Consider the following 57,671-nt stretch of genomic DNA (forward strand, 5'->3'; position numbering starts at 1 on the left):
GGCTATGTAACCTATCGCTCAGGCACAAGTAGCAATAGTCTCTTTGGGCATAAGTTTTTTGTCAATAATACAGAAGTGATGCGGGTAAGGGGGGATGGGAATCTTGGTATAGGCACAAACTCGCCTATCTACAGATTAGATGTAAATGGCAATGCCCGACTGACCTCTAACCTGATTATTTCCGGGAGCATATCAAATGGTAATACAATTGCTTATTTTGATAACAATAATACAAATGCTGGACAGAGCTTCGGTTTATTAGTTGATGCCGGAACTTCTACAAGTGACTACGTTTTAAAACTAAGAAATGCTTCCTCTACAGAGATGCTGATATTCAACGGAGCAGGTAGTTTAGGCATTGGTGGCAGTGGAACACTCATTACCGGTAGCACGTTGACACTCGCCAAATCATTTAGTAGTTCTACTTCTTACGGTATTTATAGCTATGGACAAATCACAAGCTCCAACACAGGAAATGCCTATTACTATCGCTCTTTAGCTAATACCCAAGCGGCCAGTTTTACTGTTGGTACTATAGCCCACTATTCAGTAGCACAAGGAACAATAGGAGCGAATAGTTCAGTAACCAATCAATATGGTTTTCTGGTTGAAAGCACTATGACAGGGGCAAACAACAATTATGGATTTTACGGTACCCTACCAAATGGTAATTGGAATCTTTATATGTCAGGTACGGGAAGCAATTTTCTGAATGGGCGATTAGGTATTGGGTCAAATATTTTAGTTGACAGAAATCTTCAACTGGTTTTACCCATTACAGGAGGTACCACTGCTTATGGCATGATCAGCAATGGACAGGTGCAATCTGGCGTAACTTTCAATGCTTATCAGTACTTCTCACAAGCAAATGCTGCGGCAGATGTGACTCTGACTAACTTTTCTCATTATACTGCTGTATATGGAAGCATCAATGGTAGTATTACCAACCAGAATGGTTTTTATGTTCCATCATTAATAGGTGCGACCAATAATTATGCATTCAGGGGAGGTGTAACAAACGCAACTGGTGCCTGGAATCTCTATATGGATGGTTCTGCTAACAATTACTTAGGAGGTAAAATAGGGGTAGGTACCCTTTCATTAGCAGATAAGAACTTTGCTTTAGATTTACCACTTTCATCGAGTTCTCCTTATAGTTTTATTAATACCGGAACGGTTCAAACAAATGCATCAAATGTATTTATGAACTACTCTCAGGCAAATGTTGCAACAGGAGCGAACGCCTCTTCACTTTATCATTTTGTATCTTCACAAGCAGCTTTATCAGGAACTATAGGAAATCAGTATGGTTTTTTTGCCAGTTCAGCTCTAACAGGTGGGACTAACAACTATGGTTTTTATGGAAACCTCCCTGCAGGAGCAGGACTTTGGAATCTATATATGAATAGTAATGCAAATAATTATATAGGGGGAAGATTAGGGATTGGAAGTACTTCTCTTAGCAATGTCTCCCTTAAAGTGACAAATAATATTTCTGGAAGTGGAACTTCTATTGGTATTTGGAGTGATGGGCAAATTCAATCGGACGTTTCCACTGTGTACTATTTCCGCTCTAGTTCTAATACTCAAAATGCATTTTTTACAATCTCAGATATTTATCATTATGGGGTTGTACAAGGGGTTTTCGGAGCAAATTCAATTGTAAATAATCAGATAGGTTTTTACGTAGGAAATTTAACGGGAGGCAATACTAACATTGCTATTCGCACACAAGTTACAGCTGGTTTTAATAAATGGAACATTTATATAGATGGTACTGCTAACAACTATTTGGCAGGGAATCTTTGGATAGGAACTAACACAGGAGGCTTTAAACTTGATGTCAATGGAAATGCGCGCTTTACCCAAGAGGTACAATTTAATAATTATGCAATATGTGATGCTGCTCCAACTGATGCAAGCCACTTAACCAATAAAGCTTATGTAGATAGTTTGTCTTCCATTAAGCGGGGTGAGTCAGTAAAAACTATTGCTTTAACAAACATTAGTCTTTCAGGTACACAAACCATTAATGGGGTATCTTTAATAGCTGGTGATTTAATATTAGTAGCCGGGCAAACAAGCTCAAGCCAGAACGGAGTATATACTGTGACGGCAGGCACATGGAGCAGAAGTTCCAATAATGATTCTGAGAACGAAATCAAAGGGGCTTATCACCTTATTACTGCAGGCTCTTACGCTAATCAGCGGTATATCAATACCAATAGTTCGTCTATTACCCTTGGGACTACAGCAATTACTTATGCATTAGATTTTGGCGCAGAAACTGATCCTGTTTGGAATGCTTATAAGACCTTATATGACATATCTCCAACCCGCATCAGTCAATGGAATAGTGCTTATTCAATTGCCTCCAGCTTAACAACTACTAACGCCCTTGCAGAAGGCGGAAGCAATTTATATTTCACAACCTCACGTGTATTAGCTACTGCTTTGACGGGCTATTTGGTTGGTGCTAATACTTCATTATCCGCTACAGATACTGTTTTGCAGGCCTTTCAGAAAGTGCAAGGACAATTAAATAACCGATTGCTAATAGGAGGAAATATAATGGGTTTTGCAATCACTATGGGCACTATTGATAATTTTGACCTCTCACTAAAAAGATATAATTCTACACATTTGACACTTCAAAATGGCGTTTCAAAGTTCTTTTTTGATGTTGATATAGTTGGAAAAATCAAATTGAATGAAAACACTGGTTCAGATCACCAGTTTATCAAATATAATGGTAGCTCCAACGAATGGGCATACCTGAATACTGGTGAACTTCAGGATAAAAATAATATTGTAATGCTTGAGGATATTGCTGGTGAAAGAGGATTTCAGCTCTTCAGCGATTCTGCTAAAACTTATGCTGACGCTTTTGTTTTTACTAATTCAATTGCCGGAATAGCTCTTGGGATACATGGCTATTCAACAGATTCATCGGATATTATTCAGGAATTTGGTTTGCAACTCGACGTAGATGGGTATCTCTATCACAAACGTTTGGATGGAGTTCGTTCACGTATTGCTACTGTTGATATGATTAATGGTAGTGGAGGCGGAAATTGGAATGGTGGTTTCGTAAGTAATAGTGTTGAAATGCCTATTGATAAATATATCTTATGGGATACAGCAGGAAATAATCTGAATCCCTCATCCATTGGATTCAGGAAGATGCCGCTCACCTCACCAGTTGAAAAAGCACTTCAGATTTATAGCAATGCAAATATGTATATTAATGCTGCAGGTGAACTGAATATCACTTCTAATAGACTATTATTTACAAAAGACCTGTATCCTGTAGAAATAGATTTTAGTGGAGCTTACTCCCTACCTGACGGGCACTACGCAAGGTTTTTAGTATCATCAACCACCGGAGGCATAAAAAAACTAACAATAATTTCAGATTAATTAACAACCGTGGCGGCGAACCGCCAAATCCAACAACATGAAACTTGATTTTAATCAGCCAATCGTCGGCTTAGACGGAAATGTAATCGAAGGCTCAAATATGGGTAAAATTTTGGCCGATCAATTGGCTATTGCTACCAAAGGTAATGCACTGAAATTCTGGGAAATGGCAACCAAACTTTATTGTGGCGAGGCCATTGATTTAGACCAGTCTGACCAAAGTATAGTAAAAGATTTCATTGAAAAACATGAATCGCTTCCTAATCTCACCAAAGCACAATTGTTATTGGTATTTATCGAAACAGAAAAGAAAACTAAAGCTTAAAATGGCAACTTCAAAGCCCGAATTTCAGAATTATGTATATCAAAACGGAACATTGTTCTGTGCCCTATATAAACGCAGAGTTGTCGATTTAAATGGAACTGCTACGACACAATGGTATTGGTTACCTACTAATAAAAGTGGCGATATCATAGATTTTCGGGCTAATGCATTGAACGGAACTTTCTCATCAGAAGCCAATGCGCTTAATCCGATTACAGGCATACCTCCGGGCTATGGAACTTTAATAGCAGACAGATGGCAGAGTGATAAGTATATTTCCTATATGAACCTTTATCCTTTTATGGATTTAGGGCAATTTAGGGCAGGAGTTTCGAGAATGATACTTGCAGGAGTAAATAATATTCTTATTCCTGTGCTTTGGTCTGATGTATTTGATTCCTATAACTCAACAGGGAAAAGACAGGATCAGAATCTTAACTCTTCGTACGAAGCAAAACAAAACTTAGCTGTAGACTGGGTGGCAACAACTTACCCGAATGTAAAAATCAGTCTTTTGCCAATGCTTTACATGGATTGGGTAAGATCGAATGATTTCTGGGGAGAGTTGAATAATGAGAAAGATAATTGGGGGAACTTTATTCGATTGGGTTACAATAATACCCACCCTTCGTTAGCAGATAAAAACCCTGGCTCGGGTCGGAGTATGATGAAGGATTTCTTTCAGAAACTTGTCAACTATTATGCTAATAGATTAGGTAGTAAGCTAAACTATGTAATTCCGGTAATTACTGAACAAGCAGAGTATGGATTCAATTACGACAATGGTCTATCTGCTCATAAGGCAATTACAGGCTATTCAACTGCTACCATAAATGCATTTCAATATTGGCTGTTTGCTTCTGCTAATCCTAATAAATATGCCAGCTTAAGTGCTCTGAGCAATGCATGGGGAATAGCCTATGATAATACAAGCCAGATAACTCCACCCAATACTTCTTTGCCAGAAGGAACATATGACGTGGCAGGCATGAATACAATTTTTGCTTCGCGCAGAGGGATAGACTGGTATTTGTTCAGAGAAAGTATGCTGTATGATTTTGCCTATGATTGTAAAGAGTGCGTTGTATCTGCCAATAATACCTATGGTACAAATATAAAATTTGTTTTGTCGTTTGGTGGAGTATCACCCAATGATGAATTAGTTCCACTCAGAGGAAGTTACGATGTACTAAAATGGGGAGAAATAAGTGATGGACTAAAAACCGCATTTGGCTCAGATAATCGGTTTGAGAATACTTCGCTGACTTTAGATTATGTCCAGAATTATCCCAACAAGATAATGACCGAATTGCACCATATTGATTACTGGGGAGACAGCGCTAATCCACTGCCAATAGATACAGTCGAATCAAATATGCTTCAATCTGGCAGAGATGCCATTATTAATGGCGCCAAAGATTTATTATTTATCGGCGGTCCATATCAGGGTACTTGGTTTGATATGCTTGAAAGGCTGTTGAAAACCCTCAAACCAGATTTCCTGAAAGATAATGAAGGAGCGCGAGCCAGGATACTCAATGGCGCAGCCAATATCAGCCTGAGTGAACTATTATATAGTGGAAACATCAATGGCGGAATTAGTAAATGGATTGGTGGTAATGGTAGAAGAGATAACCGAATTACTCTTAATTTTTCGAACACTACCACATTTGCAGGTGATGCCGATTATCCGGTTACCTTCCAGGTTAAGGATAATCAGATGTATTATTTGAGACAATCAGATATTAAAAATTCGGTTTACGGATTCAGGTCATTGCAAGACGAAGAACAGGGTAGACCTTATACCTCCTTGCAACAAACCTATAATGCTACGCGTGTGCCGATTTTATTGACTGCCTTTGGTATTACTTATCCTGCTGGTACTAAAACAAGAAGTATAATTGAGATTGTAGATCAGGCAGGTATTAAATGGTTAAAAATGGTACAATCACGTGGTGTTAACACCAATGAAAATGGTGTAGATTACTCGAATAATCATCCTGAATACAGATTTCTGAATAATCCGAACCTATCAGAAGATTGTCGTTTCTGGCTGCCTGTAAAAGATGGTTCGGGTAATTTTGTGACAAGTTATTACGATATTACCATAACCGTTTTCGAAGCAGCTTGCAGGTTTGACGTCTATCATGCTGATAAAGATGCTCCGGGTGGAATTGCCTATAACCCGGATAAATCTACAACGGCAACTGGTACATCAGAAACCATCAGAGTTTATACAAGTCAGCTTACACAAGCCAATATCAATCAACGGGTAATAAAAATTAATAATAACAGATGGCCATAAATCATTCATCTTTCATTGTTTTGGTTATCTGTTTTTAAACCATCAAAAATTAATTCGCTAAAACCATTAAATATGGTGGTGAACACAAAATAATTTAGGTACCTTAAAATAAAAAATCGTTGTGGAATACCAGAACAAGACCTACATTGTACCGAAGTATCAATTAAATCAGTAAGATACTTGGCTATATTAGTTTATGCAAATGCTGTGGTTATTATAATAGGAATATGATTGATGTGACACCTACTGTAAATTGAGGGGATATCTCTAAACAAATGCACATGGCGGCGTAGATTATAATACCATCTTAAGCTTACCAGATACCAACGCCATTCAGCCTGCCTCATTCTACTAAGGTATGGACAGTCTGCTGATCCGAACAAGTTTCTGTATTAAATATGTATTATTCACTTAAAAAATAAGCCAATGCCGGAACTTATCCCAAAAGATGCCACCAATGCCTTCTTGGTATTTCAAAGAGGTGATTCAATAGACACTTATTATAAAATTAATAGTGTAAAAGTTTTTATTGATGAGGCTACCATAGGCAGAATCATCGAAGCCAATAGTGGAATAGAATTAGTCGGCTTTGCCCGTACCCAGCAAATATTGCCTAACATTTTCGATTTTGTTCCATTGCCACAGCCAACTCCCGAAGGTAATCCGGAGCCTGAACCAGCACCAACGCCAACACCTGCACCCGGAAATATGGTAAGGCTGAATATTGATGGGTATGAAGGGGTTTCAGACATTTTTCTGGCCGATACGAGCCTGAAGCTAAAGGACGATAACCGATTGAATATCCAACTGGCAACGCATAGTATCAGTCTTGGTGAAGGAATTGGCGAACGGCGCAGTAAGGTTGACTATGAAATTACTGATGCCGGAGGAAAAGTATGGGTAAAGGTTATTCAGAAAGAAGCGACCATAGAAGGCCGATTGGGTGGAAAGTACGGAAATAACCATCCAGACAAGCAATACTTAGGGTATCTGAACGAAGATTGTAATATTTATCTACCTATGAACAGAAACTACACCGTTAAAGTCATAAGCACAGGTAATATGGAAGTTGATTTCTGGATCCACCATCCGTGGAGTAATAACGGACAAGAAAGAAGGCTTTACAGAAGTGATTTAGGTATAAGTGAAACAGGCTCTTATACTATTCATATCGATGATTTACGGGAAATGCCTTCTTATGAAAGGGCAGTAAAGATTAATATTAACGGGAAGCAATAAACTGTTTCGTCCTTGACTGTTTTAAAAAGCTAATTAAAAGATCAGAGCAATGAACCGTTTAAGGTTTTGAACCTTGGCCTGTTGCTCTCTATAATAAACCACTTATCCACACAACAATACCATGAATCACACCATTCTTATCTGGGCATTTGCCTCAGTCTCAATCTTGCTTTTTATGTGCTGCCTGCTACTCAGCATAAAACTCTATAAGGTTATGGCCGATAATGCCACCCTACAATACCAGAATGCTTGTTTTACTGCCGAAACAGCACAGGAAAAAACCTTTGTCGAAATCTTTAACGATTTAACAAAAATCCTCAAGGAAATCAGGCAAGTCAACCGCCAGTTAGAGAATCAGGGTTTAAATATTCCACTTAAACAAGGATAACTATGCTCTTTCTGACTGCGGGACACCACAAAAAAGATGCAGGTGCTACTTATAATAGCCGCAAAGAAGCCCATGAAACCATACGGCTCCGAAATGCAATTACTACTATGTTACTCTCAAAAGGTATAGCTGTATGGAACGATTCTGACGACTGGGATTTAAGCCACACCATTGCCGAAATCAGGAAATACTCAGCACCAGAGAACATTATCTGTGATTTGCATTTCAATGCCGGAAGCCCCTCAGCTACTGGTTGCGAAGTATATATACCTGAAAATGCCGATGCCATCGAACAAACCCTTGCCCGAAAGCTAAGTGCTGCTATTGCTACAACCCTTGGCATTAAAAACAGAGGTGTAAAGCCCGAAAGTAACAGTCAGCACAAGCGTCTGGGGATTATGCGCCCTCAAGGTAAAAACCTGTTAGTCGAAATCTGTTTCATCAGCAGTAACTATGATATGCTGCAATATGATACCTTTTTTGATTTGCTGGTAGAAAGAATGGCTGAGGTACTGGGAAATCCTTTATGACATTTCCCTGCAGTAGCAAAGTCTATCGTATTACAAATACACAACACAAAATCCACACCATGAAAAACACACTTTTAGCTCTCAAAGACCAGATAACGAATCATCCTTACATGATTTCGTTTCTGGCATTGCTTTCTACACTCCTGAAATTCATTCTGCAATCGTGGCAGGTAGATGGCATTCTTTTTATTTTTCTGTTTGTGATGATTGGTATTGATACCTGGACGGGTATCAGAGTAGCCAGAAAACAGAAAAATTATGATTATAAGGTTCTTAAAGAGAAGTTTGTCAAGAAAGTACTGGGTTACATTATTTTCCTGATTGCTCTCTGGACTTTCACGATGATGCTTTTTCTGATGAACATCAAAGATGGTGAAACTGTTATTAACAGCTATTATCTGAACGTACCAATGATGACTACCATCCTGTTCTTTGCCGGAATAGAGTTTTTGTCAGTCAAGGATAACATCACTCATATCTTTGGTATCCGCACCCCTTCTTCTGTGGTAGGTAAGGTAGAAAGTTTTGTAGGCAATGGCGGAAAAGATTTTGGAAACTTAACTGATCAAAAAAAAGATGAATAAGCTGAAACTCATTATTGCCGGAGCAGGTATTGCAGGTATAGTGGCTGCGACAATCTGGGTGCAGCACGCTTTCAGAAGACTGGCGGAAAGTAATCAGTTTGAGCAGCAGAATAAGGTATTACAGGCAACCAATAAAATACTGACCGACTCTCTGCAACTGCACAAAACATGGCTCGCCAAAAGCCTGATAGACACCCGCAATGCTACCGAGCTTTATGCCCTCACCAAGGGTATGACAGCCTCTTTCCAATCGGTAATTAAGGTAATGCGGGATAGTGTCATCAGCATTAATCAGGATAGAGCTACGTTAGAAGCGAAAATACTTGAATTAGAAAAGGATTTAGACCGTGCGCGGAAAAAGAGAAAATTTTTATAGCTTTTTTACTTTTGGGTTTTCAGGAAAAACCACCTTCATTGGGGGTGGTATTTTTTCTTCAATTCTGAATTTTTTCCTACAAAAAGGAATCTAACGATATTATTGAAGTTTATTGAATGCTAACATTTCCTAATCTTTATATGGAATCACCTTAATAAGTTGTAGTCTATTTAGTTCTTCAACATCCCTTTTATTTTCAGGCGGAACAATACCGTTACGAATCCAATCTTCAACAATCTGTTGATCGGCAATGCCAAAATGCTCGCAGTAACGCTTTACAGTAAACCATTTTTCAGGTATATACTCAATGCCTTTTGATTTCAGGTAATCAACTACCTGATCCCTAAGTGCAACCCCTTCCATTATTATTTCTTCAAATGTCTTACCATCAAATATCGCTTCTTTGTTTTGCATGATATGATTCATTTTAGTAATATACCCAGACTCTCTTTAATTCATGGAAATTGATAGATAACCGCCAAATTAAAAACATTAATCAGATAAAAAAAAATCTGTTTTTACTTCACCTGATACTAAACCAAAAAAGCAGACCTTGGCCTGCTTCAAAGTTTTATAATTCTTATGCAATCCAATCTTTCAACTAATCTCCCGCTTAATAATCGAGCACTTTTCAAAAAGTTCTGATTGTTCGAAAGCTTTCAGTAAGGTATCGGCATTTTTTTTATTCATGGTTTTTAGTTTGCGGATATTAATCAACAATTCATCGTCTGATAAACTGTTCCACCAGGCGATACATTTTTCCCATCGTTTATTAGAGACCGGTATTTCTACTGGTGGTAAATAAAAATTATCAATCGAAGAGGTTCTGATGGCTGTTAGAGTACAGATAAATAGAAAAGCGATAACTGCAACCTGTACACTCCATTCAAAATACTTACCTTCAAAAGCAAAATACGAACAAGTAGCAAAGCAGGTGCAAATCAGATAAGAATACAAAATCGTATCTGACGGTTTTTTGGATATATTGTCTGTTTTCATCATGTGGAATCATTTACATATTATTAAATAGTAAAAAATTATGCCACGGTATTTTCTATAAATATAAATAGTTTTTTTTGCAAAAAACAAATACACACAATTTAATTTTATTATCTTTTAAGGATATTTTGGTGCTTAATTTCTTCTTTTTAATTGCCCGAATGCTTTAACCGAACCATTACTATAGAAAATTATTATCTTCAACTGGTCTCTGTTAGCAGAAAAATAATTATTCAAACTTAAGTTGAAGTAACGCCTTGCGTCTTTTGAGACTAATATATTATTAGGATCTTCTGCTTTTGTGGTGGTGTATATAACTTTTTCGGCACCTACAAGTAGCTTGGGTGAATTGAGACTTACAGAGGTACTGACATTTGATAAACTAATTGTATATTTAAGTTCTTCTGAACATGAATTAGTCAAAACATATATTTCTTCTTTTAGTGATGATTTCTGGATAGTAGAAAAGGCCTCTTTATTGGCTATCCTGTTTACCATACCGACCAGAGGCTTGCTTCCTCCATTTGTTATGGCTAATGACCCAAAGCCAAGACCTGAGATCAGAATTACAGAATAAAAGCTTTTCAGATAGCCTTTGAATCTTATCTTTCCGATAGCTTGTTCAGCATGTACATTTGGTTGGTTTGATTCCATGATGTAGTTGTTTAAAATCTGGTGATTTATTATTATTTGTTTTAAGATACTTAAATAATAACTATTCTGTTAAATAATTTTATTCTAAGGTACCTGTGGTATCATGATGGACTGAGTTTAATAAGACCTAATGTGCCGAAGAGCAGACTTTTGAGTACAAACAGCTAAAAACATTTATAATCACTAAGAAACTATAGGTGACTCATTAAACTGATTAAAAAACTCCTGGTGGGCATTAATGTATATTTATTGAAGTTCGTTGTTTGAACTTTGATTTATCTGACTAAACTGATACCTGAGAGTTAATTCATTCTGAATTAGAATAAAGTTTCGGTTTATCTCCATGTTATCCACAAATCCGGTAAATCAAGGTTCATTTTTACCTCCCCATCACCTGCTTGCGGTGTAGTAAGCCCCAGTAGTGGAGTTCTTCCAGTACTTTTTCCAGAGATAAGCCGTGTTCGGTAATGGTGTATTCAACCGTCGGCGGAAAAGTATCATGCACAGTGCGTTTGATGAGTTCGTTGGTTTCGAGGTTCTTTAGTTCTCTTGAAAGTGTTTTATCAGTTATGCCATTTACTTCTTTGGCTATTTGCTTAAACCGCTTTGGCCCAGTTGATAAAGCAAATAATATCAGTAATTTCCATTTGCCTTCCAGTGCTTCAAGCGCATCTTTTATCGAAAGCATGGTTTTGGGGCAAGTGCCATTTGTGAGCATTTTAAGTATCGTTTTATGATGCTATCTTATATGATAGCGCTATCCTAAAGGATAGTACTATCATACGGATAGCAAAATTACGTAATCTTGCGGCATAATTAAAACAATATAGCATTTGTAGTATTATGACAACCCACCAGACAAACTCTAAGCTCCTGAACATGACTTCATGGCTATGCCAAATTTTATTATCCATCACTTTTATTTGGGCGGCAGGTATGAAATGGTTTGAACCTATGGACCAACTTGCTCAAATGTGGCCCTGGACGGCCGATAACCCCCTACTCACTAAAATCACTGGTGTCTTTGATTTTGCGGCAGGGTTGGGTCTCGTTTTACCTATGGCACTCCTTATCAGACCGGTATTGACTCTCTATGCCGCTTGTGGCACTCTGGCACTTATGCTGGCGGCCATTGTTTTCCATGTATCAAGAGGAGAGTCCTCTCAGATTGGTTTTAATGTTTTTGTATTGCTTATGGCAGGGTTTATTGCCTGGGTGAGGGGTAAGAAAACAATTATTCATAAACAGTAACTACAAGATAGCCCTCTGGCTTTACCCTCGGTCAAATGATTGCAGCAGTTGTAGAATTGCCTGTGGAGTTACCAATAAATCCATCGTTTCTGGGTGGATAATATTCTTGTTATAGAGCGACAACAAGGTGCGGTTGAGGCTGCGGGTTGAAATACCAAGATAACCGGCCAGATCGATTTTTCTTAGTTTCAGAGGCTGATTTGAAAACAAATAAACCAGTTTCAGAATAGAATATTCGAGCGGATAATTCTGCTGATATGATGCGCGGCTGGCAGTCTGTACTAACCGGGTAGCCAGTACTTTCAGCACCAATTCATTAAAATTCCAGTTTTTTTGTAGCATTTCCATAAAATAACTGCTGGGTATTTTATAGACCTTTAGGTCAGTAATACTCACTACATTCGACAGGCTTGTTGTTTTATTCAGAATTTCAAGTTCGCCTATAATCTCACCTTCACCCAGAAACTCCAGTATAAAATCTTTTCCGTTGTTTTCAGTAATATAACACTTAACAACCCCACTCTTAAGTATATACACATAAAATAACTTTTCGTTTTGCAGAATAATGTTCTCGTCTGGCGCATAGTTTTTTTCAATAATACCCTTCTCAGTTTTAGCCAGTTCAGAAATCAGCTTCAGTAAATCATTGTTGTAGCGTATCATTTTTTGAGGGTCGGGACAAATGTCCTTTTAATGCTTTTCAAATACCAAGACCTTTGTATTATTGAATAGCAAATATAGAAAAATGCGGTGTTTTTTATTGGTTCCTGCACTCTATAAAAATCAGCTATGATAAAGGCTATAAGGGAAGCCTCTGAAGAAAATTCCTGAATTATGTTAAAACCTTTTATTAAAATGTTGAAAACCTTTGTTTCTATCGCAGGGTACATGATTTTACCTATGCTAAGCGTAAAAAAAACTGATTATGCCCGATTACCAAAAGTTGAATTACACCTGCACCTCGATTGTTCGTTGAGCTATGAGGTTGTGAATCAGATTGCGCCTGAGATAAGTTATACCGATTATCAGCAATCATTTATTGCTCCGCCCAAATGCAGCAACCTTGCCGATTATATCAAACGGGCAATGAAAAGCCTTGAAATAATGCAAACCAGAGAGCAGCTCAGGTTAGTAACTTTAGACCTGATGCAACGGTTGAAAAAAGACAATGTACTATATGCTGAAATACGATTTGCACCGCTGCTCCATACCGAAAAAGGACTGGCTCCAGACGAGGTTGTGAGGGCAGTAGATGAGGCTGTAAAAGAGGGAACTGCCTTAACTGGTGTTGAAGCCGGAATTATTCTTTGCACACTCAGGCATTATACGGCTCAACAAAGTATGCAGACAGTAAAACTGGTTGAAGCGTTCAGAGGAACCAATGTGGCAGGGTTTGATATAGCAGCCGATGAGGCCGGATATCCTATTGATAATCATGTTGAAGCATTTGTTTATGCCAGAGAAAAGCAACTGAATGTAACAGCACACGCCGGAGAAGCCAAAGGGCCTGAGAGCGTGTGGGAAACACTAAAACATCTGCGTCCGTCGCGAATCGGGCATGGCGTAAGAAGCATTGAAGATCCTGAGTTGATTCAGTTTCTGAAAAAGGAAGATATACATTTAGAGATATGCCCCACAAGCAATGTACAGACCAACGTAATTGACAATATTGCACAGCACCCGGCCGATAAAATCTATAAAAGTGGTGTTTCTATGAGTATTAACACCGATGCCAGAGCCATATCTAATGTTACATTGTCAGACGAATACCAGACACTGGAGCGATTATTCGGCTGGAGAAAAGATGATTTTCTTCATTGTAACCTGGAAGCCCTTAAACACGCTTTTATCCCGGAAGAGAAGAAAATTCAACTGCGGAAAAAACTGCTTGCAGGCTATCAGGAGTAATATGAGCTACTACTGGCGAAAAGCCGGAAATCTGTTACATTTAACGGGTCGGCATACAGATTTTAAAAAATAACCGTGTCATCTATAAAAGACACGGTTGATAGATAGCAAACAGGTTTAATTTTGTGTATTGTTTGAGTGTTTACACAAGGCCCAATAGTCGAGTATGGTCTGAATATTTCTCTTCATGGTTTTAAAATCTGTACTTTTCTGCACATAGCCTTGTACATTGAGTTGCAGATAAGCTTCGTTCACTAATTCAGACTGGTCAGACGTGGTATAGAAAACAAAAGGGATACTTTTTTTTCTGAGCTTCTCATCAGCCTGTATTTCTCTTTTCAGTTCTATACCTGTTTGTTTGGGCAGATTAATGTCACACAAAATCAAGAATGGAATCTCGTTTGTTGCAAACAGGTAATCTCTTGCTTCTTCGCAGTCATCAAACCATATTAAAGGGTGTTTTACTTCTAATGCAGAAAAAGCATCTTCAAGAAAGATTTTATCATCAACATCGTCTTCAATCAATATTACTGGTCTTTTATCCATATAATTTTCTAATTGGTTGCATCAAACATTAACCAATATACGGGTAAATTGTTTTTCGGATTGGGAAAAATCAGGGGTTCTAACCATGTTTTGGTATTATTCTCTGTGCTGATCGGGATAAATCAAGTTAGAGCATTCTAACTATTAACAAAACGTTTTGCCCATGCACGCTTCTCATAACAACACAATGTTTTGTCTGGTCACTCATCATTGTGGGGTTTCTTCTTTTAAACAGGCTATCTTCAGGCCACCACTTCTTCCCTATTTCGGATAAACGTTGCATCGTAACTACACTAACCGATAATTCGGGCTGTTATCCGGGAAAATCACGACATTAAACAACTTTAGCAGGCGGCTGGCGGCGGCTTCTGAAAATACTATTTATTAAACCCGTTGGGTGAAATTATTTAAAGAATTTAATATATCGTCCCTACGGGACTTTGCTTCTAATTTTGTTAATTTTTTCTACCGATATATTATCCCTACGGGATATTTTTTAGTCCCGTAGGGACGATATATCGGTAGTAGAAATAAGCTTTCGCAACAAAATGTATCCCGTAGGGATAATATACTTTAATTTCACCCAACGAGTTATTTATTAAGGTTTAATATGTTGAGTTTAGTACCTATCGGTGAGCTGAAAACTGCTCCCGTTTTAATGAGAATAGTATTAGATTCGGCGTTCAGGTCTGGTGGCAGTATAATGGCATGTCCCTCATTGATAATTACATCATTTAAACTGGTAGGTGTGCATTCGCATGACCATACTAAAGGATTGTTCCAATCCCCTGAGTTTATGCTATAAACAGGAATAGGGAATGAATTACTATTTGAAAGGTTGGTCTGGGATTTCAATTCTCTTTCATCACTGAATCCATCATTGTCAGAATCCTTTGATAATGGATTACTACCAATTATAGTCTCAAATAAATCTAACACACCATCATAATCGAGGTCAGAAGTCTCTGCATCATTTTTTACGTTCGGATTTAAACCTATCCTTGATTCAAATGAATTAACAATATAATCGCTATCATTATCCAAATCATAAATGGCAAATTGCCCAAACCCGATCATATCATTATTTTGTGCATACACGAATATTACCAGTCGGTCATTAATGATTGGTTGTGTCGTCGATTTTATCTTTAAAAGTCCATTAGAGGAAATTGTAGCAACTGTCGTATCCACGCTAAGTATATAAGTTGTACCAGATGAGCCTGGGGTAACATCAATTGTATTGTTAGTATCGTCTACAAAAATGGTTCTAAGTTGATAGCTATTACCTACTTGAACAAAGAAATTAGTATCGGCAGTTATTTTCAGCTTGCTTGCATTAAATAATTCAGTTGAAAACAATTCTTGCTTACTTGGTGGAGGCGAAAAAATATTCTCGGGTAATATGTCAATATTACTTATATTTTGCTGTTGAATTTGTTTTGAGTAAGCGAGCCTCAGTCTTATCATAATTTGTGCTTCGGTTCTCAATCTACTTGCCCCATCTACAATATTCAGTTTTAAACCCCATCTTTTAAACGCAGACCAAACGTCATCTCCAGTAAAAATTTCATCTACACAAGCCTCAACTGCATTTGTCAAAAACTGTTGATGTTGATGAGTCCAGTTTGCTATTTCCTCCTCAGTATTTACATTGTAATTAAAAAAGGATGGCCTTAGTTCTTTTTCAAAATGATAGTCGCCTAATTCGCTAAGGCAATCCAGTTTTTGTAAATATGGTGCAGGTGTACATTCTTTATCCATACCTGATACACACGGGCTCTGTGTAGCCATATTATCAAAAAGGTGCTTCACAAATCCACCTCCCCAGCCATTATCACCTGATTTATTATATTCATTAGCTGATTTATCATATATACAGGTAAATTGCTTCCTATATAAAAATTCTGGTTTATTTATACTTTCATTCAGTTTTCTTTGCAGGTAATTTGCATATTCAGAGGAGTAAGCTGCATCTTTTGGTTTGAAATAATTAGCAGGTTTTACCGGGTTGCTCCATTTTTCAGGATAATTGCATCTGGGCTGATTACACCTTACTTTATATTCATTACAACTACCCGTGTCGAAAATATAGTAAATGTTATTAATATAAGTTGAGTTGCTTAAAGCTGATTGCCAGATAATAGACTCATCTTCCCTACAACCATTAACCTGTAATGCTATGGCATTAGAAGACGTACCCGGATATTTTGTTGAATAGCCCGAGATTTCTGCGGTTTGTGTCAGTGGAATAATATTAACCTGCCTTGTAGTACCTGAATACCGTGTAGTTTTCTTATAAGCTCCCCTGCATTTATTAGCAGGAAAAAACTCTATACTTTCCCATTTTACGGAATAAACGCCAGCTGAATTTGGCCTTGCATATACAACATTTCGGTTTGCAGGGTCATATCTTATACCCTCTCCACTCCATACCAATGATGTGTTTTCTTCCTGATAATCAACACTTAAATTATAATAGGCAATACAATCATCAAAATTAGCCCATTTATAATGGGTATTAGTGGTAGATATGGATACATTATTGAGTCTGATTTCTATTTCTTCTCCTGTGCAAATCTGGGCATTATATGCCAGACCAACCAACTGTATATTTGAAGAAATATCATAGTTTACTACTTCATCCTGGGCATTTGTGCGTACAATATTGCTTAATAGTATTAATACCAGTATAAATATTTTCATTTTACATTTTTCAATTTATCCTTTAAATAAGTACAACATTAATCATTTTTATAGTAAGATAGCAAGGAAATTTATTTTAAGGCATATATAAATAAATATAACCCAAACCTATTCTTTACACCCTACGCCAACCGATAATTCGGGCTGTTATCCGGGAAAATCACGACATTAAACAACTTTAGCAGGCGGCTGGCGGCGGCTTCTGAATAGGTCCTGGTCAGATCTTCGTAGCTTGTGGCGTTGGTGATGAGGTGCAGGCGGCGGGGATTTTTATAGAGCCTGAAAATGTATTCTTCTATAAAGTTGATATGCGTGGAGGAGAAAGAAGCTCCTTTGGCCAATACGCTCCTTTCCTCACGCCCTACTTCGTCGATACAGATGTCGTAAGACTCATGGCCGAATTTGTTGCGTTTGTCGGAGATATAAAAGTAGTTGAAGGCCATGTCTCCGGCTTCTTTGTAGGCCTGCACCATATCCTGCGCCTCAACGATTCGGAATGAGGCAAAGGGGTTGTTCTGAAAGGCCTGCATCATAGAGGTTTTGCGGCAACCCACCGGCCCCATAATTAAAAACCCTTTGCGGGTATCGATCCCTTCATAAAGGTTACGACCATAAAAGTACTCTAAAAACATACGTAATTCTGCTTCACAGTACTGGTCAATAGCAAATTGCGCCCGGGCATCCTCCTGTGTTACAATAGACCGCCATTTGGCTATTATTATGTTTTTAAATTCATCAAAACTCAGTTGTAAGGGTTTCATGGCTTCTAATCGTTCTTTTTCGGCGGCTTCGTACCGGCGGCGTTCTTCTGCTTTTTTCTGCTCGTCTACTGTGCAGGCTACCTGATAATAGAAGTTTCCGGCAAAATCGTGCGCTAATGCTTCAAACATTCTGTCAAGCAAGGTTGCGTCTACCTTATGTAACCTTGCTTCCTCTGTAAAGAGAGTTTTCAGGTGTGGCAGCAGGGTATCAGACAGGCGTTTCTTCTTTTCCGAAAATATTTTTGCGTATGGGGTTTCCGCCAATGCTTCTTGGTTTTTCAAGGAATGGTTTCGCAGTTCTCGATGTTGCGGCGGCTGTGGCAGATTTATTTCCTGGTCTTGCATGGTTATGAATGATTTCGTTGTTCCATCGTTTCTGATTCAGGTAGGTTTCCAGATTAGCTCTGTATTTTTTGTCGGGTGTTGAGCGTACATAGTCTGGTATATGCTGCCACGCCAGCCATTTTTCTTTATAGCTGAGCGCATTCCATTTTTTTTCGCAGCGTTGGCGGTCGCCTATTTTTTTATCGTAGGTGTTCCAGATTGTCCTGAAATCTATTGTTTTTTCGTCGGGGCGGCGGTTGCCACAATCCATTCGCTGTTCGGGTCGAGGGCATACTGTGGGCGGGTTAACGGCATCATCAGATACTATCCCTGTTACTGACACTTCGGTTCCGGCTGTTTCTCTGTTTAATGGTTTTTTTAATTCTTTACTTTCTTGTTTATCTATCCTATTAATGCTTTGAGAGATGCTTTCAACCTGCTTTGGTGTGTGAATCGTCAGTGCTTTATCTAATGCTTTGTCGGTTGCATTGTCAGATACTGACAGGGCAATAATTGTAGAGGTGTACTGGTTTTTGCTCTCCTGCAATACAGCAATAAAACCCCAGTCAATCAGTTGATTAAATACTTTTTTATAAGTTTTGTAAGAGCGGATACTCAGCACTTCCATTGCTTCTGAGGTGGGGAGTCCGAATTTATCTTTCTGCCCAAGCCTGTTCCATTTTTCTACCACCCACATAAACAGGGCTGTATGCAGAGGTGTGTTGAGATCGGGATTTTCGAAGGCCCAGTCAAACCAGCGTCTTGTTAAGTTATAACCGTTCATAGTGAATGAGTGAATGGTAAATAGTGAATGAATGTATTGCTGTAACAATATGATCCGTGATTATTTTTTCGTAATGCCTAAAATCATTCAATAATTGTAATTGCCTGAATATTGGCTATCGGGAATGTCATGGTTATTTTTCTGTTGCCTCTTGGCTGGATAATCTCTATCCAGAGGGGGTGTTTGTCAGATTCTGTGAACCGGTGTTGCAGAAATCTGCCCTGTTCGGGCAAGGGCTGTGTCTGGTAGACTGGTATGGGTTTTGAAGTAACGATTATCTCGTCGCCTTCGGTTAACTGGTCGATTTGTTCTTCTACTGTTATCATGGTCTTGTGTGGTTTTTTCATTTCAGCATCTCTTTTTGAACTATGGGTTATTTCACTACTGATGGCGGAATGAATGTTTCGTTGTTTTAAAAAGTTGTAACTAAATACCTTGTGTCTCCTTCTTTTTGTTAATAGTATCAAGGTTTTGTTCTGCCGGATTATTAACCCTGACAGACAGCAGTAATATCAGTGCCAGCATGGATACTATCAAAAGGACGGCCAGCAACAATGGTGTGCCGGAGAAATGATTGTGTGGTTGCATTTTATTGTGTGGTTTTCAGGTTTCAGAATAATTTTGATTACCTGCTTTCGGGATTGATAAATAGTTTGATAACCTTGAGATTGGCGCTTACTACGCGTTGCACTGTGGAGCGTTTGGCATGGCCGCCTTTCATGATATTGAAGTAGGAATACCTACTGAGGCCCGAATAGGCTAATGCCTTTTCTTTTGCCCCTTTGCGCTTTGATAATTGTATCTGATACATCTTACAAACGCTGGGTGGAAGGGCAATTATATTAAGTGATAATTTTGGTTTTGTGTTGTCCATTTTTTTTGTTTGATTTGTACTAAAATACAGATGTGTCATTGAACTGTACAAATGTATGGCACTTTTATACAAAAATCAATAAATTGTACAAAATATTTGCACAATTTATGCGCATCTATACCAATGAAAACCCAAAATGTTGATAATAAGGTGATTAACCTTATTGATTTTCAGAAAAAGCAACGCCTTAAAACTGAGGAGGTTGCTACAGGATTAGGGATTTCGACGAGCCTGTTGTACAAATTGTATAAGGGTGAACGGAACCTGACAGATGAGCTTGTGGAAAAAATTCAGACATTTATGCTTGGGTTTGGTTTGCAGGCAACAGGCCGGAATGAGCGGGTAAGAAAGCTCAGGATTGAGCGCAATGCCGTTGATAGCCTTGAGGTGTCGATGGACGAGAATGACCTCATTGAGGAATATATAAATACACACGGAAACCGTTTTACGAGAGTAGACGACGAAATAATTATTGAAGTGCCTTTGCTGAACCATGAAGCCTATGCGCGGTATCTGGACGAAATCTCGGAAGCCCGCATCTATGAAAGTGAGAAATTAGTATCGTTTGTGGTCGAGAAATTCGACACAGCGTTTCATTTAGCCTTTAAAGTATATGGAGATTCGATGAATGGTGGCCGCCTGACGGACACACCCGACAAAGCTATTGTGCTGGGCCGTGAAGTAGAAAAAAGTGGCTGGTTTGACGGCGGACTGAAAATTGACAAATATGGCTATGGCTGGGTGATACTGACCGAGCGCAATATTCTGTTTAAAGATATTGTATCGTTTGATAAATCAAGCGGCATCATCACCTGTCACTCCCGCAACCCCAGCCCGGAGTATTCTGATTTTGAGTTATCGCTGGGAGAAGTGCATCAGATTTTTAAGGTTTTGAGGCGGATATTCTGATACCTGGCCCAGTGCGACCCGCCCAGAGTCTCCCTTTCATGAAAGAGAGGGAGACTTTGCAGATGTATAGCTTATTTTACTGGAAGGGAACACTGTTTGGTTGGCTGAGATTTTTGAGATGCCTTGCGGGTATTGCCTAATCCCGGAGCCGTACTACAAAACCATTGTTCGAGAAGTTAGTAGAAAGCACATCTTCGCCAAAGACCACTTCCTTCAGAAAAGTACCTACACTATATACATTCATTTTACTATCGGCTGTTAGCTTCAAAGCCCTGTCCAGTTCTGTGTTTCCCATTGATTGTGCCCATTTAAATTTCTTTTCATAGATATATTCGTATTTAGCAACAAGAATATCCTGGTCTCCTTTGCCGGTTAGTTCAGTATCCCCGATAAGAGTAGACTCAACGAAGCTTCCGGCAATATAAATACTACCCATATTACCAAGAAAGACCGATTTAACGAAGTCGTTGTTAACCCCTCCGTCTCTGAACGCCCACTGCGAATTACCCAAATTTGAAAACCTGGCTACATATATATCAGAGCCACCTTTGCTTGTCAGTGATTCATTGGCAATATTCGCTGTGCCTTCAAATTCGCCTACGATGTATAGCTCTTTAGCTGTATTTGTGCATAAGTCATTGCCATAATCATTGCCAGTGCCTCCCATACCCTTTGCCCATGCCAAAGCACCTGCACTACTATAGCGTAGCATAAAAATATCATACCCTCCTGCGCTTGTCAACGATTTAGTGCTGAAAGTAGCACTTCCCTGAAAATTGCCCGCCACCGTTACATCTCCATCAGAGTTTACCACAATACTCCTGGCAATATCTGAACCCGAACCTCCTCCTTTCTGTACCCATTGAAAAAAGCCATCATTGTTATAGCTGGCCACAAACATATCCTGTCCACCGGCTGAAGGTAGGGTTGTCAGCCCAAAAACAGCATTATTCTTATAGGAACCACAGATATAAATATCGCCATTGTCGGCAACAGTCAGGTCATTGGCCTCATCTTCGCCGGGCCCACCTGCTTTTCGTACCCACTGAAAATTTCCTGTACTATTATATTTGGCCAGAAAAATATCTGTCATTCCTGCGTTGGTCAGCGTAGTTGCGTCAAAAGTTGCATTCTGATTGAAGAGTCCGGCCACATAAATATTTCCGGCGGCATCGAGCACCATTTCATTGATTTGAATCACCCCTGGTGAGTGTCCTGCTCTCTGAACCCATATCAGATTGCCGGTACTATTATATTTGGCAATAAAGAGCGACCACGCACTGCCCTCTGCAGCACTCATAACTGTATTCTCAAAATAAGCAGGTCCGTTAAAAAAGCCCGCTATATATACATTTCCGGCGGTATCGGTAGCTACAGCATTGACCGATGACGCAAAATAATCACGCACCTGCCAGGCAATCATTGACGGATTCGTAATGTCGGCACCGGTTAATACCTTAACCCATTGGTTTTTTTTATACAAGCGAAGGGTATTAAAGGTCAGGTCATAGGCCATATCACCTTTTTGAGGCGAAGGTATGGCCATAATAGCTTCATAAGAGAGGCGTGGCACACCGCCCTGACTGGGGGTTATGCCGTTGGGCAGGATTGTAACACTCTGAGCAAAAGCCATAGAACTAATGGCAAGCAAAACAAATACTGATACGGTTCTGATAGTGTATCTGATAACCGGACGGGCGAAGTAATGAGATTTCATAAAGCGTATTAAATATGGATGAATACCCAAAACTATACGCTGAATTACTACCCCTAAAAAATTATGAGCCAAACCACAGAAAACATCCTTTGAATGACGAAAGATTGCTATTGAGCCGTTTTTGTTAGAATTGCAATGAAGCAGGTATGTTGTGCTGATGTGTCAGGGAGCCTCTATTAGTATGAATAGCTGTATAATATAATACATCAGCAATCCACCTACTACGCCCAGGGCATCTGCCAGGCCATCATACCAACTGAAAGTTCGTCTGTATTTGCCGGGCAGGTTATCCTGCCACACTTCCAATAACATTCCATATACTATACCTATCAGAAAGGTTTGGAGGTAGTTTTTAAAGACAAACTGCCAGCAGAATGCCCACGCAGCAAATGCCACAAAATGCGCCACTTTGTCGAGATGACCCGTTACTTTTACACCTCTGCTCGCCATGCCTCTGGTGATTCCTCTGGTAGGCATAGAGAATAGCAAAAATATCATGGTACTAATAAAAAACGCAGAATATTTATGAGAAAGGATGGCTATAACGCCTTCTTTGATTTCCATAGTGGGTTTGCTAAGGTGGTTAAGGATTTGCTAAGGTACTATGAGAAGAGCAGTTTGAGAAAATTTTTTACCCAAACCTTTTCAGGAAAAGCATAGCCCCCAATTTCATTTGAATATCCGCTTGTCAAACGGAAACTTCTCAATTGCAGTAATAGCAATTTTAACAAAATCTTTGTGGTTGGGGTTGATGAGTACATTAAAGTCTCCCTGCGTAACAACCGAAGGTATCATTAAAACACAATATTTGTTTTCCAATACAATGTCGTCACCGAATTTCTGGGTGGAGGCAGGGTGAGGAAAATCTTTCCAGTTGGGTGGTAAATCAGACTCCTGCACTTGTGTAAAAGCTACTTCATCAGGAATATTGATGCTAATCATCACGTAATCATCTGGCAGGGTAGCCAATGTAAAATGGACTGCCACTTCTGCCATAGCCAACGATCGGTTTTCGGCTGTATAAATCAATTCAATTCCAGTCGAATTCCATCTTGCCCCTTTAATAGCGGCTCCTTTTCCTGACAACGGACTTGCATATTTCTCTCTTGAAAGTCTGTACACCTCCATATTATACCAATATTCCGTGGTTAATATGAATTAATTCACTCATTACAAGGTCTTTTCCGTAAGAATCTTTTAGTAGTTCAATAGGTTTTAAACTACCTAAAGCATAATTGGGGGTATTGAGCCAGAGCCGGAGTTTCTCCATATTGCCAAAAACCTCCAACCCCATCTTAGTGACCTCGGCCACTTCAATTATTTTCTCTGAGTGAATCGACTTGAAAGAGTAATTCTCTGCCGATTTGTATCGATGTAATGATTTGGTTGAAATATCCAGAAAATCTGCCCAGTCGTTTTCTGTCAGAGGGGTATAATCCTGAATCAGATCAAAGAGGGAATAAGGTATGCCCGTTCTTATGGCAAAGATGATAAGCATCTTGTCGGACAGGAAATCTTCATAAGTAATAGACTTGACCTTAACGGGCGATTGCCGTAGGAATGAAGTAATTTCTTTATCCAGTTTATGTTCGATAGTTGATTTTGCAGTTACCATAACAGGCTGTTCGGACATTTGTCTGTAAATATAGGACAAATATCCTGATATTGCAAGAGGGATTTTGTTAATGGAGGTGAGTTTTAGTTGGGGGATTATTTTGGAAAGGAGAAGTTGAGGTAGGAAAAATACAGAAGTTGCACTCCTTCTTTTATTTATAACAAAATTAGATTAATCCGAAAAATAAATTAGCACGTATTATATGAAATTGCGATCCAGTTTTATAATTTTGAATTAAGACTATCGGAGATACTTAAATTTGCTGTAATAAATCTCTAAGAAAGTAATCAGGGAAAATTGAAGAATTAAAATAAGGTTGCCTGATTAGTGAAGTGAGTATCTTTTTATTTAGTTCGTGACTATTTATCTTCAATAAAATTTGCATATAATTATTAATGGAATTAAGTGCAATTTCAAGATTACTTTACAAAACTGACTGTTTGATTATTAACATAAACTTCTATTAAAATGGAACAATTAGACTATCAAAATCCCTATCGGAACGCTTTTGAAGGTATGCTAATCTTTTCTGTTATTGCTTTAATTATTTGGATAATAATCTTGTATTCAGTAATTCGATATGCTTCTCGTTCTACAGGCATTTTTAATAACCAAATACTTATTATTGGATTATTGAAACTAATAGCCAAAAAGAATGGTGCTACTGATGATGAGATTAATGAATTGTTGAATAAATAACCTAATAATACTATTTCAATGACTGATGAACAAATAGACAAACTGCATAAGTTAAATACTTTACGAAAAGATGGGATAATAAGTGAGGTAGAGTTTGAAAAACAAAAGCGTGAAATACTTGGAGATAAAAGGCCAGTGATTGTGTCTTCGAGTGGTAAAGTGATTGAAGCCAAAAAGACAGGAAACTTTACCAAATACCTAATATTGGGGATTGGTGGTTTTTTCTTTATTGGTGTTATTGCTACAGGAGTTTCGCGCCTGTTTATGACGCCGGAAGAATTAGCGATTGAGAAAAGGCAACAAGATTCTACTGCAAAAGCGCAAGCAGAAGTGGAAAAAGAAAATGATTTGGCTAAAGCGCGAAAAGACACAATTATCAAACTATACGTAGCTTCCAAATTAGCAATAAAGCAATCAATGAAAAATCCTGATAGCTATGATGAAGTTGCCCACAAAGAATATTTCGTAATAAAAGAAAAGAAGGATTTAAAGAAGAGGAATTTTCCACATATACAGGTATATATCAAATATAGAGGCACAAACTCTTTTAATGCTGTAGTTACCGACGAAAAGCTATTCAGTTATGATAAGAATATGAGATTATTAAAAGTGGAGTAGTGAGTTGAGCTAAATACTTGTTTTTATATCTAATCCTTATGGAAAATTTATTAGAAGAAATTAGAATTGATATTAAAGAGGGTAAGAACCTTGAAAGTCACATTCATAATTTAACTGAAATGATTAAAAGTGAAGAACACTATGGAATTTTAAATCCATCTAATGAAATAGTAAGCGACATTACAGAACTTCGAAAATTAAGGATGCACGCTACTTTTCGACTAATCTCTGAAATGGATGATTTTACAGGTACAATATCAAGTATGTTTAGATATTATTCTGAAAACTTAGATGATATTAAAGAAAATGTCAATGAAGGATTACATTCTGAATTCAACGAAAGAATACTAATCCTTTTAATGGATTATTATATTTTTAGAGGTGGAGAAAACCTCAACTTCCTTAATAGAATACAATCTTTATTAAAGGTTTTACGAAATAATTAATGTGCTAATTTTACCATATATAAATGGATTTAACACAGGCTGTAGACATACTATTAGATTATATGTATAACCAAAACAAAGAAATGGGTCACATTTCTACGATTTTAGAAGAATTAGATTATGAGTATAATAATCGCAATTCATACATACTTCGGGATAAATTAATACAATTAGGCTTATTTGAAATGATTAATGTTTCAACGCAAGCAGGAGCAGATTTTATCCTTTATCCAAATGCAAGAGGCTTAGAATTTGTTAAAGAATTTAAAACTTATTCAAATTATTTAGATATAATTAAAAAGGAAAAAGAAAAGCAAAATAAACTTTCCACACAAGATGCTAAGGGAAGTTTTTGGGGTGGAATTGCTGGAATAGGTTCACTAATTATTTCAATAATCGTAACTATTTATTCTTTGTATCAAAACAATAAACAAGACAAAATTAATGAAGAGCTTATAAAGACTATTGAAAAACTAAATAAGGAATCTGAAAGTAAATATAACACTACTCGAAATCAAGCACAGCTCCACCAAAGTATGGACTCATTGACGAACTTAAAAAAGAAATAACATTTCTAATCTTTATTTATAAAGAATTAACATTTTTATCTATACCCTATTATGCCCCTTCCCTTCCAAGAATAAGCATACTATACCCCCCATTCCCAAAACCGCACACTCCGTCCCATTATCGGACACTTTTTCAAATCACAAAAATACTTAAACCTCTCACTATCAATCAATTATCATTTGGCACGTTGATTGGAGGACTTCTATTGTATTTGTTTCAAAAATGAACAGATACAGTAAGCTAAGCTAACCGTGCCACGCTCGCATTCGGACGAGTAGAAGCGTGACACAGTAGGCAAAGCAATAAGCCTCAACACATATACAAAATTTGAAAAAGCTATGGATAAGGAAATCTCAATACAAGAGGTTCGGAAACAGAAAAGTAAAAACTGGCTGATTGGCTTCGTGGCGCTTGTCGTCATTCTGCTGATTGTCTGGTGGCTCAGAAATACACTTTCGTCTTCTATCAGCAAATCTGAAATCAGAACAGCGGTGGCCGAAATGGGAGATGTAGAAAATACGCTCACGGCATCGGGGGAGGTTCAGCCCGAATTTGAGCAGGTGATTACCAGCCCTATCACGGCGGTGATTCAGCAGGTATTGCTCGATGCCGGAAGCACCGTAAAAGCCGGAGAGAAGATTCTGGAACTGGACAAAGAAGCTACACAACTGACTTTCGACAAAGAAAAGGATGAGGTAGAACTCAAGAAAAACAAAGTGGTGAAACTGCGCCTTGATTTAGACAAAAGTTTCTATGACCTGAAAATTGATGACTCAATCAAAGCCATGAAGATTACGAGCCTACGTGCTGATGTTGAAAATGCCAAACGCCTGCAAAAAGCCGGAGGTGGTACCCGCGAGGCCATCGAAACGGCAGAAATGAATCTTAGAATAGCCGAATTAGAGAAAAAACAACTGGAAAATGACATCAGAATCAAGCAGCAAACGATGCGGGCTGATATTAAGGATTCGGAGTTATCGGCACAGATTCAGGAAAAACAACTGATGGAGTACCAGAGCAAATTGCAAAAGGCCAATATCATTGCCAACCGCCCGGGGGTGCTTACGTATGTGAACAAAAACTTAGGTTCTAAGGTATCGGAGGGTGAAATCCTGGCACGTCTGGCTGATCTGGGGAGCTTCAAGATTATCGGGTCTATCTCTGATAATTATGCCGAGCAGGTAAAAATCGGGATGCCCGTCATTATCCGCATTAATGATACGCAACTGCGCGGTAGCCTGACCAATATTCAGCCATCGGTGCAAAACAATATCCTGAGTTTTGATGTGGCACTTGATAGCAAAAACACCGATTTGCTTCGCCCGAAACTGAAAGTAGAGGTTTTTCTGGTAACTGCCGCCCAGCAGAATGTGGTGCGGGTAGCCAATGGCCCGGCGTTTAAAGGGGCAACAATGCAGGATTTGTTCGTGCTGAGAAAAGACGGCAAAGCCGAAAAACGGACGGTAAAACTGGGTCTTGCCAACTTTGATTACGTGGAGATTACAGAGGGCATCAAACCCGGTGAAACGGTGATTATTTCAGACCTGAGCGAATACAAGAATACTAAAGAACTGGAGATTAAGTAGGCTAAATTGTGTATTTATTATCACGAAAAAATCCATATAGTGTGGTTGGATTATAGAATTTACCCTAAACTATTTTGTATTCATAGTCTCGGGATGTTACTTTTTTAGCTGAAAAAAAGTAACCAAAAAAGCAGCCATCATTTAAACTCACACAATTAAAAATCCTTTAGTCTTTTCTTAATATATAGACAATATCCAGATTTTTAATTGTGCTCAGACAGGGAATGATGTTTTAAGGATACAATTTTCAGTTGTCAATTTTTTCCGGGCGGTTTGTATTATTCTTTGTGATTATAATTTATTATGAAAAAGCTAATTTGCATACTCATTACATATCTCCTGACCCACTCCTATGCAGCACAGGCACAGGGGGTTACAAGGCTCACGCTACCCGAAGTGGTAGAGATGGCCAAGGGTCAGTCTATCGCGGCACGGCAGGCAGCTACTACCAAAGAAACAAAATACTGGGAGTGGCGCACGTTTCAGTCGAACTACAAACCTCAGTTGACTTTAAATGGCAATCTGCCGGCTTTCACCCGCTCGTTTGTGCAGGTTGTGCAACCAGATGGTACTATCCAGTTCCAGCCTGTCCGCTACAACAACTCCTCACTCAACTTATCTTTGAGCCAGTCGGTAATGCAAACGGGCGGGCAAATCTATGCCACCACCGAATTGCAGCGTTTTGATGATTTTGCCCGCAAAAATACACTTTATAACAGTACACCTTTTGCTGTGGGCTACTCGCAGCCCATACTCAGATTTAACCCCATGAAGTGGGATAAAAAAATTGAGCCGCTGAAATACGACGAGAGCCGTCAGGTATTCATCGAATCGCTGGAGCGCATAGCGGTAAAATCGACGGAATACTTTTTCAATCTTTTGCTGGCGCAGGTGAACCTGCAAATTGCAGAAACCAACCTGAGTAATACTGAAACGATTGTAAAAATTGCCAACGAAAAATATGACATCGGCAAAACGACCCGCAACGAGATCCTGCAATTGCAACTGGAATCGCTGAAGGCACAAAAGGCTATTGGTACTGCCAAAAGAGATTTGGAAATTGCCACACTCAACCTGAAAGCCTATATCGGTTTGCAGACAGATACACGTCTGGAACTGGTAGTACCTGCCGAAACATCGGCTATTCCTATCTCTAATCAGATAGCGTTGGAACAGGCCTTTGAAAATCGTTCGGATGCTGTGGCGTTCCGTCGCCTGCTTTTAGAGGCCGACCGCGCGGTGTCTAAAGCCATCGGAGACAATGGGTTGAATATGACCCTTACGGCTACCCTGGGGTTTTCGAACAGAGGGCTGACAATCCCTGAGCTGTATCAGAAACCGCAGAGCCAGGAAACAGTACAATTACAACTGGATATTCCGATTCTGGACTGGGGGCGTTCAAAATCGAGAACCAAAACGGCAGAAGCACAGAAAAAACTGACTGAATACACCGTTGAACAATTGAAGCAGACCTTCAGGCAGGAGATTTATACACAGGTAACGCTTTTTGAGATGCTGCGCAATCAATTAAGCCTGACCTCGCGGGCTGATAGCATAGCCTCTGAAAAATACCAGATTGCGCAAGACCGCTACGTGCTGGGCAACCTGAGTATTACAGATTTAAGTATTGCGTTTCAGGAAAAAGACCAGGCCAAACGCGATTATATCAATGCCCTGAAAGATTATTGGTCAACCCATTACCAGTTACGTTATCTGACACTCTATGATTTTGAAAGGAATCGGAAGTTATTGGCAGAGAATTGAGTGATTGAGTGATTGAGTGATTAGTTGAGTGAATACTTTTGAAGAGCCTAGCCGGCGTCTGAGCGGAGTCGAAGGCCACGCTAAGCAATTAATCACTAAATAAAAAAAATCACTCAATCACTCAATCACTCATTCACTCATTCACTCATTCACTCAATAAGAAAATTATCACATTAAACGCTCAATAAATTATGATTAAGTTAAAGAACATCGAAAAAGTTTATCGTACGAGTACCATCGAAACTCTTGCCCTGAATGAGATTAACCTTGAAGTAGGGAAAGGCGAGTTTCTCTCTATCATGGGGCCGTCAGGTTGTGGTAAAAGTACCCTGCTCAACATTATGGGTTTGCTTGACGAACCCTCTAAAGGAGAAATTACCGTGGATAACGAGACCATCAGAGATTTTTCAGACAAAAAACTGGCGCATTTCCGCAACCAGAAATTAGGGTTTATTTTTCAGAGTTACCATCTCATTAATGACTTGCCCGTGCTGGACAACGTGGAACTGCCGCTTCTGTACCGGTCTGCATCGGCGAACGAACGCACACAACTGGCCACTGAAGCCTTGCAGAAAGTAGGTTTGAGCAACCGTGTGAAGCACTACCCAACCCAGCTATCGGGTGGTCAAAAGCAGCGTGTAGCGATTGCCCGTGCCATTGTGGGACGCCCTGAAATTATTTTAGCCGATGAGCCTACCGGAAACCTCGACAGTGCCATGGGTAATGAGATTATGGATATTCTCATCAACCTCAACAAAAATGACGGCACTACCATTGTGATGGTAACACACGATGAAAATATGGCGAAGAAAACGAATCGTTTAGTAAGACTATTTGACGGAACACAGGTAATGTAAGAATCGTGAATTAGCGAATTAGTGAATAAATATTTTTTAAACTAATTGGCAGAATGTACATAAAGAATACTCTATGTGACACCATTCATTACTCGCTAATTCGCCATTCGCCGCAGCGGCGGACCGCTAATTCACCATTAAAATTTTATCTCTCATGCTTAAGAATTATTTAAAAATAACATTTGCCGTACTGAAACGTCGGAAGTTCTTCACGTTTATCAGTCTCTTTGGTATCAGCTTTACTTTATTGGTGCTGGTAGTCATTACCTCTTTTATTGATCACCTCGTTTCGGCGGGTTATCCCGAATGGAATCGGGACAAGTCTTTATATATCGAAAGAATGGTTCAACGAGATACTGCACAAAACGGGCAAACTAATGGCCCGGTTAGTATGTACTTCATTGAGAATTTTGTCCTGAAAATGACCACACCTCAAATGATAGGATTTGCTTCGTATCCGAATACGGTGAACGCCTACGCCAATCAGAATAAAATAAAACTGATGTTTAAATATACAGATGCTAACTTCTGGAATATCACCAGTTTTGATTTCCTGGAGGGCAAGCCGTTTAACAAGCAAAATATCGACAATAATGATTTCGTGATGGTGATTAACGATGACACCCGCGACAAATACTTTGGTAAGGGGGTATCAGCAGTTGGTAAAACGATGGAGTTAGATAATATTACTTACCGCATCATCGGTGTAATTCGTGGTTGCCCTGTTACCCGTATCTATGTGGCATCAGACGTATATCTGCCTTATAATACTTCCAAAAGAGACCATACCAAAAAAGGTTTGAATGGTAATTATATGGCATTCTTATTGGCCAATGGCCCTGAGGATTTTCCAAAAATCAAGGCCGAATATGCCTCAATCATGCGCAAAGTACCCATCACAAGCGATGACAAGTGGTTTAAGCCAAATAAAGTAGAATCAACTGCAGATACTTATGTAGGTTCGTTTATGAGCCAGTTTACCGATTCTGACGGCGACACCAAAAAGGCATATCTCTACATGGTGCTTGTGGGTTTTGCTTTATTGTTTATGTCGTTGCCTGCCATTAATCTGGTCAATGTCAACATCAGCCGTATTATGGAGCGGGCCTCTGAAATTGGTATCCGCAAGGCATTTGGCGCATCATCCAAAGTACTTACCTATCAGTTTATTACCGAAAATATCATTCTGACGCTGATTGGTGGCATTATTGCCTTGATTCTATCGGTGGGTGTTATCTATTTTATCAATACCAGCGGGATGATTAATTATGCCGACCTAACGATCAACTGGAAAGTTTTTGTCGTAGCTATTCTGGTGAGTCTGGTATTCGGGCTATTGTCGGGCGTTTATCCGGCCTGGCGTATGTCTCGCTTACAGGTGGTGAACGCACTTAAAGGGGGCGAGTAATAGCTATTTAATCAATCACATTCAAAACATTACAACTATGTTTAAACATCTTTTTAAATTGATATGGAAGAAGAAAAAGAGCAGTTTCCTGATGATGCTCGAAATCTTCGTGTCCTTTCTGATATTATTTGCGGTCTGGACACTGAGTTTTTATAATTATCGCAATTATTCAAAACCCTCAGGTATCGACCACGAAAACGTGTGGGCAGTTTTTATCAATTTCAATACTGATAATGATAGTCTGAAAACGATTTATCGTGATCTTGTCAGACAAAAACTCAAAACCTATGCTGAAATAGAAGCGTTTGCCTTTACTTCAAGCAATATGCCTTATAGTTTTAGTTCTTCTAATAGCAGTATGAAGTATAATGGCCGCGAAACACATCCTGAATTTATGAGTGTTGACCCAACCTATCCCGATGTACTGAAAATGAAATTAACGGAGGGTCGCTGGTTTACTGAGGGCGACAAAGTAAATAAGATCAAGCCAATAGTAATTACTCAAAAAATGAAAGATGATTTATTTGGTAATGATAATGCTCTGGGGAAAATAATTGGCGAAAAAGACGACAGAAAGCAGGTGATCGGTGTACTCCGTCATTTCAAATTTGAAAATGACTTTCAGGCAGAGACGGCTTGTATGTTAGAACCTCTTAATGGTTGGCATACAGATATGTTGGTAAGAGTAAAACCTGGGACGACTGTAGAAACTGAAGCCAAATTATCAAAGGCTATTGTGCAGTTAGGTAAAGACTGGTCGGTAGAAATTCAACACTTAGATAATATGAAGGCTAACAAAAACCGCATCATCTGGGTACCGATTCTGATATTGCTGATTGTGTGCGGCTTCCTGATTTTCAATGTGGCGCTGGGGCTGTTCGGAGTATTATTTCAGACGATTAGCCGCCGCAAGCAGGAGATTGGTGTACGCAGAGCCATTGGTGCTACCAAAAGTCATATCTTGTGGCATTTTGTAGGAGAAACGGCCGTGATTACCACCTTTGGTATTATTTTAGGGCTGTTTTTTGCTATCCAGTTCCCGTTACTGAATGTTTTCGATTTAGATGCTTTTACTTATGTAATGGGGATAGTGCTGGCTATAATTTCTATTTATGTGCTCGTTATTGCCTGTGCCTTGTTCCCAAGCAAACAGGCATCAGAGATTTATCCGGCAGTGGCGCTGCATGAGGAATAGGGATGGAATTGTTTATTGCGTTATATTTGTGAAATGAAAAAATACCCCACACCCCAACCCCTCTCCCCAACAGTGGGGAGAGGGGCTCAAATTCCCTCCCCACTGTTGGGGAGGGTTAGGGTGGGGTTAATTTACCCCCCATGCTCTTAATCATCGACGATGACATAGCTGTACGAACCTCTCTTTCTTTACTCATGAAAAAAGAGGGGTTTGATTTTGTTGCTGTGGGTTCACAGCAGGAGGCGCTGGCGTTTTTACAACTGGAAGTACCTGATCTGGTAATTTTAGATATGAATTTCTCGAATGATACGTCGGGCGATGATGGTCTGAATTTGTTAGAGAAAATCAAGAAAGTCAATAATAGTATTCCGGTAATACTGATTACGGGTTGGGCAACGATTGATCTGGCCGTGAAAGGCATGAAATTAGGGGCGAGTGATTTTATCAACAAACCCTGGCAAAACGCGCATCTGATGCAGTCTATTCGCACCATACTGGATTTATCTGAAAAGAAAACTCTGACACTGACACGCAAGAGATTAGATGCTCAATATAATTTCAGCCAGTTGATAGGCGAAGATGCAGAGTTTCTGCGGATATTAGAGACCATTGGAAGAGTTGCCTCTACTGATGCTTCGGTGCTGATAATGGGTGAGAGCGGCACAGGTAAAGAATTAATTGCAGAGGCGATCCATCAGAATAGCCAGCGTAACCGCAAGCCGTTTGTGAAAGTCAATTTAGGTGGAATCTCTACGAGTTTATTTGAATCTGAAATGTTCGGGCACGTTCGTGGGGCTTTTACAGATGCCCGCTACGACCGCGTAGGCCGATTTGAAATGGCCAATAAAGGCACTATTTTCTTAGATGAAATCGGGGATTTAGATTTGAGCAGTCAGGTAAAATTATTGCGGGTACTGCAAGACCGCACCTATGAGGTGCTGGGTAGTAGCCGTACCAAAACCCTTGATGTGCGGGTAGTGTGTGCCACCAACAAGAATTTAGAGGAAAGCGTACAGAAAAATGCTTTCAGAGAAGATTTGCTGTATCGTATCAACCTGATTACGATTAATCTGCCCCCTTTACGCAAACGCCCGAACGATATTCCGTTGCTGGTTAATTTCTTTGTGCAGAATCTCAGGGAGATTTATAGCCGTCCGAATCTGCGGGTTACGCAGGAAGCCATGAAATGGTTGAAACAACTGCCGCTTCCGGGGAATATACGACAGTTGAAAAACCTGGTAGAGCGAACCATTTTAGTGAGCAGCCATGATACTTTAGAGGTAGCAGATTTTCAGGCGCAATGGCAGCCAACAGCCCGCAAGCCAAGCTCTGTAGCCTTGCCGGAAGTGGGAAGCATGACACTTGAGGAAATGGAAGTGCAGATGATTAAACGTGCGCTGGAGTTTCATAAGGGTAAGGTAATGACGGTAGCCAAGGCACTGGGCTTGACTCGCAGTGCTTTATATCGTAGATTGGAGAAATATAATATCCCGCATGATGAAGATCCGGACTAAGTTTTTGCTTTTCATGGTGGTTATCCACTCTGTAATGATTGGCCTTTCTTTCTATATTTTTCAGGAAAACAGAATTTATTTTATTGTTTCAGAGGTTTTTATACTGCTTTCGGTGTTTATTGCCTGGCAGTTATATCATGATCTGATTGCGCCTGTCCGATTATTGATGACGGGCGTGGATGCCATGCGGGATAAGGATTTCAGCGTGAAGTTTCTGAAGATTGGCAAGCTTGAGATGGATATGTTGATTGATGTGTACAACGGTATGGTAGACCAGCTCAGGCATGAACGCACGCAACAGGAACAGCAACATTACTTTCTCGAAAAATTAGTTCAGACCTCTCCTACCGGAATCCTGATTTTAGATTTTGATGATCATATTGCCAATATCAATCCGAAGGTTTGCGAGATATTGAGTACGCCTGCCGAGGAACTCATCGGCAAATCTGTTTTTGATTTTGATAAGGTTTTACTGCAAGCTATCAGTACACTGAAAACCGGCGAATCGAAGACTATCTCGCTTAATGGCATACAGACCTATAAATGCCAGAAGTCGCATTTTATCGACAGGGGTTTCCCACGTTTTTTTGTAATGATAGAAGAACTGACAGCCGAGATTCTGCAAGCAGAAAAGAAAGCCTATGGAAAAGTAATACGGATGATGGCGCATGAGGTGAATAATTCTATCGGCTCGGTTAATTCTATTTTAGATACCACGATTCAGCTACAGGAAAATGACTCTGATATTAAACACGCCCTTGAAATTGCGATTCAGCGGAACGACCATCTGAACTATTTCATGCGGAATTTTGCAGATATGGTGCGCCTGCCGGAACCACGACCCGAGAAAGTAGATTTGAATGAGTTGCTGCGAAACACCATCCGGCTGATGGAGTTCAGAGCTTCACAATCAGATATTACCCTGAATGTAGAACTCACAGAAATGCCTTTCCTGATTTCGGCAGATTTGCACCAGCTGGAGCAGGTGGTGATTAATATTATCAAGAATGCGATTGAATCGATAGAGATACGCAAGCTACGGAATCCTGATACTTCTCTTGCCGGCCTGATTACTATCAGAACCTCTTTCAAACCCAAACAATTAGTGATTGAAGACAATGGCGTGGGGATTTCTCCCGACGCAGAAAAGCAGATTTTCTCGCCTTTCTTCACCACCAAAGAAAATGGGCAGGGTATAGGCCTGACGCTCATTCGTGAGGTATTGGTGAATCATGGTTTTCAGTATGCTTTGAAGACGAATGAGGATAAGCTGACAGCTTTTCAAATTCGGTTTTGAGTTTTTGTTTTAACCACAGAGTTGCGCGGAGTTAGTCACGGAGTAGTGCGGAGGCAAAAAGTCCTCGATGAAACTTCGTTCTATTGCCGGGCGTCGGTCGCTCTGTGGCACTCCGTGGTTAAAAAGCTCACACCCTCAATTAAAAAAGTAATTCAAGCCAATGCCAAACTGAAAAGTCTTTACATCGGGGCGGTCTTCGATTCCGTCTTCATTGAGAAGGAAACTACTGAATTTGCCTAAATTGGCTCCGGCTTTGAGGTTAAGGGCTAATCTGGGGCTTACAAAGAAATTAACCCCACCGCCTAAAGATAGCGCGCCACCACTTAGTTCGTATTTAAAGAGTTGTCCGTTCAATTGTACGGGGTTAACGACAAGATACTGGTAATTATAGGCTAATTCGGCATAAGGTCTTACTTTTTGTAGTGTTCCTCCGAAATTATAACGGGTTCCTACCCCTACGATAGTCATCCCGTAGTCGTCCCAATCGTTTTTGAAGGCAAAAGAATGGTAATCGAGCGTGGCAAAGAGTTCTATATGCTGGGTAAGCCCAAAACCAAGGTTTAGCCCACCGCCTATACCTGTGGGTTCGAGTTCATCTAACTGATTGAAATAAGAAGAGGCCCAATGCTTGTAGCTGCCTCCCAGCCCGATATGGAAGCCCTCAGTATTGGAGCGCAACGTAAGGGCATCCTGAGCCCGGGAGGAAAGGCTTATGATTGTGCACATGACGATAAAGGCTATGTATTTTTTCAAAATAGTTTTCATAAAGTTTATGATTTAAAAGTTTATAGTGTAATAGTTAAGATGGCATTGGCGGTTTTGGGGTCGGGCAGTATGCGCATACCTCTTGTAAAAACCACAGGCTCGGTAGTGCTACCGGACTTACCCAGTTCAGGGCTTTTGAGGGGTACCCAGTCGCCATTGACGGCTTGCACCCGCTCGGGTCTGAACTCCAGAAATGATTTTCCGGCATCGCTTGAGCGGGCACTGGTTACTTTAGCTGTCGCACGGGCACCTGCGGCAATAACCACGATGCCATCTACCCGGATATCGGTCAGTACCCGCAGGTTAATACTCTTGCCTTTGATGCCCGGGTCGTTGGAAGAAATGGTTTCATCTAATGCTACCGCTACCGATAAACCTCTGATCGTTACATTGCGTGAGGCCCTGACTTTAGGTTCTTCTTTTACGGATTCTGGGTCTTTTACCGGGTCTTTTACCGGGTCATTAACCGGTTGCTTTACAATCGGCTCTGACGGGGTTGGCTTAGGGTCTTCTTTCTTTTTCTCCTCTTCTTTTTTCTCTACGGGTTGTTTGGTTTTGTCTTTTTCCTTACTCTTTTCTTTGTTGTCTACAGGTGGTATATCTTTGGGTCTGATTTCTTTTTTTTCTGTGGGGTTAATTACCTTGTCTAAAGGTTGCTGGAAACCAACGCTATTGTTGCTGACTTTCTGAGAGTCGGTATCAGATACTGTCTGCGGAATTACTACCTGGGTAGTGGGTGTAAAGCTCTGCTCCTGTTTGTTATCAGGTTTTTTTGGAGACATAAAGAAAACGCCTCCAATAACTATCATCACCGCTGCAAGCACTGCTCCGCCTAAAATCATGCCTTCGGTTGATAACATTCTTGACTTGACTGTCTGTACTACTGTAGGCTTAAAGCCTGTTCCTTGTTGCTGTTTTTGGTGGTAGTCGGCCAGTCGGGTCGGGTTAGTGTTGGCTTTGGTATAAGCTACTGTTGGGTTTACATTTATTTCTACTTTTTTAGGCTGTAGCGACTGCGGCACTACCTTGCCGGGTGTTACGATGGTGCTCAGGATATGGCGTAAGTCTGCCGCGCTTTCAAAGCGTCTTTCGGGTTTCTTCTGGAGTAAAGTATCGAGGATTTCTTCTACTTTTTTGGGCAGATTACCGATGCGCGTTCGTAAAGGAATCGGTTTCTTAGTCAGAATCTGTGTTATGAGAGTAGAATCAGTTGAGGCCTCAAAAGGCATTTTGCCCGATAGCAATTCATACATGAGTACACCAATGGCGTAGAGGTCTGACTGAACACTGGGTTCGCTGCCGTCTAATAGTTCAGGGGCCATATATTCAAGTGTACCTACGATTCTGTCGGCCCGTGTGAGTCTCTGTGAACCTACCATGCGGGCAATGCCGAAGTCCATCAGTTTTACTGTGCCGTCACGGGTAAGCATGAGGTTAGCAGGTTTGATGTCGCGGTGTAAAATACCTTTTTCATGGGCGTGATGCAGGCCGTCCAGGGTTTGCATCAGTATTTTCAACACTGATTCAAGAGGTAAAGCTCCGTTTTGTTTTAGCAGTTTTTCAAGATTCATCCCATCAACAAACTCCATCACCATAAAATTGTCGTTGCGGTCTCTCAGAAAATTATAGAGTACGGCCACATTTGAGTGATTGAGTTTGGCAGACAAAATGGCTTCGTTGCGGAAACGCTCAAAAAAGGTGGTATCACGCACCAGATGCGGATGCAGAATCTTGACAGCCACCGAGCGTTGCAAAAGCGTATCTGTTGCCCGATAGACCGTTCCCATACCTCCCTCGCCTAACAGCTCTTCTACATTATAGTTTTGTATTTTCTGGCCTATCATGGTATGTCAATGTTTTCGGTAGGTTTAGCGGGCTGAAATTCCTCAGGGTTCACACGCTCTACCAACAGCACCGTAATGTTATCGTGTCCGCCTCTTTGTTTGGCGGCATCTACCATTTGCTGAGCTGCTTCATTCAGCGCAGGAATGGTTAAAAAAGTGGCTATTTCTGCCGGACTGAAATAATCATAGAGGCCATCACTACAGAGCATAAGCCGATCGTTGTTCTCAAACAAGGTCGGAATAGCCTCTACGTCTACTTCTACTTTATTGTGCGTGCCCATTGCCCGTGTGAGCATATTTCGGTCGGGGTGTTTTTCGGCTTCTTCTGCTGATATGACACCCTGCTGAAGCAGCTCCTGCACATAAGTATGGTCAGTTGATAGCTGAATCAGCTGACCGTCTTTGAACAGATACAACCGACTGTCGCCTACGTGTGCCATATACAGCCTATTCTGGCAAATGGCAACAGCCGTGCATGTTGTACCCATTCCTTTTTGCATCACATTTTTGTTGGCAGCCTGCCAGATAGCCCGGTTTGCCTTGGTAAAGGCTACAAACAAACTTGATTCGGGCGTATCTTCCTGCTGGTAATAGGCTTTGGCAATTGTTTCCACAGCCATTTGTGACGCTATTTCTCCGGCGGCGTGTCCGCCCATTCCATCTGCCACAATAGCGAGAAATCCTTTCTGGGTTCTCCCTACTATTTTAGACGGCCGCACAAACCGGGCTGCATCTTCGTTGTTGGTGCGTACTCGTCCTACATCGGTTACCACCACCGCCCTCAGGTCTTCTTCTCTGATGGGGTGTTCTTCTGTAGGCTTAGGCTCGCCTCCCGATAACCATTTTTTCCAAAACATCTTGTAGATGATTAAATGATTGATTAATATTTAAACCCCACCCTGGCCCTGCCCAACAGTGGGGAGGGAGTTTTGAAGTCCCTCTCCCCACAGTTGGGTCGGACCGCCGAAGCGGAGAGGGAATTTAGGGAGAGGGGTTTTTATAGGTCTAAAACGCATTCCTAACCCAATCACTGACCCTGTTGAAAATATTATTAGGGTCAGTTTCGCCTCTTAGCTCGCTCAGGAGAGCTTCAGCGGTGATGCGTTTTTTGGGATTGTGTTGTAATAGTTTTTCTATCAGCCGCTTGCTTCTTTTTGAAATATGCGGATTAATCAGGTTGGGAGCCATGTACTCGCCACGTTCGATTCTGATGCGGGTTTCGGTTTCGGTTTTGCCATCAAAAGGCAGTTGTCCTGTCAGCATTTCGTAGAGTATTACACCCAATGCCCAGCAGTCAGACTGTATATTACCTTTACCCTGAAACTGTTCGGGAGCCATATAGTAGGATGTTCCGACGATGTATCCCTCTTGTGTGAGTTTGGGTGTATAAGCTGCTTTGGCTATGCCAAAATCCAGCAGTTTCACTACACTCTCTTTGGTTACTTTAATATTGGCAGGTTTCAGATCCCGATGAAAAATCGTATTGGTGTGCAGATGCGCCACCGCAGCGGCCATCTGCTCGAGTACCTTCCAGACAAAGGTTTCGGGTAATGCCCCCTGTCTTTTTATGAGCCTTTCCAATGTCAGGCCTTCTACATATTCCATCACAATACATGGGATTCCATTTTCGACAGAATACTCATAGAGTGCGGCGATATTGGGGTGCTTTACCGATGATTGCACGTAGGCTTCATTACGGAAACGCTCTACCTGGTCGATACGGTTTAATACTTTTACAGCAGCAGTCTGACGAGAGTGTTGATGTTGTGCCTGATACACTTCTCCCATTCCACCCGAGCCTAACCATTGTGTGAGTATGTATCCTCTGATATTCTTATTTAAAAATGGTTCCTGCATGTTGACATTTGATTTATTGCGTGAATTGATCCTGAACTATGATTCAAGACTAAATTCTTCACTACAAAACCTTCTGATTTCCCATCAGCTCCATTCCGTATTTAATCGGAACGGCGAAGGAGATCTGAGTGCCGCGGGCATCGCTTTTGCCGGCGTAGTAGATACCGATTACACGGCCTTTGTCGTCGAACATCGGGCCACCACTGTTGCCTCCGCCAGTAGCATTGATGGTAAGCTGATATGAGTCGCCGAAGGTGCTGTATAAGTTGGTTTTCTCTGCTGAGGTTTTGATGAGGCGACCAATATTGCCTGGTGTAACGGTTGGAGATGGTACGCTGTTAAAATCTGTATTAGGTTTGAAAGGGTCGCTTGATTTACGCACCATATATTGCTCAGGTGCCACACCCGGGTATCCCATTACTGTAACGGCTTGGCCGGCCTTGATGTCGTCATAGTTATCCAGCAATTCCACACTTGCGAGCTTGCCTGGCATGGCTACTTTTATCATGGCGGCATCGTGATTGTCGGATACTGCCTCTACGGTTGCATTGCGGCGCAATACATTATTGGCGAAGGTTACTTTCAGATAGGTATTGCGGCCCTCGACTCTTGAATTAAGTGGGCGGCCACCCAACATAGAGGTTTCAGAAGGTACCCAGCCGTAGACATCTCCTGCCGAAATCATCTGATTGGTCGGCTTGCCCTGCTGGTCTAACAAAACCCCCGGGAAGGCGTATTCAGGAAATGAGAAGCCTGTGTTCCAGGAGGCAGCTACGTGGCGGTTGGTGAGGATAAACCCTGACTCTGATACCACAAAGCCAGAACCGGATGCACCCGACATACCGATTGGCACGCCCATTGCCACGTTTCTTTTAGTATTCAGATAAGGCTCGATTCGGCCCTGTGAGTTTTGGGTGTAAGCTGCCATGTAGCGTTCGCTACCATCCTGCATTTTCATCGGAATATATACATGCCAGATTTCATCGCTGGTGCCAGGGTCGAACAACTGCCAGCCGAACTCAATTTTCACGACTTTATCCTGATTGGCAGCAACGATTTCTTCTGGTGATAATGATTCTCCTTTCTGTTGTTTGACAGAGACTGTATTTCTGAGCGAGTCTAATTCTTTATTGGTTTTGTCAACCTGGTGGGTCATTTCATCATTGGTATCTTTTCCGTTTTTCCAGATCACAAAACCTACGGCACTTACCAATACCAAAGCAGCGGCCAGGCCTGTCCACAACATCCGTTGCGATTTCTTACGTTCGTGGGTAATCACCCGCTCGAAGGTCTGCTTGCCTATGCCTGTTTTGCCGGTATTAGCTGTATTGGCTACTTCGGTCGGAATAAACTCTGCTGTTGGCTTGCTGATGTCGACCATGCGTGTTTGAGGCATAAATTCCTGCGGACGCGGGTCAAGGTCAAAGACGAAAACCGGGCCATTGTTTCCCAGTTGTATTTCGTCGCCGGGGAATAATTTAGTTGAGCCTTTTACCTTTATTTTATTGACCATTATGCCATTACGGCTATTGTTATCAATCAGCGTAAACGAGAGCGGGTCGGTTGCATCTTTTACGATTCTGCCGTGTTCGCGGCTCACAACTGTGTCTAAATCAGGGTCAAACTGCACATCGCTGGTGCTTGCGCGACCCAAAGATAGTTCGCTATGCTTCTGAAAATCAAATTCTTCAATCTGGTTGGCTTTTGCCCCCGCAATGTGGCGAATGACAAAATTTTGTACTGTGGTGCTCATGGTCTTTGTTAGATATTAGATAATGTTTTTTAAATAGATTTCGATTGATAATTGTATTAGTTTTTTTGATATTAATATATCGTCCCTAAGGGACTTAAATTAGTGTATGGTTAACATCTTTGTCTACCGATATATCGTCCCTATGGGACTGAAAAGAATGGTTTTTGGTCCCGTAGGGATAGTATATTTTACAGAGGGTATTAATTTCGCACAACGATTATTAATACCTTATTTTAAATAATTTCCTGGTCTACCCCAACACAGTAGCCGCAAGGCGACCAATGTTGAGTGTTCTTGCATTAGAATCAATAATCTGGCTATATAAGCCGCCTTCTTTATAGAGCGACTCATGGCTGCCATGCCCTACTATCTCGCCTTCGCTCAACACATAGATATGGTCGGCATCCATGATCTGGCTGATATTATGTGAGATAATCAGGACGGTCCGGTTATGTTTTACAGCGTCAATACTTTCTTTAATCTGCTCGGTGGTGATGGCATCAAGACTTGCGGTTGGTTCGTCTAAAAAGATAATGGGCGGATTTTTGAGGAACAACCGGGCAATAGCAATACGTTGTTGCTGGCCGCCTGAGAGTTCCCGTGCCTGTGTTTCGTAGCCATCAGGCATTCTGAGTATCTGCTCGTGCAGACTGGCTTTTTTAGCGGCTTCCTCAATAGCTGAACGGGTAGCTGATAAATCGCCATAACGGATATTCTCTTCGATAGTGCCAGCGAAAATATGGTTTTTCTGCATAACCAGACCGATATTCTCACGGACGAAATCAGTATCATAATCAGACAGAGGTTTGCCATCTAACAAGATGCTGCCGTGTGTCGGGTCATAAAAACCTGCGAGGAGATTCATGGCTGAGCTTTTACCTGCCCCTGACAGACCAACCAGCGCCGTTGTTTTGCCATGTTTCAGTTCAAAACTTACGTCTTTCAGGGCTTGTTTGCCGTTTGGATAGATAAAGTCTACGTGCTGAAAGCTGAAATTACCTTGCAGGTTAGCGGTGCGTATCCCCCCTGTTTTTGACAGATATTTGTCGTTTTCTATCATATCAAAGAAGCCCTCGGAGTAGGTCAAAGCCTCGGTGTACTCATCATAAATGCGGTGCAGATGACGTACAGGCGACGATACGTTGTTAAACAACATGATGTGCAACAGGATAGCACCAACGGTCATTTCTTTATTCAACACAAAGTAGATTGTCAGTGTAAAGACCATTACTACACCTAATTGCTCGGCTATGCTTTTGAGGCCGTCAAAAAGGTAATTGGTGCGGTGATGTCTGATTTCGTTTTCGGTTAATCTTAAATTAATGCCTTGCTGACGACCTGTTTCGTAGCGTTCTCTGACGAAGGATTTTACTACAAAAATGGACTCCAGTAATCCGAATAAAGAGTTGGCTTTTTCCTCTCTTACATGCTGAATACTGTGGCGGATGCTTTTCTGGCGGATGGTCTGCTCACGGCTGATATAAATGTAGCAGGGCAGAATAATGGTGGCAACCATACCCACCCAAACATTTTTTTTATAAATCAACAGCAGTGCGAAAGCAGCATTGGCCAACATGGGCAGAATATCTACAAATATGTTTTTTACGGTTTTGGTCAGGCTTTCAATACCCTTATCGATACGTTTTTCGAGCTTTCCGGTCTGGTTCTGCGACAAGGCAAAAAAAGACAGATGATAAGAAGTGATGCGCTGAATGGTGTAATCGTACAGATCGCCAGCCATACGGAAACGGATACGGTCGCTCAGAAACTTCTGTCCTAAAGCTACTAACAAACTCAGTATTTCTTTACCCAACAAAATGGCGACCAGTGTACCCACGATCACAAATATACGTTGCTTATCAACCGGTTTGTCGAGCATCCCCTGCACAGTATTGACCGAGTATTCCATTACCAGTGGTGTAACCTGCGAAAGCAATGCCCCGATGGTGGTCAACACCAGTGCCAGTATCAGGCTTCCGCGGTATTTACGGATGAAAGGGAATAATTTTTTTAATATATGCAGGGTGTTCATTGAAGATTTTGTTTTCGTAAAGGTATAGCGCGATTCATTACACCAATGGCCGGATAAATTCCTTTGTATTCATCTGGGCATCGTTTTCGTAATCATAGAATAGTTCGGTCATAGAGGCTACAATGTGTGGGTCGTCGGTCAGGAAGGCCGTTAATTTTGAGGCCCTGCCGCTGGTGCTTGAGCCACTGCCTAAAATACATACGCACAAGCCTTTATAGATACCGGGTTTGTTTTCTAACGGAGCCGAGATAAACAACTGGATAGGGAGCGTTTTATTGATTTTGGTAACTCTTATACCCAGTTCCTGCATTTCTTTGATGGCCTGTACCTGCTGGTCATATAACAGGCGCACCAGATATGCCTGTGGATTATCCACATCGGCAGTGATGCTGGGTACTAAGAAACGATTATGGTGTGGTGTGCCATCGAGGCTATTCAGCACCGCATTACTACCACTACGGTAGGTTTCTACCACTACGTGCTCGTTGAAAACCTTGCCTACATATTTCAGAAAAGCATGGGTAGCACCTTCGCTCTGGTCGTTCAGGGTTACGAATTCCACCTTTGCCTCGCTACCCATGTTTTGGAGGTAAATAGACACTTCTTTCAGTTTGTTTTCTACGTCGGTACAGTCACGCTGCAAGGCTTCGGCTTTGCGGGCGTAGTCGAACTGGGTAGCGTTTTTGAGTTCATGCGGTTTTAGTCCAGCGTGTTTGGCAACGTACTCCATTCTATAAGGCGATATACCCTCGATGCGTGCCATATTCGATAAAACCAATAAGTTATTGCCCTGGTTTTTTGAAGATTCTATCACTTTCGAGATACCATCAAGCAGTTCGGTTGTGCCTTCCATCAACTGTACTTTTTCGTTTACTTTGCCGCTTACGTCAATCATCAGTGTATTTAACGATTGTGTTGCTTGCACCAGAAGGCCTGTCTGGGTTTTGATGCGCTCCATGTCCTGCTGGTTGGAGCGTTCTTTCTGGCGGTTGATTTTCTCGGTTGAAACTGCTACATATAATCCAATAAAAATACCAACAATCCCCCCCATCAAACCAGCGATGTCGAGTTCTCTGATGTATCGGTCAATTCCGGGGCTGAAATACACACTTGTATCATTCCATTTACCATTCACTACTGAGTAATCAGTCAGATAGTGCACCGAATCACTGAACACATAGTGCCACTTGAAGGCCATAGAAATCAGGAGGGCTATTAAAGGTATCAAAAACAGAAGCGTAAAAATCATCGGGTGTTTTTGAATAATATCATAAAGTATTGTCCAGAATCCATCGTCTTCGGTAGTTTCGGCTGGGGGGGTATGCTGGGGTTTCATAGATTGGTTTTGTATTAGTTTAATCGCTATGCTTTTTGAACGATACAAAATTAGGGCGAATACTTACGCTTGTAAATCTGCAAAAGCCTACATTTTGGGGGTAGGGAAACCTACATTTTTGCTATGTAGGGAAACCTATAGATGGTAGAGATTAGAATGAGCAGGTAGCTGATTAGTATAGTGAGATACGTATATCCTTTGATTATATACTTTACTTCCTGCTGTTTTGATGCTGCATATTGTACTTGCCGCTTAGTAAATTCTTTAAAATGTAGTTTTTCACCAAAAGTAAAAGGGCTAACTTGAGCTTAAATCAAAAATCAGAGTTCTATGAAAAAAAGTTTATTTTTATTTTTAACAAGCCTCTTTTTTGCCTATTTCACCTATGCACAATCGGGAACTATTGTTCCACAACAGGCTGATTTTCTGAACAATATCGATTCTTCTTTTACTAATTCTTATGCTATAAAAGGGGTTATTGTCAGAACAAATCCCGGATTTAATGCTACTGCCATAAGGGCACAGAATAATGGAACCGGGAATAGCGGCAACGGGGTATTTGGTTCTCATGCCGGGGCTGGAAATGGTGTATATGGCACAACCGTAAGAGGTCTGGGAGTCTATGGATATTCTTCAGGTGGAGGTATCGGTGTGTCTGCCTTATCAGAAGCAAGTTATGGTCTTTATAGCCAATCAACGAATAATGTCGCCGGACGTTTTATAAACACTACTCCTTCAAATACAAACAATACACTTGATGTTGTCACGAATGGCAGAGGCAATGGCATATTTGTACAGCTAACCAATGCCTCAAATGGCTCAAGAGGTATTGATGTGGTTCATAATGGTACGGGGCAGGGTATATTTTCGATTAGTACCGGAGGAAACGGAATAGAAGGTAGAACGGAAAGTATATCTTATGCAGGGGTTATTGGACGTAATAATACAGGTGAGGCTGTAGTGGGTATTAGTGCCGGGGGGAATGGTATTGGCGCAGTTGTTGGGCGTAGTGATGGTATCGGATACGGCGTAAAGGGTTTTAATACCAGTACCGGGATTGGCGTTTTGGGGCAGGCTGGTATCAGTGGAGGAACTGGAAGAGCAGGGCGTTTCGAGAACGTAAACACAGCCAACAGTTCCAATGCACTCGAAGTAGCTACTAATGGCACAGGAGCGGGAGCTTATATTTTACATAGCAACGTATCCGGCACTGGCGCGGGCTTGATTGTTCAGAAAAATACCGCTTATGGTGGTTTATATACTTCTAATTCTAATTGTGATTTTGAGGTCCGACACCCGTTTGTAATTACAACCGGAATGTCAGGACTGAGAATTTTTAATACAGCAGGTAATTCAAACGCATGGACTTTCTATACTAATAATGGTAGTGGGTCATTAGCATTAATTGCTAACGGAAATACGAAGGGTAACTTTGACCCAGGTACCGGAGCTTATACTCAGGTCTCAGATGTGCGTCTGAAAAATAATATCCAGAACTATGCCGGTACACTTGCAAACCTGATGAAAATCGGGGTAAAATCTTATCAGCTGACTCACTCTACTAAAACAGAAATAGGCCTGATAGCTCAGGAGGTTTTGGCGTATTTTCCTGAGATTGTATATAACCATAAAAATGATAACGGAGAAGCATTTTATACGATGGATTATTCTCGCATTGGAGTTTTAGCTATAAAAGCGATTCAGGAGCAGCAACTGATTATTCAGAAGCAACAAAACGAAATAGACTTACTTAAAACCGAAATGGCTGAATTGAAAAGTCTTGTGAACTCACTTAGAAAATAAAACATTATGAAAAATATACCAAGCATTCTGTTTATAGTGATATTTGCTATTGGTACTGCCCAGGCGCAGTTAGCCAGTGATAAGCCGGCTCTGCTCTTACCTGCAGTTAATTCTTTAAGCAAACCTGCTAACGGTCAGGTAAAATTAGCTTAGGAGATTGACCTGCCTGACACGCTTCAAGCAAAAAATGCCCGAAAACTACCTTTAGCCAATCATTCTACGCTGAAACTTGCTTCGGAGATTGACCTACCTGACACGCTTCAGGCAAAAAATGCCCAAAAGTACCTTTAGCCAATCATTCTACGCTGAAACTTGCTTCGGACGCAGAAATACCTAAAAGTACAGCAAAAGAAAAGAATTGAGAGACCACACACCCATGTTTCAATTGCAATGAACGATTCGTTTTTAGCAATTCTGCGAAAAATCTAAATTAATGCTTGGTTAAATGTAATGTTTACATTACATTTGGTAATATAAACATTACATTTATGACGCATACTTCTTTCCCGTACTCTTATTGGACAAAAATTCTGGGTCTATTAATAATTATGGCTGGCATTTTCAGTTTTTTTCAGCAATATCTTAAAAAAGGTGTTTTTGATGTGAATGAACTGGCTTTAGGATTTAGCTGGGGACTTGTTTTTATTTTCTTTTCAAAAGAAAAGACAGAAGATGAGATGATGCAGGGTCTCAAGTTTAAAGCATTGACAAGGGCTATTATTGTAGCTTTTTTTATTACACATTTTTATAATTATCTCTTTTTGAACTGGAATTTTAAGCTTGATCATGATGTAATTCTGTCTATTTCTGCTTATCAGTTTATGGCACTCACGTTAATTATAGCTACAGTTAGTTTTTATTATCTGAAGCACCAGATAACGTTGAATGAAGAAAAATGAAAAATATTATCAAAGTCGAACGGGCAAGGCTGAATTTAACACAGGCAGAATTAGCAGAAAAAGTGAAAGTAGCCCGACAAACCATTATTGCCATTGAAGCCGATAAGTTTGTGCCATCAACAGTGCTGGCTTTTAAAATTGCCAGAGTACTCAACTGTAAAGCTGATGATATTTTTGAACTGGAAGATAGTGACTGGTTGTGATATATGATATATGTTCTGAAATGGGATTTTGTGAGGGTATTTCAGGCAAAAAAAATGGGAGTGTCTAAAAAGGTTTTTACGCCAAATAATATTTGGGAAAGACCCCATCCCAACCCTTCCCCAACAATGGGGAAGGGCTAAAAAGTCCCTCTCCCCACAGTTGGGGAGAGGGATTTAGGGTGTGGGCGGACGCCGCGCGGGTTGAGATTAGCCAAATAATATTTTGCGACTCTGGACTTTTTAGACACCCCCATTTTTTAACTTTTAAAACGTATGAAATATGACTACTGAAAGACTTTTACTTACCAGCCCGGATTCTGACCCAGTTTCGGTTGGTGATCAGGTCTCCGGCTCATTGGATTATATGGCATTGCGTTGTGAAACGAACCGACTATACAGAAAGTAGAAAAAAAATACTACTCTAAAGCTCTCAATACTGTACAACTATGATTCAAATTCGTATATTGTAAGAGTAAATAAAGTGCAATGCTTAAAAAACTGACGCATGAGTAAAGACCAGACAAAAGATCTTTTAAAGTTTTTAGAACCTTTTGGCGACGAAATAATAAATTTGGTTATGTGGCTTCGCGACTTTGCTTGGGATCTATGTCCTGAGGCAAATGAGCTAATTTATGACAATTACAATGCCGTTGCCTTTGGTTGGTCTCCGACAGATAAGGTCGGACACATTATTTGTTCAATTGCTGTTGGAAGATCAAGCAAAAATGTTCATTTTGGTTTTTATTGGGGGAACGAAATAGCAGACCCTGAAAAAATACTTTTGGGGCAAGGCAATCAGTATCGTTATGTTCTGGTAACTGACAGAGAGAAGTTTCCCAAAGCCTATATAGAAAAACTTGTAAACGAAGCATACGTAAACGCCCTTTCAAAAGTTAAAGACCAAAAACAAATTATACATGGATATACAATTGTCAAGTCGGTTTCTGACAAAAAAAGAGCCGATAAAACCAAGAAAGTAACAACGTCTAAAAAGAAAAAGAATTGACCTTATCAAATGGCAAATGCCTGACACCAACAAAAGTATTTGAGTCCATTTTAATCCAGTTAACTTATATCTGCGTATTTTCTTAATAAAAATGGCTTGTAGGAGAAGCCAAATATAAACCGGATGTAATCAACCGAATATTTTATAAGGTATCTATTCATGAAATATAGTTTAAAATCCCGAAGCACCAATGCTTTAGCTGGAAGACGTTCGCTCCACTCAGTCAGGAATGCTTCGGCCGACGATTAAAAGGAGCAAAATTATTACATTTTGTATATAAGCGCAGTCGAGGGTTCTTCCCTTCCAATTATCTGATTGAAATAACAAAACAAGCGGAGAGTACAATTTATCAAGTGCCTGTGGCTTCAGCTTCGCTCAGCCACCAGTAAAATGGGAGCAACTTTTTTAATGTGATAAGGATACAAATATTGGTATCTGAATACAACTAAATGTACGTACCTCCAACTATCTATCCGACTCACCTCAAAAAAATAATCCTGATAATCAGGATTATTTTTTAACTTTTAAAACGTATGAAATCTGACTACTGAAAGGTTCTTTAGGCCCGCCGTACTCAGGATCAGGTACAGGCGAGCCGCATGGGTTCTTACCAGCCCGGATTCTGACCCAGTTTCGGGTTGGTGATCAGGTCTCCGGCCGGAATCGGATATAAATAATTTTTATCAAGAAATTTTCTTGGAATGTTGTTCAGCCAGGTTAGTTCTCCTGAGTCGCCGTTAGATAATAACTGAGGGTTTGTTTTACCTGCTACGGTTGGAGCAACTTCTACATACGTTACACCAGCTACCCTGTTGGCAGGCAAGGTTTTATAGAAGGCTACATCAAGGATACCGTCTTCGTTCAGGTCCATAGGTGTATTCAGTTCCGGCACATACATACCGTTCCACTCCATCTGCATCAGTTCGCCTCTTTTCCATCTTACGATATCGTCAAAGCGGAAACCCTCTAAACATAACTCAATTCCTCTTTCACGGCGCACCTCAAGGAGCGTAGGATCAGAGATATTAGGGAAGTATTTTTCTTGCAGATAAGGATCCGGTATTGTTGGTTTTGCATTGAGCCCGCCTGTAATACCTGCTCTTTTTCTCAAGGCCCCGATAGTGGCTGCCCAGTCGGCATCGGTCAAAGTACCTAATTCAGCTTTGGCTTCGGCATAGGCCAGAAGTACTTCTGCATAACGGAAAATACTCACCGAGTTGATGTTCAAATCGCGGGTATCATAATATACATCATCCAAAGCCCATTTGATGGGCATATAGCCTGTATAAGTATAGGAGAATACCGGAGGAGCCGGCACAAGCGAACCTGCGCTGATTCTCTTGTAATCGCCAGAGCGAATGGTCTGTTGCAGTCTTTTATCGCGGCCTTTTACCTCATCTTTAAACAACATGGTTTTGTAGCCGGGGTTGTTGGTAAACGGTGTGCCATCGATATTGAGATAGGTATTGATAAATGTGCGGATAAAATTGGCTTTATCGCCGTAGGTACCGCTTGTCCAATACCAGTTGGCGTCGTTCAGGGTGTTGAGTGCCAGATCGCACACGGCTGAAAGCATTACTTCTGTTGCCATTGGGGCAGGATTGATAAACACCTGACGATACGATTTATCTACGCCGGCACCATCATATAATTTATAACCACCCTTATCCATTACCTCTTTAGCGGCGGTGGCAGCCTGATTAAGCAGGTTAGCTGCCGAGCCTGTTAAGCCTAAACTGTTATGGTATTTTCTGAATGTGCCTTCATGCAGGGCTACTCTGGCCTTGAAAGCATAGGCCACATATTTTGTTACCAGACTACGTGTACCCTCGCTGGTAGCTGTAATATTCTGGCTGGCGTAGTCGAGGTCGGCTAATACAGAGTCCATTACCATCACACGAGAATCACGGCCTTTGTACAGCAGATCAGTATCGGTTACGTCTAAAGGCTTGCCTATCCAGGGTACATCGCCAAATCTTTTTACTTTATCAAAATAAAACCAGGCTCTGAAAAACTTGGCAATACCGATATAGTTTTTTCTGACTGTCAGCGGTACTTTGGGGTCGGTACAGTTGGCAATAAAATAATTGATGTTACGTAAATCAGACCAGCTCCAGCCTGTGCTTACCTGTGGGCTATAGTTACCTTCAGTAATAAATGGCGGGGTGTCTTTGCGCGCCAGATAATCTGACATCGCATCGGCTCTATGCAGGTTTCTGCCATTAAACATTGTATAAAAAGAGTTGGTATAGAGAATCAGGCCGCTTTCGTTTGAGAAAATCGGGCCTTTTGAAGTGGTGGCTTCTGGTAATTCTTCTAAATCGCAACTGGTAATCAGAACCGCAAAAAACAGGAAATAAATATATTTAAGTTTCATAATGTATTCAGATTAAGAATTTAGAATGTAATAGATAAACCAACTGTTACGCTTTTCATCAATGGATAATTGTACCCATCTCCTGAGTTACCTCCAGGGTTAAAGACCTGGTCGGAAGCGACCGCATTTTCTACATCTATATCTCTGGTAATTTTATGTAATGGCGAGAGTGTGAAGAGATTCTCTGCCGAAACAAATACTCTTGCTGCCGATGCACCGATTTTCGACATGGTGGTGCGTGGCAAGTTATAGCCAACCTGAATGTTTTTCATACGCATATAGGCTACATTCTGCAGGTATCGGGTCTGAGGTGCCGACAAAGTACCGTTGGCATTACTTGCTATACGTGATACGTATCGAGGGAAGTAGGCATCGGGGTTTTCTTCTGTCCAGATATTACCTAACTGGCTTTTCGGAACTCCACCATAAGGGCGGTTATATTGCCCCCAGAAAAGGCTCGCTTCGCGGCTTGGGTACCAATCCTGCTTGCCAACTCCCTGAAAGAATGCCGAGAAGAAGAAGTTGTTCCAGTCGGCACCTAACATTATGCCGTAGGTATATCTTGGTGTCGAGTTCCCGATGATAGACATATCACCCGGATTCGACACACGGCTTGTTCCGGGGGTAATTTCTTTGTCGCCGTTCAGGTCTTTGAATTTAATGTCACCCGGAAACCACAAGCCACTTGAAGCTGTTCTGAACAGATTCTGGCTGGCACTGTTTTTCACATCTTCTGCCGATTTGAAGAAGCCGTCGGTAGTATAGCCCCATATTTCGCCTACTGTCTGCCCTTCGTAATAATCGCTTAATTGTTTTTCAGGGTTGTTGTATTTGGTAATAGTTGCCGAGTAATCTGCCAGTGTGAGTCTTACGTCATAATTGAATGGCTTGGCTCCTACCGTAAACTTATCTCTGTATGAGAGCATCATTTCCCATCCTTTGGTTCGAAGGTCAGCATAGTTACCTTTAGGAGCAGTTGCACCGAATACGGCAGGGAGTGTCAGACCCACGGTAAACATATCGGTTGTGGTTCTGATGTAGGCATCACCCACAAAATTCAGGCGGTTACCTAACATGGAGAGGTCTAACCCGATGTTTTTGGTGGTGGCGGTTTCCCAGGTTAATCCTTCAGGCAATACGCTTGGATTTCTGGTAATCTGTGGTCTTTGTCCGCCAAGAATCACCGAAGACTGCGAAATGCTGAATTGCTCGAGGTAAGCATAAGAACCGATATTACCATTACCTAATGAGCCGTAAGATGCCCTGATTTTCAGGTCTGAGATAATGTTTTCGGGTATTTTCCAGAATGATTCCCGTGAAAGTCTCCAACCTACCGAAAGCGACGGGAAGAAGGCATACCGTTGGTTGGCAGGGAATTTTGAAGAGCCATCGTAGCGGGCGTTTACCTCAAAAAGATAACGGTCTTTGAACGAGTAGTTCAGTCTTGAGAAACCTCCCATGATTTTCCATCTCTCCCAACCACCTGAGGTAGTAATAGCCTGCCCGAGAGCAAGATTAATATCGTTGGCATCTTCAAATATCAAACCATTGCGTTGGGCTGTCAGGCGTTTGAAGGTCGACTGCTCGTAGTTATACCCAACCATGAATTTCAGATAGTGGTTATCTCTGAAGGTATTCTCATACTCGGTATAAAAGTTGGTAGTCATGTAGGTGGTTTCTCTGTACACATTGCTCAGATAATTGGTTGTTGTACCTACATAAGCTATTACCCCCGGTTTGATGCTGTACGGAATCGGCACTGCTTTGGTTCTGTCGTTGTTATCGGTGTTCTGAATGGTAAAATCACCTTTGATTCTGAACTTATCCTTGAAGAAATTGGTGGCAAATCCGGCAGTATTTCTGAACACTTTCTTGTTGTTATCGATGCCGTTTTTGCCATAGTAAAAATCGCCTACGGTATAGGCAGCAGAAGCTGTGAGGGTTCCGTCAGGATTCAGTAGCGGCGATAGTGGATGCCCTTCGTCGGCGATGTTCCGCCAGATACCACCGCCTTCACCTACGTTGAGCGGGTTGTGGTATTTCATATCAGAATATTGCGACATATTGGTGATTTTCAACCACGGATATAACTGAATAGAGCCTTTACCTGTAAAGTTGAACACGCTATAATCGTCAGAATTATAGCGAAACAGCCCATCTTGCCCGAAATAACGGCCTGTAAGCAGGAAACTGGCCTTATCGCTGCTGCCAGAAATACTCAGATTGTGCTCTTTCGAGTTTGTCATGTCTTTGTAAAGCAGGTCATAATAGGCAGTGTTGCCAATATAGACATATTCACCTGTCACGGGGTCAATTTCTACTTCATTGGTAATACCAGCTTCTTTTCTGCGTTTGATTTCGGCCAGATATGCCTGTGAGAATTTCAGGGTTTTGTTGGCATTTTGTGGAAAAGTACCTCCGAAATTCACAAAAGACTCGGCAAACATGGTTGCCCAGGTATAGCCATCTGTTACGAGGTCAGGCTTGGCAATAGGCGATTTGAATGAATAGTTGGTTGAATAGGTAACGCTGGTTTTTCCGGCTGAGGGGTTTTTAGTGGTAATCAATACCACACCGAATACCCCTCTGGCACCATAGATAGAGGCCGAGGCAGCATCTTTCAGCAAAGTAATACTGGCAATATCGCTTGGGTTAAGCAGGCTGGGGTCTCCCTCTACGTTATCAATCAAAACAAGAGCATTGCCACCCTGCCCGATTGAGGTTGTACCCCGGATATTGAATGCCGGTGCCTGATTGGGTTTACCGTCGCCCATTCTTACGTTCAGATTAGGCATTACCCCTTGCAGGCCCTGATTGATGTTTGTTACCGGGCGATTATCAAATACATCGCCTGTTACCTGGTCAACGGCTCCGGTAAGGTTGGCTTTCTTCTGCGAACCATACCCTACTACTACTACTTCAGATAAGACCTTTGTATCTGTTTTCAATGCTACATCTATTATGCTCTGGTTTCCTACTTCAATCTCCTGAGTAGTATAACCTACAAAAGAAAACACCAGTACAGCAGTACTGTTAGGTACATCTATCTTAAATTTTCCTTCGCCGTCGGTGCTTGTTCCCTTGTTGGTTCCCTTCAGGGTAACACTTACACCCGGAATACCGCTTCCTGATTCATCTTTCACCATTCCGGTTACGGTCTGGTCAATGGGTATAATGGCTATTTTTTCATCGTCTGCCGTTGCCGGACTGGTTTCGAGCCGAAAAGACGTTTTATCCGTGTTAGCCGGACTGAGGATAATCTGGCCGCCTATGATTTTATAAGAAATCTGCTGAGGTTTTAAAAGCACATCTAAAACCTCTGAAAGTTTCTTTTCGTTGATATTTACCGAAACTTTGCGATCTACTTGTATCGCTTTGGAATTATATACAAACTTGGCTTCGGTTTGCTGCTCAATCTGGCTGAGTACCGTCCGAAGTTTCATATCTTCGACTTTTAACGATACCGACTTATTGAGCATCTCCTGTGCCTTACTGTCAAAGGCGAAAGCCGCTCCCATAAAAAGAATGGCGATCGTAAGCTGTAAAAGAGAGATTTTCATAATAGCCAGTAGGGTTTGACTAAATTGTTGAGGTTTTTTCATACTTTTGATTGTTTTGTTAAGTTTTCGAACGATTTGGCAAAACATGCCCTTCCGCTGAATCGGCTCGCAACTGATCCGGAAGGTTTTTCAGAAAAGCCGGCAATGCTCGCAACATTGCTGGCTTTTTGTTTCTGGGGGCAAAAATAGAGTTTGCAGAAAAGATCAGGTCATCATATTGGTTTATGTTTTGGTTAAGATTTAATAGATAATAGGTAATAAATTTAATTTTTGTTTCGTAGAGACGTATGCCATTTCTTTTATTTACACCCCATCCCGCTCAACAGAATAGTTGTGCCCTTTACTTCGTAGGTTGCTCCTATAGCTGCACAGATAATGTCTAACTTGGTATAGAGGGTCTGGTGTGTAATATCGGCCGTCAGCAGGCAGTTATTAATGGCTTCGTTTTCGACCAATATATCAACCCCATATGCCTCACGAAGCTTGTTAAGTACTGCTAATACGGGGGTATCATCAAACTCAAAAAAGACTTTGGTATCCTGTATTTTCGGGGTCTGAATAACCGGATTTCTGACGATATTGGTTACAAAAAGGTTACTTTCGGCAAAAAATGTAACCTTATGGTTGGGTGTCAATACTACTCCGTTGGTCTGGTTATCTTTGCTGAGACTGCTGTTTTCTTTTTCGTAGACCGACACCCTGCCCGATACTACTTCTACTTCTATTTTTTTTATGCCATCAATACTTTTTACATAAAAGCTTGTACCTAATACTTTGGTGGTTACATTGCCGGTATAAACAAAAAAGGGCTTTGCCGGATTTTTCTGTACTTCAAAAAAGCCCTCGCCCTCTAAATACACTTCCCGACTCAGTTCGCCGAACTTCTCGGGGTAGTGTAATTTGCTTTGGGGCTGTAAGGTAACCTGGCTACCATCTTCCAGCGCAATTTTCATGGCTTTGCCAGTGCTGTTGGTGGTCTGCATCATACCTTCGAGCGAAGCAGGGGTATGCACTGCAACGGACGGTTCTATATTTCTTTTGAAGTAAAAGGCCAATACCACACCAAAAACAAGGAGAACTGAGGCGGCAATAGTTACCATTCTGTTCCGGTTATGGAATATACTGAATGTTCGTTGGACGTCTGTTGGCTGAAGCCATTCGCCTCTGGTATGCTTTCTTATTTTTTGCCATAGCTGTTCTTCCAGCTCTGCGGCGTTCCACTCGGCAGTGGGTGTTTCATCTAATAAGTCATACCATTGCTCTACTACCTTTTGTTCGGCAGCGGTGCATTGTCCGTTCAGGTATTTATTAAGTAGTAGTGCGAAAGATTGGCGGTTCATGATTTTGGGGTGGTTTTGTGTATAAGTCAAACAAGTAGCAAGCCACCGCAAATAGTTTTATTATTTCTTTGAAAATTTATATAAAAATGATGGATTTTATAAATTTTCTTTATATAGTGCAAAATTATTATTTTAGTGAGTTATCATAAATTTCAAATTGGTTAATTACATTTACAACACCTAATAAATCATTATGAAAATAGCCCTACTATTATCCCTTTTCATCTCGCTGAATGGGTTTGCGCAATCGCCTTATATAGTCGTATTGGGTATAGCGCAGGATGGAGGCTACCCGCAGGCAGGGTGTAACAGGGAGTGTTGCAAGGCCGTGTCTGACCGGAATATTCTGCCTCAATGGGTATCGTGTCTGGCATTGATTGACCCACAGACAAAACAAAGATGGATTTTTGATGCCACACCTGATTTTAAAGAACAATTACAGTTATTGAAAAAGGTTACAAAAAATAACTCAAACGATATAGACGGTATCTTTCTGACTCATGCACATATCGGTCATTATACAGGGCTTATGAATCTGGGCCGGGAGGTAATGGGGGCTTCGAATGTGAAAGTATATACAATGCCCCGCATGAAAAGCTATCTTGCAACCAATGGCCCGTGGAGCCAGTTGGTAAATCTGAGAAATATTGATTTAACCGGTATTGCAGAAAACAAGACCATTGAATTAAACGAGCATATCAGCATCCAACCCTTTTTAGTGCCACACCGT

At 40.9% G+C, this 57,671-nt stretch carries 55 protein-coding genes (2 of these 55 only partly in view); 29 read left to right on the plus strand and 26 right to left on the minus strand.

From position 1 onward, the window contains the following. From H1R81_RS13145 to H1R81_RS13180, 8 genes are all read left to right on the plus strand, one after another. A protein-coding gene (locus H1R81_RS13145; protein WP_181841185.1) for a hypothetical protein crosses the window boundary here: on the plus strand, positions 1-3,420 show its 3' portion. It extends 1,617 nt beyond the left edge of the window; the window shows 3,420 of its 5,037 coding nt (coding positions 1,618-5,037); its start codon lies beyond the left edge, outside the window; its stop codon occupies positions 3,418-3,420. A 37-nt stretch (positions 3,421-3,457) separates the two neighbouring features. Beyond that, positions 3,458-3,745, plus strand: coding sequence for a hypothetical protein (locus H1R81_RS13150; RefSeq protein ID WP_181841186.1), 288 nt, complete (start codon positions 3,458-3,460; stop codon positions 3,743-3,745). 1 nt (position 3,746) lies between these two features. Continuing rightward, positions 3,747-6,050, plus strand: a complete 2,304-nt coding sequence (locus H1R81_RS13155) for a hypothetical protein (protein ID WP_181841187.1) — start codon at positions 3,747-3,749, stop codon at positions 6,048-6,050. Between the two features lie 426 nt (positions 6,051-6,476). After that, positions 6,477-7,289, plus strand: coding sequence for a hypothetical protein (locus tag H1R81_RS13160; protein ID WP_181841188.1), 813 nt, complete (start codon positions 6,477-6,479; stop codon positions 7,287-7,289). A gap of 121 nt (positions 7,290-7,410) precedes the next feature. Continuing rightward, complete coding sequence (locus H1R81_RS13165) at positions 7,411-7,677, plus strand: hypothetical protein (protein WP_181841189.1); 267 nt, start codon at positions 7,411-7,413, stop codon at positions 7,675-7,677. Between the two features lie 2 nt (positions 7,678-7,679). Beyond that, entirely contained in the window at positions 7,680-8,207 is a 528-nt protein-coding gene (locus tag H1R81_RS13170; protein WP_181841190.1) for an N-acetylmuramoyl-L-alanine amidase, read from the plus strand. Between the two features lie 59 nt (positions 8,208-8,266). Continuing rightward, positions 8,267-8,791, plus strand: a complete 525-nt coding sequence (locus tag H1R81_RS13175; protein WP_181841191.1) for a phage holin family protein — start codon at positions 8,267-8,269, stop codon at positions 8,789-8,791. Continuing rightward, positions 8,784-9,167 carry a hypothetical protein gene (locus H1R81_RS13180; protein WP_181841192.1) on the plus strand — a complete coding sequence of 128 codons (384 nt, stop codon included), beginning with the start codon at positions 8,784-8,786 and terminating at the stop codon, positions 9,165-9,167. Before H1R81_RS13175 ends, H1R81_RS13180 begins: the two co-directional genes overlap by 8 nt. A 129-nt stretch (positions 9,168-9,296) precedes the next feature. Here the strand turns inward: H1R81_RS13180 and H1R81_RS13185 are convergent, their stop codons facing one another. The 4 genes from H1R81_RS13185 to H1R81_RS13200 form a co-directional block, all read right to left on the minus strand. Beyond that, positions 9,297-9,581: a hypothetical protein gene (locus H1R81_RS13185; protein ID WP_181841193.1), complete on the minus strand. Its 285-nt coding sequence runs from the start codon at positions 9,579-9,581 to the stop codon at positions 9,297-9,299. A gap of 183 nt (positions 9,582-9,764) precedes the next feature. Beyond that, a complete protein-coding gene (locus tag H1R81_RS13190; RefSeq protein WP_181841194.1) occupies positions 9,765-10,169 on the minus strand; it encodes a hypothetical protein in 405 nt (134 codons plus the stop codon). Between the two features lie 132 nt (positions 10,170-10,301). Then, positions 10,302-10,820 (minus strand): hypothetical protein, encoded by a 519-nt coding sequence (locus tag H1R81_RS13195; RefSeq protein WP_181841195.1) that lies wholly within the window; start codon positions 10,818-10,820, stop codon positions 10,302-10,304. Positions 10,821-11,199: 379 nt separating this feature from the next. Continuing rightward, positions 11,200-11,508 (minus strand): winged helix-turn-helix transcriptional regulator, encoded by a 309-nt coding sequence (locus H1R81_RS13200; protein ID WP_409013555.1) that lies wholly within the window; start codon positions 11,506-11,508, stop codon positions 11,200-11,202. A gap of 191 nt (positions 11,509-11,699) precedes the next feature. On the opposite strand from H1R81_RS13200, the gene H1R81_RS13205 reads away from it, so the two are divergent. Continuing rightward, entirely contained in the window at positions 11,700-12,071 is a 372-nt protein-coding gene (locus tag H1R81_RS13205; RefSeq protein ID WP_255463127.1) for a DoxX family protein, read from the plus strand. 21 nt (positions 12,072-12,092) lie between these two features. Here the strand turns inward: H1R81_RS13205 and H1R81_RS13210 are convergent, their stop codons facing one another. Then, positions 12,093-12,734, minus strand: a complete 642-nt coding sequence (locus H1R81_RS13210) for a Crp/Fnr family transcriptional regulator (RefSeq protein ID WP_181841198.1) — start codon at positions 12,732-12,734, stop codon at positions 12,093-12,095. A 192-nt stretch (positions 12,735-12,926) separates the two neighbouring features. Here H1R81_RS13210 and add point away from each other — a divergent pair, with 192 nt between their 5' ends. Further along, positions 12,927-13,979 carry an adenosine deaminase gene (gene add / locus H1R81_RS13215; protein ID WP_229251121.1) on the plus strand — a complete coding sequence of 351 codons (1,053 nt, stop codon included), beginning with the start codon at positions 12,927-12,929 and terminating at the stop codon, positions 13,977-13,979. Positions 13,980-14,096: 117 nt separating this feature from the next. Here add and H1R81_RS13220 read toward each other — a convergent pair whose 3' ends face one another. The 7 genes from H1R81_RS13220 to H1R81_RS13250 all read right to left on the minus strand — a co-directional run bounded on the left by H1R81_RS13220 (position 14,097) and on the right by H1R81_RS13250 (position 19,971). After that, entirely contained in the window at positions 14,097-14,525 is a 429-nt protein-coding gene (locus H1R81_RS13220; protein ID WP_181841199.1) for a response regulator, read from the minus strand. A gap of 591 nt (positions 14,526-15,116) precedes the next feature. After that, entirely contained in the window at positions 15,117-17,228 is a 2,112-nt protein-coding gene (locus tag H1R81_RS13225; protein WP_181841200.1) for a hypothetical protein, read from the minus strand. Positions 17,229-17,350: 122 nt separating this feature from the next. Next, complete coding sequence (locus tag H1R81_RS13230) at positions 17,351-18,253, minus strand: hypothetical protein (RefSeq protein ID WP_181841201.1); 903 nt, start codon at positions 18,251-18,253, stop codon at positions 17,351-17,353. Then, on the minus strand, positions 18,198-19,097 hold the full coding sequence (locus H1R81_RS13235; protein ID WP_181841202.1) for a hypothetical protein: 900 nt from the start codon (positions 19,095-19,097) through the stop codon (positions 18,198-18,200). The genes H1R81_RS13230 and H1R81_RS13235 overlap by 56 nt, the downstream gene beginning before the upstream one ends. Positions 19,098-19,180: 83 nt before the next feature. Then, positions 19,181-19,444: a hypothetical protein gene (locus H1R81_RS13240; protein WP_181841203.1), complete on the minus strand. Its 264-nt coding sequence runs from the start codon at positions 19,442-19,444 to the stop codon at positions 19,181-19,183. A gap of 79 nt (positions 19,445-19,523) precedes the next feature. Continuing rightward, a complete protein-coding gene (locus tag H1R81_RS13245; protein ID WP_181841204.1) occupies positions 19,524-19,685 on the minus strand; it encodes a hypothetical protein in 162 nt (53 codons plus the stop codon). A gap of 37 nt (positions 19,686-19,722) precedes the next feature. Next, positions 19,723-19,971 carry a hypothetical protein gene (locus H1R81_RS13250; RefSeq protein ID WP_181841205.1) on the minus strand — a complete coding sequence of 83 codons (249 nt, stop codon included), beginning with the start codon at positions 19,969-19,971 and terminating at the stop codon, positions 19,723-19,725. 123 nt (positions 19,972-20,094) lie between these two features. On the opposite strand from H1R81_RS13250, the gene H1R81_RS13255 reads away from it, so the two are divergent. After that, the gene (locus tag H1R81_RS13255) at positions 20,095-20,880 is read left to right on the plus strand and encodes a hypothetical protein (protein ID WP_181841206.1); all 786 of its coding nucleotides are present in this window, start codon (positions 20,095-20,097) and stop codon (positions 20,878-20,880) included. A gap of 136 nt (positions 20,881-21,016) precedes the next feature. Here the strand turns inward: H1R81_RS13255 and H1R81_RS13260 are convergent, their stop codons facing one another. The 4 genes from H1R81_RS13260 to H1R81_RS13275 form a co-directional block, all read right to left on the minus strand. Next, positions 21,017-22,597, minus strand: coding sequence for a hypothetical protein (locus H1R81_RS13260; RefSeq protein ID WP_181841207.1), 1,581 nt, complete (start codon positions 22,595-22,597; stop codon positions 21,017-21,019). 162 nt (positions 22,598-22,759) lie between these two features. Then, positions 22,760-23,161, minus strand: coding sequence for a VanZ family protein (locus H1R81_RS13265; protein WP_181841208.1), 402 nt, complete (start codon positions 23,159-23,161; stop codon positions 22,760-22,762). A gap of 105 nt (positions 23,162-23,266) precedes the next feature. Then, the gene (locus tag H1R81_RS13270) at positions 23,267-23,725 is read right to left on the minus strand and encodes an RES family NAD+ phosphorylase (protein ID WP_181841209.1); all 459 of its coding nucleotides are present in this window, start codon (positions 23,723-23,725) and stop codon (positions 23,267-23,269) included. A 1-nt stretch (position 23,726) separates the two neighbouring features. Then, entirely contained in the window at positions 23,727-24,230 is a 504-nt protein-coding gene (locus tag H1R81_RS13275; RefSeq protein ID WP_220275221.1) for an antitoxin Xre/MbcA/ParS toxin-binding domain-containing protein, read from the minus strand. Between the two features lie 450 nt (positions 24,231-24,680). Between H1R81_RS13275 and H1R81_RS13280 the strand changes: the two genes are divergently transcribed. From H1R81_RS13280 to H1R81_RS13330, 11 genes are all read left to right on the plus strand, one after another. Next, complete coding sequence (locus tag H1R81_RS13280; protein ID WP_181841210.1) at positions 24,681-24,911, plus strand: hypothetical protein; 231 nt, start codon at positions 24,681-24,683, stop codon at positions 24,909-24,911. Between the two features lie 18 nt (positions 24,912-24,929). Next, positions 24,930-25,529 carry an SHOCT domain-containing protein gene (locus tag H1R81_RS13285; protein ID WP_181841211.1) on the plus strand — a complete coding sequence of 200 codons (600 nt, stop codon included), beginning with the start codon at positions 24,930-24,932 and terminating at the stop codon, positions 25,527-25,529. A 38-nt stretch (positions 25,530-25,567) separates the two neighbouring features. Beyond that, complete coding sequence (locus H1R81_RS13290; RefSeq protein WP_181841212.1) at positions 25,568-25,975, plus strand: hypothetical protein; 408 nt, start codon at positions 25,568-25,570, stop codon at positions 25,973-25,975. Between the two features lie 23 nt (positions 25,976-25,998). Further along, complete coding sequence (locus tag H1R81_RS13295) at positions 25,999-26,544, plus strand: hypothetical protein (protein WP_181841213.1); 546 nt, start codon at positions 25,999-26,001, stop codon at positions 26,542-26,544. A 339-nt stretch (positions 26,545-26,883) separates the two neighbouring features. After that, complete coding sequence (locus H1R81_RS13300) at positions 26,884-28,131, plus strand: efflux RND transporter periplasmic adaptor subunit (protein WP_181841214.1); 1,248 nt, start codon at positions 26,884-26,886, stop codon at positions 28,129-28,131. A gap of 303 nt (positions 28,132-28,434) precedes the next feature. After that, complete coding sequence (locus H1R81_RS13305) at positions 28,435-29,895, plus strand: TolC family protein (RefSeq protein ID WP_181841215.1); 1,461 nt, start codon at positions 28,435-28,437, stop codon at positions 29,893-29,895. A gap of 191 nt (positions 29,896-30,086) precedes the next feature. After that, on the plus strand, positions 30,087-30,752 hold the full coding sequence (locus H1R81_RS13310; protein WP_181841216.1) for an ABC transporter ATP-binding protein: 666 nt from the start codon (positions 30,087-30,089) through the stop codon (positions 30,750-30,752). 154 nt (positions 30,753-30,906) lie between these two features. Next, positions 30,907-32,160, plus strand: a complete 1,254-nt coding sequence (locus tag H1R81_RS13315; RefSeq protein ID WP_181841217.1) for an ABC transporter permease — start codon at positions 30,907-30,909, stop codon at positions 32,158-32,160. A 37-nt stretch (positions 32,161-32,197) separates the two neighbouring features. Next, positions 32,198-33,355, plus strand: a complete 1,158-nt coding sequence (locus H1R81_RS13320; protein ID WP_181841218.1) for an ABC transporter permease — start codon at positions 32,198-32,200, stop codon at positions 33,353-33,355. Positions 33,356-33,495: 140 nt separating this feature from the next. Beyond that, positions 33,496-34,869 carry a sigma-54 dependent transcriptional regulator gene (locus H1R81_RS13325; RefSeq protein ID WP_181841219.1) on the plus strand — a complete coding sequence of 458 codons (1,374 nt, stop codon included), beginning with the start codon at positions 33,496-33,498 and terminating at the stop codon, positions 34,867-34,869. Continuing rightward, positions 34,850-36,166 (plus strand): PAS domain-containing sensor histidine kinase, encoded by a 1,317-nt coding sequence (locus H1R81_RS13330; RefSeq protein ID WP_229251122.1) that lies wholly within the window; start codon positions 34,850-34,852, stop codon positions 36,164-36,166. The genes H1R81_RS13325 and H1R81_RS13330 overlap by 20 nt, the downstream gene beginning before the upstream one ends. Positions 36,167-36,301: 135 nt before the next feature. Here the strand turns inward: H1R81_RS13330 and H1R81_RS13335 are convergent, their stop codons facing one another. The 7 genes from H1R81_RS13335 to H1R81_RS13365 all read right to left on the minus strand — a co-directional run bounded on the left by H1R81_RS13335 (position 36,302) and on the right by H1R81_RS13365 (position 45,753). Further along, positions 36,302-36,931, minus strand: coding sequence for an outer membrane beta-barrel protein (locus H1R81_RS13335; RefSeq protein ID WP_181841220.1), 630 nt, complete (start codon positions 36,929-36,931; stop codon positions 36,302-36,304). Positions 36,932-36,951: 20 nt separating this feature from the next. Further along, on the minus strand, positions 36,952-38,775 hold the full coding sequence (locus tag H1R81_RS13340) for a serine/threonine-protein kinase (RefSeq protein WP_181841221.1): 1,824 nt from the start codon (positions 38,773-38,775) through the stop codon (positions 36,952-36,954). Further along, the gene (locus tag H1R81_RS13345) at positions 38,772-39,632 is read right to left on the minus strand and encodes a Stp1/IreP family PP2C-type Ser/Thr phosphatase (protein WP_181841222.1); all 861 of its coding nucleotides are present in this window, start codon (positions 39,630-39,632) and stop codon (positions 38,772-38,774) included. The genes H1R81_RS13340 and H1R81_RS13345 overlap by 4 nt, the downstream gene beginning before the upstream one ends. A 148-nt stretch (positions 39,633-39,780) precedes the next feature. Continuing rightward, complete coding sequence (locus H1R81_RS13350; protein ID WP_181841223.1) at positions 39,781-40,632, minus strand: serine/threonine-protein kinase; 852 nt, start codon at positions 40,630-40,632, stop codon at positions 39,781-39,783. 61 nt (positions 40,633-40,693) lie between these two features. Further along, entirely contained in the window at positions 40,694-42,385 is a 1,692-nt protein-coding gene (locus tag H1R81_RS13355; RefSeq protein ID WP_181841224.1) for a trypsin-like peptidase domain-containing protein, read from the minus strand. Positions 42,386-42,635: 250 nt separating this feature from the next. Continuing rightward, complete coding sequence (locus H1R81_RS13360; protein WP_181841225.1) at positions 42,636-44,417, minus strand: ABC transporter ATP-binding protein; 1,782 nt, start codon at positions 44,415-44,417, stop codon at positions 42,636-42,638. Between the two features lie 37 nt (positions 44,418-44,454). Then, complete coding sequence (locus H1R81_RS13365) at positions 44,455-45,753, minus strand: hypothetical protein (protein ID WP_181841226.1); 1,299 nt, start codon at positions 45,751-45,753, stop codon at positions 44,455-44,457. Positions 45,754-46,083: 330 nt separating this feature from the next. Here H1R81_RS13365 and H1R81_RS13370 point away from each other — a divergent pair, with 330 nt between their 5' ends. The 6 genes from H1R81_RS13370 to H1R81_RS13390 all read left to right on the plus strand — a co-directional run bounded on the left by H1R81_RS13370 (position 46,084) and on the right by H1R81_RS13390 (position 49,664). Continuing rightward, complete coding sequence (locus tag H1R81_RS13370; RefSeq protein WP_181841227.1) at positions 46,084-47,556, plus strand: tail fiber domain-containing protein; 1,473 nt, start codon at positions 46,084-46,086, stop codon at positions 47,554-47,556. A 6-nt stretch (positions 47,557-47,562) separates the two neighbouring features. Next, positions 47,563-47,709, plus strand: coding sequence for a hypothetical protein (locus H1R81_RS13375; RefSeq protein ID WP_181841228.1), 147 nt, complete (start codon positions 47,563-47,565; stop codon positions 47,707-47,709). Between the two features lie 335 nt (positions 47,710-48,044). After that, complete coding sequence (locus tag H1R81_RS13380) at positions 48,045-48,455, plus strand: hypothetical protein (protein ID WP_181841229.1); 411 nt, start codon at positions 48,045-48,047, stop codon at positions 48,453-48,455. Next, positions 48,452-48,658 (plus strand): helix-turn-helix transcriptional regulator, encoded by a 207-nt coding sequence (locus H1R81_RS13385; protein ID WP_181841230.1) that lies wholly within the window; start codon positions 48,452-48,454, stop codon positions 48,656-48,658. Before H1R81_RS13380 ends, H1R81_RS13385 begins: the two co-directional genes overlap by 4 nt. Before the next feature lie 280 nt (positions 48,659-48,938). Then, positions 48,939-49,064 (plus strand): hypothetical protein, encoded by a 126-nt coding sequence (locus H1R81_RS27620; RefSeq protein ID WP_255463120.1) that lies wholly within the window; start codon positions 48,939-48,941, stop codon positions 49,062-49,064. A gap of 99 nt (positions 49,065-49,163) precedes the next feature. After that, positions 49,164-49,664, plus strand: coding sequence for a hypothetical protein (locus tag H1R81_RS13390; RefSeq protein WP_181841231.1), 501 nt, complete (start codon positions 49,164-49,166; stop codon positions 49,662-49,664). Between the two features lie 607 nt (positions 49,665-50,271). On the opposite strand, the gene H1R81_RS13395 is transcribed toward H1R81_RS13390, so the two are convergent. From H1R81_RS13395 to H1R81_RS13405, 3 genes are all read right to left on the minus strand, one after another. Beyond that, positions 50,272-52,041 carry a RagB/SusD family nutrient uptake outer membrane protein gene (locus tag H1R81_RS13395; RefSeq protein ID WP_181841232.1) on the minus strand — a complete coding sequence of 590 codons (1,770 nt, stop codon included), beginning with the start codon at positions 52,039-52,041 and terminating at the stop codon, positions 50,272-50,274. A 20-nt stretch (positions 52,042-52,061) separates the two neighbouring features. After that, complete coding sequence (locus tag H1R81_RS13400) at positions 52,062-55,643, minus strand: TonB-dependent receptor (protein ID WP_229251123.1); 3,582 nt, start codon at positions 55,641-55,643, stop codon at positions 52,062-52,064. 257 nt (positions 55,644-55,900) lie between these two features. Further along, positions 55,901-56,941 (minus strand): FecR family protein, encoded by a 1,041-nt coding sequence (locus H1R81_RS13405; protein WP_181841233.1) that lies wholly within the window; start codon positions 56,939-56,941, stop codon positions 55,901-55,903. A 193-nt stretch (positions 56,942-57,134) separates the two neighbouring features. On the opposite strand from H1R81_RS13405, the gene H1R81_RS13410 reads away from it, so the two are divergent. After that, positions 57,135-57,671, plus strand: the 5' portion of a protein-coding gene (locus H1R81_RS13410) for an MBL fold metallo-hydrolase (RefSeq protein WP_181841234.1). 375 nt of this gene lie beyond the right edge of the window; 537 of the gene's 912 nt are visible here — the first part of the coding sequence; its start codon is at positions 57,135-57,137; its stop codon lies off the right edge, out of view.

Origin of the sequence: Emticicia sp. BO119, assembly GCF_013912375.1 — a bacterium.
Classification (GTDB): Bacteria; Bacteroidota; Bacteroidia; order Cytophagales; family Spirosomataceae; genus Emticicia.

Bases quoted from the DNA above. Each gene is read 5' to 3' on its own strand.
- H1R81_RS13360 (WP_181841225.1), bottom strand. From the start codon at position 44,417: ATGAACACCCTGCATATATTAAAAAAATTATTCCCTTTCATCCGTAAA.
- H1R81_RS27620 (WP_255463120.1), top strand. From the start codon at position 48,939: ATGACTACTGAAAGACTTTTACTTACCAGCCCGGATTCTGACCCAGTT.
- H1R81_RS13380 (WP_181841229.1), top strand. From the start codon at position 48,045: ATGACGCATACTTCTTTCCCGTACTCTTATTGGACAAAAATTCTGGGT.
- add (WP_229251121.1), top strand. From the start codon at position 12,927: ATGTTGAAAACCTTTGTTTCTATCGCAGGGTACATGATTTTACCTATG.
- H1R81_RS13300 (WP_181841214.1), top strand. From the start codon at position 26,884: ATGGATAAGGAAATCTCAATACAAGAGGTTCGGAAACAGAAAAGTAAA.
- H1R81_RS13150 (WP_181841186.1), top strand. From the start codon at position 3,458: ATGAAACTTGATTTTAATCAGCCAATCGTCGGCTTAGACGGAAATGTA.
- H1R81_RS13275 (WP_220275221.1), bottom strand. From the start codon at position 24,230: ATGTCCGAACAGCCTGTTATGGTAACTGCAAAATCAACTATCGAACAT.
- H1R81_RS13375 (WP_181841228.1), top strand. From the start codon at position 47,563: ATGAAAAATATACCAAGCATTCTGTTTATAGTGATATTTGCTATTGGT.
- H1R81_RS13170 (WP_181841190.1), top strand. From the start codon at position 7,680: ATGCTCTTTCTGACTGCGGGACACCACAAAAAAGATGCAGGTGCTACT.
- H1R81_RS13355 (WP_181841224.1), bottom strand. From the start codon at position 42,385: ATGAGCACCACAGTACAAAATTTTGTCATTCGCCACATTGCGGGGGCA.
- H1R81_RS13155 (WP_181841187.1), top strand. From the start codon at position 3,747: ATGGCAACTTCAAAGCCCGAATTTCAGAATTATGTATATCAAAACGGA.
- H1R81_RS13180 (WP_181841192.1), top strand. From the start codon at position 8,784: ATGAATAAGCTGAAACTCATTATTGCCGGAGCAGGTATTGCAGGTATA.
- H1R81_RS13200 (WP_409013555.1), bottom strand. From the start codon at position 11,508: ATGCTTTCGATAAAAGATGCGCTTGAAGCACTGGAAGGCAAATGGAAA.
- H1R81_RS13225 (WP_181841200.1), bottom strand. From the start codon at position 17,228: ATGAAAATATTTATACTGGTATTAATACTATTAAGCAATATTGTACGC.
- H1R81_RS13330 (WP_229251122.1), top strand. From the start codon at position 34,850: ATGATGAAGATCCGGACTAAGTTTTTGCTTTTCATGGTGGTTATCCAC.
- H1R81_RS13185 (WP_181841193.1), bottom strand. From the start codon at position 9,581: ATGCAAAACAAAGAAGCGATATTTGATGGTAAGACATTTGAAGAAATA.
- H1R81_RS13345 (WP_181841222.1), bottom strand. From the start codon at position 39,632: ATGTTTTGGAAAAAATGGTTATCGGGAGGCGAGCCTAAGCCTACAGAA.
- H1R81_RS13280 (WP_181841210.1), top strand. From the start codon at position 24,681: ATGGAACAATTAGACTATCAAAATCCCTATCGGAACGCTTTTGAAGGT.
- H1R81_RS13245 (WP_181841204.1), bottom strand. From the start codon at position 19,685: ATGCAACCACACAATCATTTCTCCGGCACACCATTGTTGCTGGCCGTC.
- H1R81_RS13235 (WP_181841202.1), bottom strand. From the start codon at position 19,097: ATGAACGGTTATAACTTAACAAGACGCTGGTTTGACTGGGCCTTCGAA.
- H1R81_RS13350 (WP_181841223.1), bottom strand. From the start codon at position 40,632: ATGCAGGAACCATTTTTAAATAAGAATATCAGAGGATACATACTCACA.
- H1R81_RS13365 (WP_181841226.1), bottom strand. From the start codon at position 45,753: ATGAAACCCCAGCATACCCCCCCAGCCGAAACTACCGAAGACGATGGA.
- H1R81_RS13405 (WP_181841233.1), bottom strand. From the start codon at position 56,941: ATGAACCGCCAATCTTTCGCACTACTACTTAATAAATACCTGAACGGA.
- H1R81_RS13240 (WP_181841203.1), bottom strand. From the start codon at position 19,444: ATGAAAAAACCACACAAGACCATGATAACAGTAGAAGAACAAATCGAC.
- H1R81_RS13340 (WP_181841221.1), bottom strand. From the start codon at position 38,775: ATGATAGGCCAGAAAATACAAAACTATAATGTAGAAGAGCTGTTAGGC.
- H1R81_RS13325 (WP_181841219.1), top strand. From the start codon at position 33,496: ATGCTCTTAATCATCGACGATGACATAGCTGTACGAACCTCTCTTTCT.
- H1R81_RS13335 (WP_181841220.1), bottom strand. From the start codon at position 36,931: ATGAAAACTATTTTGAAAAAATACATAGCCTTTATCGTCATGTGCACA.
- H1R81_RS13175 (WP_181841191.1), top strand. From the start codon at position 8,267: ATGAAAAACACACTTTTAGCTCTCAAAGACCAGATAACGAATCATCCT.
- H1R81_RS13395 (WP_181841232.1), bottom strand. From the start codon at position 52,041: ATGAAACTTAAATATATTTATTTCCTGTTTTTTGCGGTTCTGATTACC.
- H1R81_RS13220 (WP_181841199.1), bottom strand. From the start codon at position 14,525: ATGGATAAAAGACCAGTAATATTGATTGAAGACGATGTTGATGATAAA.
- H1R81_RS13270 (WP_181841209.1), bottom strand. From the start codon at position 23,725: ATGGAGGTGTACAGACTTTCAAGAGAGAAATATGCAAGTCCGTTGTCA.
- H1R81_RS13290 (WP_181841212.1), top strand. From the start codon at position 25,568: ATGGAAAATTTATTAGAAGAAATTAGAATTGATATTAAAGAGGGTAAG.
- H1R81_RS13320 (WP_181841218.1), top strand. From the start codon at position 32,198: ATGTTTAAACATCTTTTTAAATTGATATGGAAGAAGAAAAAGAGCAGT.
- H1R81_RS13310 (WP_181841216.1), top strand. From the start codon at position 30,087: ATGATTAAGTTAAAGAACATCGAAAAAGTTTATCGTACGAGTACCATC.
- H1R81_RS13165 (WP_181841189.1), top strand. From the start codon at position 7,411: ATGAATCACACCATTCTTATCTGGGCATTTGCCTCAGTCTCAATCTTG.
- H1R81_RS13260 (WP_181841207.1), bottom strand. From the start codon at position 22,597: ATGAAATCTCATTACTTCGCCCGTCCGGTTATCAGATACACTATCAGA.
- H1R81_RS13385 (WP_181841230.1), top strand. From the start codon at position 48,452: ATGAAAAATATTATCAAAGTCGAACGGGCAAGGCTGAATTTAACACAG.
- H1R81_RS13255 (WP_181841206.1), top strand. From the start codon at position 20,095: ATGAAAACCCAAAATGTTGATAATAAGGTGATTAACCTTATTGATTTT.
- H1R81_RS13400 (WP_229251123.1), bottom strand. From the start codon at position 55,643: ATGAAAAAACCTCAACAATTTAGTCAAACCCTACTGGCTATTATGAAA.
- H1R81_RS13315 (WP_181841217.1), top strand. From the start codon at position 30,907: ATGCTTAAGAATTATTTAAAAATAACATTTGCCGTACTGAAACGTCGG.
- H1R81_RS13195 (WP_181841195.1), bottom strand. From the start codon at position 10,820: ATGGAATCAAACCAACCAAATGTACATGCTGAACAAGCTATCGGAAAG.
- H1R81_RS13190 (WP_181841194.1), bottom strand. From the start codon at position 10,169: ATGATGAAAACAGACAATATATCCAAAAAACCGTCAGATACGATTTTG.
- H1R81_RS13160 (WP_181841188.1), top strand. From the start codon at position 6,477: ATGCCGGAACTTATCCCAAAAGATGCCACCAATGCCTTCTTGGTATTT.
- H1R81_RS13390 (WP_181841231.1), top strand. From the start codon at position 49,164: ATGAGTAAAGACCAGACAAAAGATCTTTTAAAGTTTTTAGAACCTTTT.
- H1R81_RS13305 (WP_181841215.1), top strand. From the start codon at position 28,435: ATGAAAAAGCTAATTTGCATACTCATTACATATCTCCTGACCCACTCC.
- H1R81_RS13250 (WP_181841205.1), bottom strand. From the start codon at position 19,971: ATGGACAACACAAAACCAAAATTATCACTTAATATAATTGCCCTTCCA.
- H1R81_RS13210 (WP_181841198.1), bottom strand. From the start codon at position 12,734: ATGATACGCTACAACAATGATTTACTGAAGCTGATTTCTGAACTGGCT.
- H1R81_RS13295 (WP_181841213.1), top strand. From the start codon at position 25,999: ATGGATTTAACACAGGCTGTAGACATACTATTAGATTATATGTATAAC.
- H1R81_RS13370 (WP_181841227.1), top strand. From the start codon at position 46,084: ATGAAAAAAAGTTTATTTTTATTTTTAACAAGCCTCTTTTTTGCCTAT.
- H1R81_RS13205 (WP_255463127.1), top strand. From the start codon at position 11,700: ATGACTTCATGGCTATGCCAAATTTTATTATCCATCACTTTTATTTGG.
- H1R81_RS13285 (WP_181841211.1), top strand. From the start codon at position 24,930: ATGACTGATGAACAAATAGACAAACTGCATAAGTTAAATACTTTACGA.
- H1R81_RS13265 (WP_181841208.1), bottom strand. From the start codon at position 23,161: ATGGAAATCAAAGAAGGCGTTATAGCCATCCTTTCTCATAAATATTCT.